Genomic DNA, 47,161 nt, shown 5'->3' on the forward strand with positions numbered 1-47,161 from the left:
CGCTCATCGCGCTCGCCGCGACGGTGCTGGTGGTCGCCGTCCTCTGCGGGAGTTCCCGAAGGTCCGCGCTGCGGGTGCCGGGGGCCGTGGCGGGAGGCGTGCTCGCGCTGGTCCTGGTCCCCTTCAACGGCACCGTTCCCCTCTGGGAGGGCCTGGTGATCCTGGCCGTCATGTTCCTCGGCACCGCCGTCCAGCGGGCGGAGAGCGGGACGGGCACCTGGCCGCGCGCGGCACTCACCGCCGCGGTGGTGGTGATCTGCTCCGTGGGGAGCGCGTACGCGAACGGTGACACGGACCGGTTCGCGACGCGCGGCTGGATCACGGCCTTCCTGCTGGCCGTACTCACCTTCGGACTGGCCCTCGCGCTGCGCCGCCGGAGATTCCCGCGTGCGCTGATCTGGCTGGGGACGGTCAGCTACTCGGTCTACCTGGTGCATCCGGTCCTGCTGGCGGTGAGCGACGGCGTGATCGGCCGGCAGCGGCACGACGAACCCGTACTGGAGGCGGCCTTCCTCGCCGTGCTGCTGGCGTCCTGCGCGCTGACCCATCGCTTCGTCGAGGTACCGGGCATGGCACGGGGCCGGGAGCTGATCCGCCGCGCCGAAGAGGGAAGGGGCGGCAACCTTTCCGCCTCCGGCGGCGACTGACGGGCGTACCAGCGGCCCGACCCCGAACGGATGCGCATGAAGGAAACGAGACAGGCCGCCCGTCGGCGCGGACGGCGGCCGACGCTGAGGGCCGTCACCCCCGTCGCGCTGTTCGCGGTCGGGGCGCTGGTCTGTCTGGTCGTGGCGTTCCGGCCCGGCGGCCAGGCCGATACGGGACGGGCCGCGGACTCGGCGGTCACCGGTTCCCGGGGGACCAAGGCTCCCGGCCGGGAGTCTCCGGACGGATCGACGTCCCCCGCGGCGACCCGGTCGGCGAGCCCGGACGGCTCCCCGACCGCTACGGCCCGTACCTCGACCGCGTCCGCACGGCCGTCGGCCTCGGCCGCCTCCCGGGCCACGAAGACGACCGCCCCGCTGGCGGGACGGATCCGCCCGGGCGTCGGCTACCGGGGAGTGGCGACCACGTACGACGCCGGGACCGGCGACGGCGCCTGCTCCTACGGTCCGAGCGACGAGCTCATGACCGCGGCGATGAACCACACCGACTACGAGACGGCCGAGGCCTGCGGGGCCTACGTGCTGGTGCGCGCCGACGGCGGTGCGAGCGTCACGGTCCGGATCACCAACGAATGCCCGACGGGCTGCGTCCCCGGCCAGCTCGATCTGAGCGCCCCGGCGTTCGCCCGGCTCGCGAACCCGGCGGCCGGCCGGATCCCGATCACGTGGAAGCTGCTGAGCCCCGGCGACTCCGGCACGCTCTCCCTCCGGTACAAGACCGGGTCCAGCCGCTACTGGTGCGCGCTCCAGGTGATCGGCCACCGGAACCCGGTGGCCCGGCTCGAACTCCGCTCCGGCGGCGTGTGGCGGCAGCTCCCTCGCACCGACTACAACTACTTCCTCGCCGAGGACGGCGGCGGCTGCGGAGGCCCGGTCCGGATCACGGACATCTACGGTGAGCGTCTGACGGTCGACGGCATCGCGCTGCGGCCCGACGCCGTGCAGCCGACCCGGCTCCAGTTCGCGGGCCACTGACCGGGCTCCGTGCGCGGGCCACTGCCCTGGCTCCAGTGCGCGGGCCACTGACCCGGCCCGTCCCGTGCGGGGCGACCGCGCCCCGTCGCACGCCGTGGCGCGGTCGGGACGGTTCTTCCCCGGAACGGGCTCCGTCTCCCGCCGTCCGCGTCCGGGACGGCTACTCCGCGGCCCTGCCGCAGCCCACACCGGCGGCGGGCGGCCGGGGCGGTGAGGGAACGGTGACCGAGCCACCCGCGGCGATCGCGGACCCCGACTCGGCGGGGTCCGGCTTGCGGAGCAGCAGCAGGGCCGCGTCGTCGTGCAGCCTGCCGCCCACATGGGCCTGGAGCTCGGCGTCGAGCGCGGCGAGCGTGGAGGCGGGCTCGTCGGACACGTGCCGGGCCAGACCTTCGGCGAGGGCGTAGAACTCCCGGCCGTGGTCACGGGCCTCGGTGACCCCGTCCGTGTACAGCAGCAGCTGGTCGCCGTCGGCCAGGGGCAGCACCTGAAGGCTCGGGGTCTCCCCCGTCAGAGCGCGCAGCCCGAGCGGCGGAGCGGGGTTCACGGGGTCGACCGACACGACGCTCCCGGACGAGCTGACGTGCAGCGGAGGGGCGTGTCCGCAGTTGACGACCTCCAGCCGGTCCGGTTCCGGGTACCCGGCGACCACGGCGGTGACGAAGTCGTCGTAGCCGAGGTTGCGCGCCAGACTCCGCTCGATCCGGGCCACGACGGTGAGGAGGTCGGGCTCGTCGTAGGCGGCCTCGCGGAAGACACCGAGCACGAGCGCGGCGGTGCCCACGGCGGGCAGGCCCTTGCCCCGGACATCACCGATGATCATGCGGACCCCGTACGGCGTCGGCACCAGCGCGTAGAGATCCCCGCCGATCCGGGCCTCGGCCGCGGCGGCGCTGTAGCGGACGGCCACCTGGAAGGGGCCGACGTTCGAGGGTATGGGCGCGAGCAGAGCGTGCTGGGCGGCCTCCGCGACGGAGCGGACGGCCGCGAGGACCCTCTCGCGGCGCCAGCGGAGCGCACTGGCCAGGGCGCTCGCCCCGGTGACGGCCGCCAGGGCGGACAGGACGGCGATGAGCTCGTCACCCGGAACCCCGTCCCGGGAACCGAGCAGCGCGCTCAGCGTCGCGGCCAGGAAGCCGACGCACAGGACTCCGAGCGGCCGGCTGGTGGTGGCGGCCAGCGCGGGTCCGGCTGCCAGCAGCGGCAGCCAGATCATCCCCGCTCCACCGGCCAGGTCGATGAGCACGATGGCCCCGACGATCAGTAAAGGCAGCACCGGGGTGCCGAAGGCGAGGTGGGCGGCGCGCTTGCGGGCCGCCGCTCCGGAACCGACGCCTCGGTTCCTGAACGTCCGCGGCCAGTGCTCGCTGCCGTGCTCTCGGGCCTGACTCATGTTCGTCCGCAGTCCTCACCTGGGTTCATCCCTGAAATGTCCGGTTGGTCTAGGAAAGACGTTCGGGATGTGGTCCACAAGCGCGGGGATTTCAAATAGTGAGCGACAGGCTTCTGGTCACCCGGTTCGCGGTCGGGATCAGTCGCGTCAGGACCTCGTCGAGCCGGGGGAGCCGCTCGGCGGGGAGCGATACGCCCAGCGAGCCCAACGTGGCCCCGCTGTACACGGGTACGGCGACGCAGACGGTTCCGAGAGCGTACTCCTCCAGGTCCGTGACGGCCGGGGCCACCGGCGACGAGGCCAGATGACGCAGCAGTTCACGTCGGCTGGTGATGGTCCGAGGAGTGAGATCGGGAAGGGCGTGGCGGGCGAGATAGTCGTTGCGGGACTCCTCGTCCAGCTCCCGCAGGACGGATTTCCCGAGCGCGGTGGCGTGCCCGGCGTCCTCGAAGCCGACCCACAGGTCCACCCGGGGCGCCCGTGGCCCGTCGACGATCTCGGCGACCCTGATCTCGCCCTCCTCGTAGAACGTGAGGTAGGCGGCCGAGGCGAGCTCGTCCCGCAGAGCGGCGAGCGTCGGCCGTACCCGGCTGAGCAGCGCCTGTCCGCGGCCCTGGGTGCGCAGCGTCTGCACCTTGTCACCGAGGATGAACCCGCCGTCGTCGAGTTTGCGGATGTATCCGTCGTGGACGAGGGTCCGGAGCAGGTGATAGGCGGTGGCCAGGGGCAGCTCGGTCTCCCGTGCGAGCTGTTTGGCGGGCGCGCCGTTCTCGTGCGCGCTCACCGCCTCCAGAAGGCGGAAGGCCCGCTGGACGGAGGTGATGAGCGTGGGCCCGTCGCGAGCTCCCATCCCACCAGCGTGCGCCGAGCCCACGAGAGTGGCAAGACGTCACCGCTCCGGCCCCTCCGCGCGACGAACCCGACACACCCGGTTACGACGCCTCCGCCGCCGAGGACACCAGGAGCGCCGGCCCGCGCCCCCGGAACGCCGGCCGTCATCCCGGCGTTCCGGGGACATCGCCGCCCGGCGGAGCGCCGGTCTCGAACGGGGCGCAGGCAGCGACCCGCCCGGTGGGACGACCACCTCGGACAGGGCCCCGGCGCCTCGGCCGGGCGGCCGCGCGCAACGCCGCCCGCGGCAGGTGCCCCGGGCGGGACCGACGGCCGAGAGAGGCGCTGCTCGTGGGCAGGCCGCCCGGCGCGTCACCGCCCAGCAGGGTGCATCCCCCGGCCGCAAGGACACTGCTCCCGGCGGCACGCCCACTGCGTCACCGCCCGGCGAGGGGCATGTCACGGGCCGGAGCCACGTGCGGCACCACGGCCCGAAGGACACCGCTGCCGGGCGGGACGCCCGCCGCGTCGCCACCGGCGGAGTGCCGGTCGGGGCGGGACGCCCAGGACGTCGGCCCCGGACGGAGGGCCGCGGGGCACCGCCCCGGGCGGAAGACAGCGGGGCGCTCCCGGGCGGAAGGCCGGGGGGCGCCCCGTCCGGGGCCGGCTGGACCGGCAGTGGCGGGCTCAGGAGGGGTCGGGGGCGCGTCGCACGAAGCTGGTTCCGCCGAGGCGGCCGAGGAGGGTGGCGAGGCCCGCCGTGTCCTCCTTGGTCCACGCCGGCTCGGCGAAGACCTCCTCGGCGACCCGTTCGGCGGTGACCAGCATCTCCCCCAGGCGCTCCCGACCGGTCCCGGTCAGGGCCGCGTAGGCCACCCGCGCGTCACGGGCGTCCGGGTCCCGCCTGACCAGGCCGATGCGCTCCAGCGGTACGAGCCCCCGGGTGACCCCGGAGGCGGTCAGCCCCAGCGCCTCCGCCAGGTCCACCCGGCGCATACGGTCGCCCGGCGCCTCGGACAGGCGCAGCAACAGCGTGAAGTCGGCCAGGCTCACCCCGTGCAGTCCTCCGAGGCTCGCGTCGAACCGCTTCACCAGGGCGGCCTGCGCCCGCACCAGACGCAGTACCGCGTCCAGCCCTCCACTCATTGACTTCTCCTTGACTACTCAAGCATTTGTGAAACATAGGCGCCCCTTGGCCTTCTCGGGGTCAGGGGGTGTTCTGGGCGATGGCCCGGCGCTGCCGTTTGGCGAGGGGTGCCTGCGAGAGATCCTCGGCCTGGGACTTGAGCCTCTTGAAGCCGTAGCCGCGCTCGGTGAGCCAGGCCGTCGCGGCGGCCTCGGCGCGTTCGACGGCCTCCAGGATGTCCTCCTCCGCCTCCCCCGAGTCGAGGAAGCGGAAGGTGAAGGCGGGCCGGGCGGCCACGTCGTAGCTGAGGTGCCCCTCGGGGGTGAAGGCCGCCCGCAGGACGTCGTGTTCCGGGGCGTGTGCCAGGAGTTCGGCACGCTGGTCGGCGCTGAGTCCGTCGAAGACACCGCGAACGGTGACACGGAAGGTGCGTGTGGTCATCGGACGAGCCTAACCAACGGGATCGTCCCAGCTCCACCGCGTTTCCGGCGCACTCACCGCCGGGCCGCGCGGCACGGGTACCGCGCGGCCGGCGAGCGCAACGCGGACCGGGGATGAGCCGGGGACGGGCCGGGGACGGGCCGAAAGCGGACCGAACGCAGGCCGGAGGCGGACCGGACGCGGGCCGGGGGTGGACCGGACGCGGGCCGGGGGTGGGCCGGACCGGAGGCCGACCGAGGACGGACGGGGAACGGACCGGGGCGGGGTGACCGCACCCGGTCCTCACACCCGAACCGGAGCGCTCAGTGGCCGTGGTGCCGGCAGTCCCAGTGGGCCTTGACCCACACCTTGTCCCAGTGACCGGGAACGTAGACCCACTTCTTCACCCAGACGTGCTTGTGGTGACCGTGGTGCCAGGAATCCTTGTGGACCCACTTCTTGACCCAGTGTCCGGGCACCCACTTCTTCTCCCAGTGGCCCTTCTTCCACTCGCAGCGGTCGTGGTGACCGTGGTGGTCGGGGGCCGTCACCGACGGTCCGGGCGGCGGCGCAGTGGTCGCGGCCGCGGTACCGGACGTACCCAGGGCGGCCCCTCCGGCCAGCAGCGCCGTCGCCGCCGCACCGGCCAGCAGCCGCCGGGGGCTGACGCGTGTGGTCATCGGACTCACCTCCCTCGCAATGTGATGGACGTGCGCAACGAGGGCCGGTGTCCGAGAGGTTCGCGCCGAAGCTGACGATACGTTTCCAGGCCCTCGATGCGCGGGACATAGGGTATTCGGAGCGACAAAAGGTATGTATGAGGATAGACCTAGGTGAGTTTTCGGTTCGAGTTTTGAGAGGGGGCGACCACGGCCGGGCGCCGGGAACGCGCCGGGCCCTCGGCTCATCCGCGGGCCGGGTGGCCACGAATACTCGATGACGAGACCCCTCCCCTCCGGGAGACCGGTCACCGGCCACACCGGCCCCGTACGGGCCGATCACGCCGCAGGGGCCGGACGGGAAGCAACCAACGGACGGATTCTGTGGGCGATGCCAAGACCGGCCGGGACGGACAGGGTTCGCGACGGCACCCGTCTCCCGACGCGTGGCTGGACGCGCGCCTCGAACGTGCCGCCCAGGGCGACCAGGACGCTTTCGCCGACGTGTACGACACCCTCGCGCGGCCGGTCAAGGGTCTGATCTGCCGCGTACTGCGGGACGAGGCCCAGGCCGAGGAGGTGGCACAGGACGTGATGGTCGAGATCTGGCGGACCGCGGACCGCTACCGCCCCGAACGCGGCACCGCCCGGGGATGGGTCCTGACCCTCGCGCACCGGCGGGCCGTCGACCGGGTCCGGCACGTCCAGGCCAGCACGGACCGGGAGCGGCGCAGCGCCCTGCTCGCGGAGGACCGCCCCTTCGACGAGGTGGCCGAGGCCGTGGAACGGCACGAGGAGCACGATCGCGTGCAGCGCTGTCTCGCCGACCTGGAGCGCCATCAGCGCGTACCGCTGGTGCTCGCCTACTACGAGGGCATGACGTATCTGGAGGTGGCCGCCTGTCTGGCCACCCCGGCGGGCACCGTGAAGTCCAGGATGCGCACCGGGCTGCGGCTGCTGCGCAGATGTCTGGAGGCCGGGCGATGACGGCCCCCGAAGACCCGCACCAGCTCGTCGGCGCGTACGTCCTGCACGCCCTCTCGGCGGCCGAGGAGGCATCCTTCGAGAACCATCTCGCGGGCTGCGCCGCGTGCCGGGACGAGGTGGCGGAGCTGTCCGAGGTCACGCTGCGACTCGCCTCGTCCCAGGACGCGACCCCGTCGCCCGAACTGCGCCGCGACGTGCTCGAACGGATCGCCCATACGCGCCAGGAGCGTCCCGCGCGTGTCCTTCCGGTGCGCCGGCGGGCTCAGCGGATGGCGCTGGCCGCGTGTCTGGCCCTCGCGGCGGCGCTCGGCGGGGTCGCCGTGTGGCAGCACACCCAGGCCGAGGACGCACAGGCCGAGGTCGCCGCGAGCGAGGCCCGGGCCGCCGCCCTGACCGACATCCTGACGGCCCGGGACGCGAAGATCAGCACACAGCGGCTGGACAACGGGGCCGACATCAGCGTCGTCGCCTCCCGTTCCCAGGGCCGGGCGGCCTTCATCGCCTCGGACCTGCCCCGCCTCGAGAACGACCAGGTCTACGAACTCTGGTACGCGGCCGAGTCCGGCGCCCTCCGTCCGGCGGGCCTGCTCCCCGGCTCCGGCGGCGGGCACGCCCAACTGCTCCACGGCACCCTGGACGACGTCAGCGCCGTGGGCATCACCGCCGAACCGGCGGGCGGATCACGACAGCCCACGAGCGAGCCGCTCGGCATCGTCACCGTGCCCGCCTGAGGCCCCCGAGCACATGCCGAAGGCCGCGAGCACCCATCGCCGCGAACCGCATCAAAGTTGTGGGTTACCTGATTTGACGCTCCAAAACGGGATAGTTAACTTTTGATGCAATTCATTCTTGATCATCCTATGCTGATGTGAGGGAGGGCTCGGGCGGCGGTCAACGGCCGGTCCTGGACCGGCGGGAAGCGGGCTTCCATGGCTGAGCGGTTCAAAAACTCGGGGCTGATCGGTGAGTTGTCCGGTGAGTTCCTCGGAACGATGATTCTCATCCTGTTCGGGTGCGGCGTGGTGGCCCAGGTGGTCGCCGGCGGAGCACTCACGACACCGCCGGGCGGTCTCGGCAACCACGACAGCATCGCGTGGGCCTGGGGCATCGGCGTCACCATGGGCGTCTACGTCGCGGCACGGCTGAGCGGCGCCCACCTCAACCCCGCGGTGACCGTCGCGCTGGCCACGTTCAAGGATTTCCCGTGGCGCAAGGTGGCCCCCTACGTCGTGGCCCAGACTGTCGGCGCCTTCGTGGCGGCGCTGATCGTGCGCTGGAACTACACGGAGGCCCTGGCGAAGGCCGACCCCGGACACACCATCAAGACCCAGGGCGTGTTCTCCACGCTCCCCGCCAACGGCAACCCGAACCTGCCGGTCCACGAATGGGGCGCGTTCCGCGACCAGATCATCGGCACGGCCATCCTGCTCCTGGTGATCTTCGCGGTCACCGACCTGCTCAACACCCCGCCCGGCGCGAACCTCGGCCCCTTCATCATCGGTCTGCTCGTCGTGGGCATCGGCATGGCGTGGGGCACCCTCGCCGGCTACGCGATCAACCCGGCACGTGACTTCGGACCGCGTCTGGCCAGCTTCCTCACGGGATACGGAGGGGCCTGGCGAGATCAGTACGGCAACTTCTACTTCTGGGTGCCGATCATCGGTCCGCTGATCGGCGGCGTGCTCGGAGCCGGCATCTACAAGCTCTTCATCGGCAGGTTCCTGCCGACCGCGGAGCCCGAACCCCCCGGACGCATCCCGGCCCCCAAGGCCTGACACACCCGGCAGAGGCGGCATCCCATGGCTGACTTCGTGGGCGCGGTGGACCAGGGGACCACCAGCACCCGATTCATGATCTTCGACCACGCGGGCAACGAGGTGGCGAAGCACCAACTGGAACACGCCCAGATCCTTCCGCGCTCCGGTTGGGTCGAGCACGACCCGGTGGAGATCTGGGAACGCACCAACTCGGTGATCCAGAACGCGTTGCGGCACAAGAACCTGACCGCAGAGGACCTGGCGGCGATCGGCATCACCAACCAGCGGGAGACCACGGTCGTGTGGGACCCGCGCAACGGCCGTCCGTACTACAACGCCATCGTCTGGCAGGACACCCGGACCGATTCCATCGCCGCGGCCCTGGAGCGGGACGGCCGGGGCGACGTCATCCGCCGCAAGGCGGGACTGCCGCCGGCGACCTACTTCTCCGGCGGCAAGATCCAGTGGATCCTGGAGAACGTCGACGGGGTCCGCGACGCGGCGGAGCACGGGCACGCCCTGTTCGGCAACACCGACGCCTGGGTCCTGTGGAACCTGACGGGCGGTCCCGACGGCGGCGTCCACGCCACCGACGTGACCAACGCCAGCCGCACCATGCTCATGGACCTGGAGACCCTCGACTGGGACGACGAGCTCCTCGGCTTCTTCGGGGTGCCGAGGGCCATGCTGCCCGGCATCAACCCCTCGTCCGACCGCGAGGCCTACGGCACGGCCCGCACCTCCCGGCCCCTGCGCGCCGCCATCCCCATCACCGGAGTGCTCGGCGACCAGCAGGCGGCCACCGTCGGGCAGGTCTGCTACGCGCCCGGCGAGGCCAAGAACACGTACGGCACCGGCAACTTCCTGGTCCTCAACACCGGTACGGAACCGGTCCGTTCGCGGCACGGCCTGCTGACCACCGTGGCCTACCGGTTCGGCGGCGAACCCGCCGTCTACGCACTGGAGGGCTCCATCGCGGTCACCGGATCCGCGGTGCAGTGGCTGCGCGACCAGATGAAGGTCATCACGGACGCGGCCGAGAGCGAGACGCTGGCCCGCACGGTGGAGGACAACGGCGGGATGTACTTCGTCCCGGCCTTCTCCGGTCTGTTCGCACCGTACTGGCGCTCCGACGCCCGCGGCGCGATCGTCGGGCTCGCCCGGTACAACAGCAACGCCCACCTGGCCCGCGCGACGCTGGAGGCCATCTGCTACCAGAGCCGCGACGTCGTCGAGGCGATGGAGCAGGACTCGGGAGTCCATCTGGACGTACTCAAGGTCGACGGCGGGGTGACCGCCAACGACCTGTGCATGCAGATCCAGGCCGACGTCCTCGGCGTACCCGTCAGCCGTCCCGTCGTCGCCGAGACCACCGCGCTCGGCGCCTCGTACGCGGCCGGTCTGGCCACCGGCTTCTGGCAGGACACCGACGAACTGCGCACCCACTGGCAGGAGTCCAGGCGCTGGGAGCCCCAGTGGTCCGAGGACCGGCGGCAGCAGGGCTACGCGGACTGGAAGAGGGCGGTGGAGCGCACGCTCGACTGGGCGAAGGTGGAGTAGCCGGCCGCCGCGAGGCGGCTGGAGCGCCGGCGCTCCGTTGGGCTCCGGGTCCGTATCGCGCCGGGCCCGGACGCCGCCGGAACCGTGTTCGGGTGTGCGGTCGCGAACCCCGCCGGTCCCAGGCGGGACCGTCGTGTCGCGGACGTTTTCCCGGGTGTACGCCACCGGGGGCCCATCATTCCATGCCTCCGAGCCACGCGCCGAATGATCACCCCCGGTCACCCGTGCACCACCTCAGCTTCTCTATGCTCGGAGGCGAACCTTCGCATCCATGAGGAGCAGAGCAATGAGCCAGAACGTTTTCTTCGAGGTCACCGCCGACGGCGAGCCGCTGGGCCGCATCGAGTTCAAGCTCTTCGACGACGTCGTCCCGAAGACCGCGCGCAACTTCCGTGAGCTCGCCACCGGCGAACACGGCTACGGTTACGAGGGCTCGCCGTTCCATCGCGTCATCCCGGACTTCATGCTCCAGGGCGGCGACTTCACGCGCCAGAACGGCACGGGCGGCAAGAGCATCTACGGCGAGAAGTTCGCCGACGAGAACTTCACGCTCAAGCACACCAAGCCGGGTCAGCTCTCGATGGCCAACGCGGGCCCGAACACCAACGGCTCGCAGTTCTTCATCACCACCATCGTCACCAACTGGCTCGACAACAAGCACGTCGTCTTCGGCGAGGTCGTCGAGGGCATGGACGTCGTGAAGGCGATCGAGGCGCTCGGCAGCGGCTCCGGCACCACCCGCAAGAAGATCGTCATCTCCAAGAGCGGCACCGTCTGAGCGGTCCGGCAGCCAGCGCCGGGTACCGCCCGAGGACTCGTGCCGGCGGGCGCGGCGGGTCACGCACCCGCCGCCCCCGCCGGGCGGTCCGCCGCACAGGACCCCGCGGCCACCGGAACCGAACGTGCCCCACGCGTCGCGGCGCCTCGAAAGAGTTCGGCCGGATTCGTGGCCGGATCCCATGCTCCAGGGGACCGGCCCGCCCCCGAGGGGTAGCCCTCCCCGGACACGCCGAAGCGCGCGAGGGTTGGGGGGAGCTGGCCCGGGTGGGTTCGAGGGGGCGGACACCGGAAGAACGCCTGTCAGCACGCGCGCAACGGCGACGAGCCGTCCGCCGGCTGCGTGCGGAAGGGTCCTACGGGCCCGTACTTCGAGACGTACTGCCCGCGCTCGCGGGGGTCGTCGTCACCTTGTGCGCGGTCGTCGCCGGCCTCGCCTTCGGATATCGCGTGGCCGGTATCGGCGTGCCCGTCGCCGCTCTGGCCGTCCTGGCCGTCGTCACTCCCGCCGCGATACGGCGGCACCGGCCGACGGCCCGCCGGCGTCTCGGCTTCTACACGCCCGAGGAACTCGCCGAACTGGACACCCAGGGACTGGCCCTGGCCGTCTCCCGGATGCTGCGCCGCGACGGCTGGCGCGTGCTCCCGCCGCGCAGGAGCGAGGCCCGCGTCCGGGTCCGCGCGCGGGACGGCAGGGGGCGGCGTCTGGAGGTCGCCTTCCGGCCCGTGGCCGAGCCGCTGCCCGACGAGGACACGCCCTCGCGTTCGAGGCGCCCGGGCGGTCCCGGCCCTCCGCTGCGGCTCGTGGTGCACCGCGGGGCCTTCACCCGGCGCGACGTGCAGTGGGCGCGACGCCAGGGCGGGGTGCGTCTGATCGACGGTTCGTGCCTGCGGCGCTGGGCGCACGGAACCCCGCTGGACGAACTGAGCGACTCCCCCCGGAGCCCGTACGAACCCTCCTCCTGAGCGCGTACGGACTTCTCCTCCCCGGCCCGTACGAACCTGATCCCCGAGCCCGCCCGGACCGAGCCATGACCTCATGGCCCCCACCACAGTCCTCACTCCGACCTCGGGCGCAACAGCGGTTTCTTCGACAACAGACGAGGTCAGCGGCATGGACGCGCTCCGACCAGGTAGTTGAAGGAAAGCCCTTCGCACCGGCCGACGGGCCGCATAGCGTGCGAGGACCCGAGCCGTTCCCCCACCGTCCGGCGGCCCGTGCACGCCGGGCCCGCATCCCACCAGGAGGCCGGCATGTCGTACGACAGCTCCGCCCCGCGGCCCGCGCGAGCGCCGCAGGGACACCACAACTCCTTCGCACCGCACGTCCCGGACCCGGCAGCGGCGGAGCCCTTACGCGGCGGGGCATCACCCCACGCCTGGACCGGGCACCACCGCGATCTGCGCATCCTGCGGCGGGCCTACCGCCGCCAGCGGCGCGTGACCACCTTCGCCGTGCTCGGCTGCTTCACCCTCTTCCTCGGCCTCTGCGCCGGCTACCCCGACCTGATGGACCGTCCCGTCGCCGGTGGACTCTCGGCCGGCCTGGTCATCGCCCTCGGCCAGATCCCCGCCACCTGGCTCGCCGTCCTCGTCTACGAACGCACCGCCCGCCGCTATGTCGACCCCCTCGCACGCCGGGTGAACCGGAGCGTCCCGTGGGCGAGCGGCGAGCAGGGGCGGAAGCGGTGAGCGGCTTCGCCGGCTCCACGCAGTCCTGGTCCCTCGTCGCCTTCTCCGTCGCCGTCACGGTCACGCTGCTGCTGTGTGTTCTCACCGGCCCCGACAGCGACGACCTCGCCGAGTTCTACACCGGGTACCGCTCGCTCTCCCCGCTGCGCAACGGCCTCGCCATCGCAGGCGACTACATCTCCGCCGCGACCGTGCTGACCATCGGCGGTGTCATCGCCCTGTGCGGTTTCGACGGGGTCGTGCTGGCCCTCAGCACCCTGCTCTCGCTGCTCGTGCTGATGTTCCTGCTGGCCGAACCCCTGCGGAACACGGGCACGTTCACCATGGGGGACGTGCTGGCCCGCAGGATGCCGGGCCGCGCGGTACGGATCACGGGATGCGCGGTCACGATCGCCGCTCTCGTGCCGATGATGCTCGTCCAACTCGCCAGCACGGGGCACCTCCTGGGGTACATCCTCGGGTTCACGGACAGCTCCATGAGGACGGGCTGCATCGTGGGGGTCGGCACGCTGATGATCATCTACGCGGCCATCGGCGGCATGCGGGGCACCGCGCTGATCCAGCTCCTGAAGATGGTCGTGCTCCTCGGTTCCGGAATCGCCGTCGCACTGCTGATCCTCGACCGGTTCCACTGGGACCCCGGGACGCTGTTCACCGCGGCCGCGGACCGCAGCGGATCGCCGGACGCTTTCCTGCACGGCGGGCTCCAGTTCGCCGGAGGCCCGCATCCCCGGCTCGACATGATCAGCACACAGTTCGCCATCGTGCTGGGCGGTGCCTGTCTGCCGCATGTGACCATGCGGATGTTCACCGCGAACAGCGCCCGCCAGGTGCGGCGTTCGATGTCCTGGGCGGTGTCCTCGGTGGCGCTGTTCATGCTGGTGGCGGGCGTCGTCGCCATCGGCGCGACGGCGATGATCGGCCGGACCGGCGTCACCGCCGCCGACCCGCGCGGGCACACCGCCTATCTGCTGGGCGCACGTGCCGCGTTCGGCCCCGACGTGTCGCGGGCGGAGACCCTGGTGTTCACGACGGTCACCACGGCGATCTTCCTCACCCTGCTCGCCTCGGTCGCAGGCATGACCCTCGCCTGCGCCAACTCGCTCGCCCACGACGTCTTCGCGGGCCGCGGAACCACCCTGTCGTCCCAGCGCGAGACGGCCTTCGCACGGGGCTCCGCCCTGGTCGTCGGCGCGCCCGTGATCGCCCTCGCCGTCCTCGTCCAGGACCGGAGCCTTCAGCCGCTGGCCACGATGTCCTTCTGCGTGGGCGCCTCGGCGATCGCCCCGGCCCTGGTCTACAGCCTCTTCTGGCGCCGCTACACCCGCGCCGGACTGCTGAGCACCCTCATCGGCGGAACGCTGGCCGTCCTGGTCCTGATGCCGGGTACCCGGCTGGTGTCCGGCTCCCCGACGTCCGCCTTTCCCGCCGCCGACTTCAACTGGTTCCCGTTCACCACCACGGGGCTTGTGTCCATCCCGCTGGGTTTCGCGTTCGGCTGGCTCGGCAGCATGCTGTCCGGACGCCGCGCGGCGGACCGCGAACGCGGGGTGTACGAGAGTGTCGAGAGCCTGATCCTCGCGGGACCGCGGCCCAGGGACCGGTGAGGGTCGCGGGCCGCGGGCCCCGGCCGGCGTCGGGGCGCCGTCACCGGCTCACGAGCCGTCGACCACGATCTCGCGCTTGAGGATCTTGCCCGTGGGTCCCTTGGGCAGTTCGGCCGCGATCGTGACGACACGGGGGTACTTGTACGCGGCGACGCGCTCCTTGGCGTGCGCGCGGATCTCCTCGGGCGTGGCCTCGGCGCCCGGCCTCAGCGTGACCACGGCGGCGACCTCCTCGCCGTGCAGCGGGTGCGGCACACCCACGACGGCGGCCTCGGCGACGGCGGGGTGCTCGTACAGCACCTCCTCGATCTCGCGCGGATAGACGTTGTAGCCGCCGCGGATGATCATGTCCTTCTTGCGGTCGACGATGAAGTAGAAGCCGTCCTCGTCGACGCGGGCCAGATCACCGCTGTGGAACCAGCCGTCGCGGACCGCGTCCGCGGTGGCGTCCGGGCGGTTCCAGTACCCGGTCATGACGTTCTCGCCGCGGATGGCGATCTCGCCCACCTCGCCGGGCGCGGCCGTGCCGCCGTCCTCGGTGACGAGCCGCATCTCGACCCCGCGAATGGGCACACCGATCGAGCCCGCCTTGCGCGGCCGGTCCGGGTGGTTGAACGCGGCGACGGGAGACGTCTCGGACAGCCCGTACCCTTCGAGGACGGCGGCGCCGAAGCGCTTCTCGAATCCGTGCAGGACCTCGACCGGAAGCGCGGCCCCGCCCGAGACGGCCAGACGCAGCGGCCCGGCGTCGAAACCGTCGGGGAGTTCGGCGTGCAGCAGCGCCGCGTACATCGTCGGCACACCGAGGAAGACGGTGACCTTGTCCCGGGCGATGACCTCCAGCGCGCTTCGCGGGTCGAACCGGGGCAGCAGGGTGAGCGTGGCTCCGGCGGCCACGGCCGTGTTGAGCGCGCACGTCTGGCCGAAGGCGTGGAAGAGGGGCAGGCCGCCGAAGAGCACGTCCTCCGGTCCGACCTGGAGGAGGGTCCCGGCCGTGGTGAGGGTGTTGCTCGCCAGGTTCCGGTGGGACAGTTCGGCGCCCTTGGGCGTTCCGGTGGTGCCGGAGGTGTAGAGGATGAGGGCGGCGTCCTCGTCGGCCCGGTCCGGGGTGTCGCGCAACGGCTCGTGGCCGCGCAGCAGGGCGTCGAAGCTCTCGGGGTCCGTCACCAGGCAGTCGGTGCCCGTCTCGGCGGCGGCCTTCGTCACCTCGTCGGCGAACAGTGGGAACACCAGCGCGACGCGCGCCCCGCAGTCGCGCAGGGTGAAGGCGACCTCGCGGGCCTTGAGCAGCGGGTTCATCGGGACGACGACTCCGCCGGCGCGCAGGATGCCGTAGTAGAGGACGGGGAACAGCGGGACGTTCGGCATGGTCAGCGCGACACGGTCGCCCGGCCGGACGCCGCGCTCCCGCAAGAGCGCGGCCACCCGTGCGCCGGCGTCGTCGAGTTCGGCGTAGGTGAGGGTGTGGTCGTCGTGGCGGACGGCGACCCTCTCGCCGTGAGCCGCGACGGTGGCGGCCAGAAGGGTGACGAGGTCGGTCATGCCAGGTGTCTCCTTGCGTTCGTCGCGTGGGGCGCGGCACCGCCGCGCGGGCGGATCACGTCGCGAAGCGTGACCCAGGGGTGAGTGTCCTGACTGCCGGGTCCCTGCGGGAAGGCCAGCCAGAGACGCAACAGGTGGCGTGCCCGTTCCGGCGGTCCGTGATCCTCGAACGCCGTCCGGGCGTGCATCACCCGGTGCGTGTTGAGCAGGAGCAGGTCCCCGGCCCGGAGGTCGAGGTCGAGCCGGTGTTCCGGGGAGGCGGCCACGGAGTCGATGAGGTCGAACAGTTCCCGGTCCGCCGGTTCCAGGCGGGGCACCTCGGGAAAGCGCTGGGCGGATTCCAGATAGCACCGGTTGTACCGCATGCCCGGCGCGCCCGCCGGGCCCTCGCGGCGGGAGACCAGAGGCGCCTTCGTACAGGGCGGCTCACCGGGGGCGTGTTCCCCGCGGCGGTCGAAGTGGTACGTGCCGTACAGGCGCCCGGCGAGATCGGGGCGCAGGTCCAGCACGGCGTTGTGGACCGCGGCCGAGCTGACGAGGGAGACGCGTCCGCCGGTGCGGGGCGTGCGCAGCGTCAGCAGGGCGAGCAGATCGGTGGGGTCGGTGTGGAAGGGCAGGGCCTCGCGGGTCTGGTAGCAGCGCACGGCGGGGTCGCCCAGGCCGCGTCCGGTGTCCCTGACGTGCCCGAGGACGAGTCCGTCGGCGTTCTGCGGTACGGGCCGGCCCAGATGCCGGCCGATCCCCCAGAACACGGTGCTCGCGGCGGTCTCGCCGAGCCTGTCGACGGGGAGGCCCCGGACGACCGCGAAGCCCCGTCCGTGTTCGAGGACACCGGACAGGCGCGCCAGTTCGGCGCCGAGGCCGGGGAGCGGGAAGTCGGCGGCTGTCAGCCTGAGCAGGGTGAGGTCCCGTCTGCGGGTCTCGCGCAGGGCGGTGTCGATCTCGGCGAGCACGGTGTCCGACAGGCGGGTCTGCCACTGCTCGGGGTCCGTCAGTCCGGGGTCCGCGAGTTCGGGGCCCGTCCACAGCGCGGGGCCCGAGAAGGGCGTGGGCGGGGACGGGGCCCGGTCCGGGCCTGCACGGCCCGGGTCCATGTCCGGGTGGGCCGGGGCCCGGTCCGGTTCCGTGCGGGGCGCGGGCGGGGACGGCTTCCGGTCCGGGTCCGTCGGTCCTGTCATGTTCGCCTCCAATCCGTCGCGCGTTCACCTGCCGGTGAGCGGCCCCCCATGAGCGGCCCGGCAGGTGAACGGCGTCATGCTAGGTTCCTCGATCACGACCGCGCTTGCCATGGCGGGACAGGAGACTTGGCTTTTCGGGACATTCCTGGAGCGTGCCCATGAGACCGCTGGTCCGCACCGCCGCCCTGAGCGGCTACGTCGAGCTGTGCCGCTCCCTGGACATCGATCCGCAGGCGCTGCTGAAGCGCGTGGGCCTGGACACGGCCGCCCTCACCGTCCAGGACCGGTGGATCTCCGGCACGGCCGCCGTCCAGGTGCTGGAGCTGTCGGCGGCCGAGTCGGGCCACGAGGACTTCGGGGTGCTGCTCGCGGAGTTCCGCCGCTTCTCCACCCTCGGCCCGATCAGCCTAGTGGTGCGCGAGGAACCGGACGTGCGCAGCGCGCTGGAACTGCTGATCCGCCATCAGTACATGTACAACGAGGTGCTGCACACCCGGCTGTCCGAGGGCGACGGACTGGCCACGCTGAAGGTGGATCTGCGGCTCGGCGAGGCCATGGAGTCCCGCCAGGCGACGGAGCTGGCCGTCGCCGCGTTCCACCGCATCCTCAGCGACTTCCTGCACGCCCGCTGGCAGCCGCTGTCCGTGTGGTTCCGGCACCCCGCGCCGGCCGACACCTCCGCGCACCGGCAGGCGTTCGGGCCCATCGTGGAGTTCGGCCGTGAGATCGACGGGATCGTCTTCTACGCGGACGACCTGGACGCCCCGAACGCCATGGCCGACCCGCTGATGCGCGAGTACGCCCGTCAGTACTTCGACGCGATCGCCGTACCGAAGGACACCACCGCCGCGGACCGGGTGCGGGAACTGATCGAGGTCCTGCTGCCGACCGGGCGCTGTTCGGTCGAGCAGGTCGCGCGCAGCCTCGGCGTCGACCGGCGCACCGTCCACCGTCATCTGGCCGCGTCGGGCGAGACGTTCTCCTCGCTCCTCAACGTCACCCGGCGCCATCTCGCGGAGCAGTTCGTGGCGAACCCCCGGCGGTCGCTGACGGAGATCTCCGATCTGCTCGGGTTCTCGTCGCTGAGCGGGTTCTCCCGGTGGTTCCGCGAGCAGTTCGGGTGCAGCCCGAGAGCGTGGCGCGGGAGCAGAACTCCGTAGAGCGGGTCTCCGCAGGGGCGGCCCTCTAATCCGCCCGCCCACCGGTCCGCCTGCCCGCCGGTCCGCGCGCCTTTCGGTCCGCCCGCCTTCCGTCCGCCCGCCTTTTCGTCCGGCGGACGACGCGACTTCGCGGACGGGGCACGGCAACTGCCCTGCCGGGACGGGCGGGACGGATGGGATCCGCGGCGGGGCCGTGTGCCGTCCCGTCGGCGCCCCCTGACGCAGATGTCCCCAAATGACAAATCATCTGTCCCCTGACGGCAAGCACGCCCGTGGACTCGGCCCTACCTTGGCACCACCGCACAGCACAACGCGGTCGGCCGTCGGAGGGAGCCGAACCACTCCCCCGGGCTCCCTCCGGACCGGCCGACCGCAGCGGGCCGCCTCGCGCCCGCTGTCACCGGTGACCCGCATCGATCCCCGCCGGACGTCCCAGGCCCGCGCAGCGCGCGGCGATGCTCCCGGCGAGTGATCACCGATCCGACGAAGGAGACGGACCGTGCATTTCCACGACGACTCGCTCTTCCCCGAGAACCAGGAAAAGCTCGTCATCCAGGCCGCCCCGTACGGGCCCGAATGGCTTCCCGGCGACGCCGACGACCTGCCTCTGACGATGGACGAGCACGTGCAGGCGGCCGTCGACTGCTACAACGCCGGTGCCACCGTCCTCCACATCCACGTCCGCGAGCTCGACGGCAAGGGCTCCAAGCGGCTGTCCATGTTCAACGAGCTGATAGGACGGCTGCGTGAGGCCGTGCCGGACATGGTCCTGCAGATCGGCGGGTCCATCTCCTTCGCCCCGGAGGGCGAGGGCTCCGAGGCCAAGTGGCTCGACTTCGACAGCCGTCACATGCTCGCCGACCTGGACCCCAAGCCGGACCAGGTCACCATCGCGATCAACACCAGCCAGATGAACATCGTCGAGATCATGACCGACGACGACCTCGAAGGCACCTCGATCGCGAAGCCCGACTACTACAAGGCGTACCGGGACATGTACCTGGAGGCGGGTCCGGACTTCTACCTGGAGCACCTCAGGCGGCTGGCCGAGAGCGGTATCCAGCCGCACTTCCAGCTCGCCACCCTGGCCCAGCTCGAGACCGTCGAGCGGCTCATCCGGTCCGGTGTGCACACCGGCCCCCTGGTCCTCAACTACGTGGCGATCGGCGGGGGTTTCGCCGGCCGTCACCCCGCCGACCTGATCGAGTTCGTCCGTCGCGTCCCGGACGGCGCCGTCCTCACGATCGAGAGCTCGATGCGTGCCGTGGCGCCCATGAACGCGATCGGCATCGCGCTCGGCGTGCACGTCCGGGTGGGCAACGAGGACAACCTGTGGCGGCGGAAGGGCGAGCGCATGTCCAGCGTCGAGCAGATCGAGCAGATGGTCCAGATCTCCCAGGCACTCGGCCGTGACATCGCGACCGGCGCCGAGGCCAGGAAGATCTACAAGATCGGCGAAACTTACTCGAGCACCGACGAGACCCTGTCCCAGCTCGGGATGGTGCCGAACCGCCGTCCCGGACAGCGCGGCTTCATGCTGCGCGACGCCTGACCGCACCACTCCCCGCCGCGTCCGGCCCCACCGCTCGCCGGAACAGCCGACCCCGCCGCTCACCGGAACGGCCGGTCCGCACCCGCGGACCGGCACGGCACGGCACGGCACCCGACGGTTCCCTGGCGACGGACCCCGGGGCCCGACCCGCCCGGCATCCGCACCGACCGGCGTGGCAAGCACCCGGGTTCCACGCCGACCAGCGTGGCGTCCCTCCCGTCCCACGAGCACCGACCCCAGGACGACCCGCCCAGGTTCCACAGCCACCAGCGTGGCGCCCCACCCGCCCCACCGGCACCGACCCCAGGGCGTGCCGCCCGGCTGCCGCACCCACCGGAGCGGCGTCCCGCCCGGTCGTGGCGGGGCGGGGGTCCGCCGTCGTCACGGCCGTCACGCCACGGGGCCGCCGGGGCCAGACCCCCCGGTTCCGGCGGCTCCCTTCTCTCCCCGACCACCACCCGACACCAACAACGGAGTGCCCCCGTGGCCCACGCCATTCGATTCAAGGAGACCGGCGGTCCCGAGGTCCTGCGCTGGGAGGAGGTCGTCGTCGGCGACCCCGGCCCCGGCGAGGTCCGGATCCGTCACCACGCCGTCGGACTCAACTTCGCGGACACCTACTTCCGCACCGGGCTCTACCCCGCGCCGCTGCCCGCCGGGCTCGGCGTCGAGGCGGCGGGCGTGGTCGAGGCGGTCGGCCCGGGCGTCACCGGGTTCGCGGAGGGCGACCGGGTGACGTACACCGGAAGTCCGCTCGGCGCCTACAGCACCGAGCGCGTCATGCCCGTCGGCTCCCTGATCCGGCTGCCCGACGGCATCTCCTTCGAGACCGCGGCGGCGATGACCATGCGCGGCCTGACCTCCGCGTACCTGCTCCGCAGGATCCACCCCCTCGCCGCCGGCGACTCGATCCTGCTCACGGCCGCGGCGGGCGGCGTCGGTCTCATCGTCTGCCAGTGGGCCAAGCTGCTCGGACTGAACGTCATCGGCACCGTGTCCACCGAGGAGAAGGCCGAACTGGCCCGGGCGCACGGCTGCGACCACGTCATCCACTACCGGCGCGAGAACGTGGCCGAGCGGGTGCGCGAACTCACCGACGGCGCCGGGGTCCCGGTGGCCTTCGACAGCGTCGGCGAAACCACGTACGCCTCCTCGCTCGCCTCGCTGCGGCGCCGTGGACTGCTCGTCTGCTTCGGCACCGCCTCCGGCCCCGTCCCGCCCATCGACGCCATGCAACTCGCCGTCCAGGGCTCCCTGTTCGTCACCCGTCCCGCGCTCGCCGACTACATCGCGGACCCCGCCGAACGGGCCGAGCTCGCCGGCGAACTCTTCGAGCACGTCACCTCCGGCCGCATCGGCATCCAGGTCAACCAGCGCTACGCCCTCGAGGACGCCGCCCGGGCACACCGTGAGCTGGAAGCGGGCGGGACCACGGGATCGTCCGTCTTCGTCCTCTGATCCCGGGCGCTCCCCGCGGCCGACGCCGCACCTGCTCCCCCGCGTCCGAGCGCTCGGCTCCACCCCGTTTCCCAGCACTTCCCCGCGGTCAACTCCACTGCCTCCAGGAGGAAGCACCATGGAACACACGCTCGCTCCGCCCGAGGGCGCACCGGTCCGTGCCCACCACCGCGGCACGATCCGGGTCGAACCGCTGACCTGCGCGATCGGCGCGGAACTGTCCGGCGTGAACCTCGGCGACGCCGCCCGCGACGACGACCTCTTCGCCGAGATCAAGTCCCTGCTGCTCCAGTACAAGGTGCTGTTCCTGCGCGATCAGGACTTCACCCGTGCCGAACACGTCGCCTTCGCCGAACGGTTCGGCGCGCTGGAGGACCACCCGGTGGCCGGCAGCGACCCCGACCACCCCGGTCTGGTGCGGATCTACAAGGACCTGGACAGTCCGGCCGAGCACTACGAGAACGCCCTCCACACGGACGGCACGTGGCGCGAGAGGCCGGCGATGGGCGCCGTACTGCGCTGTATCGAGGGCCCGCCCGTCGGCGGGGACACGATCTGGGTCGACATGGCCGAGGCGTACCGCCGGCTGCCCGAGGACATCCGCACCAAGATCCGTGGGCTGCGCGCCCGGCACAGCATCGAGGCCACGTTCGGCGCCGTCATGCCGGAGGAGAGGCGGCACGCCCTCAAGGCTCAGTTCCCGGACGCGGAGCACCCGGTCGTCCGCGTCCACCCGGAGACCGGCGAGGAGATCCTCTTCGTCAACGCGTTCACCACGCACTTCGTCAACTACCACACCCCCGAGAACGTGCGGTTCGGGCAGGACTTCGCGCCCGGCGCGAACCTCCTCCTCAACTACCTCGTCGCCCAGGCCGCTATCCCGGAGTACCAGGTCCGCTGGCGCTGGACCCCGAACAGCGTCGCCATCTGGGACAACCGCTCCACCCAGCACTACGCCGTACAGGACTACTGGCCCGCCGTCCGCCGCATGGAGCGCGCGGGAATCGTCGGCGACAGACCCTTCTGAACCCCCCTTCTGCCAACAGCGCGTGAGGTGATGACAATGGAGTTGCACACCACTGCTGGACCCGTCCCCGGGACGGACTCGACCGCCTCGTCGGGATGGCCCGTGTCCCGACGTTATGCCTGGGTGGTCTTCGCCCTCAGTTTCGGCCTGCTGCTGTCCGACTACATGTCCCGGCAGGTCCTCAACGCCGTGTTCCCGGACCTCAAGGCCGAGTGGCTGCTCTCGGACGCCAGGCTCGGCACCCTCAGCAGCGTCGTCGCCCTCATGGTCGGCCTGCTCACCTTCCCCATGTCCCTGATCGCGGACCGCTGGGGCCGGGTGAGGAGCCTGCTCCTCGCCGCGGTGATGTGGAGCGTGGCCACCCTCGGCTGCGCGCTCTCCGCGAACTACGACCAGATGTTCGTCGGCCGCCTCTTCGTCGGCGTCGGCGAGGCGGCGTACGGAAGTGTCGGCATCGCCGTCGTCCTGAGCATCTTCCCGATCGGGCTGCGCGCCACCCTCTCCGGAGCCTTCATCGCGGGCGGTGCCTTCGGTTCGGTCCTCGGTGTGTCGATCGGCGGCGCCGTCGCCGAACACCTGGGCTGGCGCTGGGCGTTCGGCGTCATGGGCGTCTTCGGCCTGGTGCTGGCCGCGGTCTACGGCGTCGTCGTCACCGAGAGGAGGCTCAGGCCCGAGGCCGGTTCCGTCGACGCCGAACCCGAGCCCGGACTCCGGGGTCGCGTACGTGAGCTGCTGCCCCGGCTGTTCTCCTCCGTGTCGGTGATCAGCGCCTACGTGGGCAGCGGCCTGCAACTGTTCGTCGCCGCGTCCCTGATGGCCTGGCTGCCCAGCTACTTCAACCGCTACTACGACATGCCCACCGCGAAGGCGGGCGCGACGGCCGGTGTCTTCATCCTCGTCATCGGCGTCGGCATGATCGGCGGCGGCATCGTCTCGGACCGCATCAGCCGGGCGTTCCCCCTCCGCAAGTGGGCGGTCGCCATCGGGTGCAGCCTAGGCTCGCTCGCTCTGCTCATGACCGCGTTCCGGCTGCCGACGGGGCCTCTCCAGCTGGCGGTACTGGCGGCCGGCGCCCTGCTGTCGGCCGGCACGGCCGGCCCCGCGACCGCCATGGTGGCCAACCTGACCCCCGCGGCGATCTCCGCGACGGCCTTCGCCACCCTGACCTTCGCCAACAGCCTCCTCGGACTGGCTCCCGGCCCCGCCGTCACGGGCGCGCTCGCCGACCACATGGGACTGCTCGGAGCCCTGCGGATCGTCCCGCTCACAGCGCTCGCCGCCACCGCCGCATTCCTGATCGGCCGTCACTTCTACGAGCGTGATCTGCGAGGTCTGACGAGCGGCCCGGCCCCGGCGGCGGAGCCGGAGGACGCGGTGGTGACCGCGTGAGCGCCGCGACCGGCCCGGTGACCGGGAGCACCGACCCGACGGCCGTGACCGCCGATCCGGTGACCGCGCCCGCCGACCCGGTGATCGTGATCGTCCCGGGGCTGCGCGACCATGTCGCGGACCACTGGCAGACCCTGCTGGCGGACCGGTTGGCCGAGGCGGGGCGCACCGTACGCACCGTCCCGCCGCCGCTCACCGAGGACGGCCTGAGCCGCGAGGCCCGGGTCGCGGCGCTCGACGCGGTGATCTCGGAGACCGAGGGTCCCGTCGTCCTGGTCGCGCACAGCGCCGGCGTGATCACCACGGTTCACTGGGCCCAGGGGGAGACGGACCGGGTGCGCGGAGCGCTGCTCGCGACGCCGCCGGACTTCGACACCCCGCTGCCCGAGGGCTATCCGGCGCCGGAGGTCCTGCGCGAGAACGGCTGGACGCCGGTGCCCCGGAGCCCGCTGCCCTTTCCCAGCATCGTCGCGGCCAGCGCGAACGACCCTCTCGGCGCGTCCGAGCGGGTCGCCGCGCTGGCCCGCGACTGGGGCGGCGCCCTGGTGGAACTCGGCGAGGTCGGCCATCTCAACCCCGCGTCCGGCCACGGCCCGTGGCCGCGCGCGGAAGAACTGCTCCGCGACGTGGAAGCCGGCTGAACGGCCGCGTCCAGCCCAGGAAGGCACCCGATGAACACCGACACCGATCTGCTGTGGTCCCCCGGTCCCCGCGAGCTGGAGAACTCCGAAGTCGCGCGATTCATGGCCTGGGTGAGCGAGGCTCGGGGGCTCCGCTTCGCCGACTACGCCGAGCTGTGGCGGTGGAGCTCCACCGACCTCGCGGGATTCTGGTCGGCGCTCTGGGAGTTCTACGGGCTGGACGCGGTCTCCGGCTATGAGGAGGTCCTGGCCGACGCCTTGATGCCGGGGGCCGACTGGTTCCCCGGCGCCCGGCTGAACTTCGCCGAACGCTGCTTCGCCCGGGCCACGGACGCCCGCCCCGCGCTCGTGAGCCTGACCGAGGGCGGCTCGCCCGAGGAGACCTCCTGGCACGAACTTCGCCTGCAGGTCGCCGACGTGGCGGCGGCGCTGCGCGGCATGGGCGTCGAGCCCGGCGACTGCGTGGCCGGCTACCTCCCCAACCTCCGCCAGACCGTGGTGGCGCTGCTCGCCACGGCCGCCGTCGGCGCCGTGTGGACGGTCTGCTCCCCCGACTTCGGCACACCCGCCGTACTCGCCCGGCTCCGCCAGGCACGGCCGACCGTCCTGGTCGCGGCGGACGGATACCGCTACGGCGGCAGGACCTACGACAGGCGCCCCGAGGTCGCCGAACTCGTGGACGGGCTGCCCACCCTCCGCCACGTCCTCGCCGTCGACGGTCTCTTCCCCGCCCCGGCCGGTCCGTGGTCAGCGCGACCCGGCGTCCGCCGGCACAACTGGTCCGAACTGCCCTCCGCGGACGGCGAGCCGGAGTTCGCCGAGGTGCCCTTCGACCACCCGCTGTGGATCCTCTGGTCGTCCGGGACCACCGGCATACCGAAGGGGATCGTCCAGGGACACGGCGGCATCGTGGTCGAACTGCTCAAGGCACTGGGCCTGGGCATCGACCTGCGCGCCGACGACCGCTACCTCTTCATCACCTCCACGAGCTGGATGGTGTGGAACTTCCTGGTCGGCGGGCTGCTGCACGGCAGCACCGTCATCCTGTACGACGGCAGCCCGACGTATCCCGGCATCGACGGCGTCTGGGAGATCGCCGAACGGACCGGCGCGACGGTGCTCGGCCTCGGTGCCGCGTATCTCACCGCGGCGGAGAAGGCGGACACCCGTCCCGCCGAAACGTTCGGGCTCGGCCGGCTGCGGACCGTCCTGCAGACGGGGTCGACCCTGCCGCCCGGCACATGGCGGTGGGTCCACGACCGGCTGACGCCGGGTGTGCGGCTCCAGTCCATCTGCGGCGGCACGGACGTCTGCTCGGTCCTCGCCGGAAGCACCGCGCTGCTGCCCGTCCGCGCCGGCCGCATCCAGGCGCCCGCCCTCGGTGTCGCCCTGGCCTCCTGGGACGCCGAGGGACGCCCGCTGACCGGCGAACAGGGCGAACTGGTGGTGACCGCGCCCATGCCGTCCATGCCGCTGCGCTTCGTCGGCGACCCCGACGGCTCCCGCTACCGGGCCGGCTATTTCGACACCTACCCCGGAATCTGGCGGCACGGCGACTGGGTCACCATCGGCACCGACCTGTCGGTCGTCGTCGCCGGCCGCTCCGACTCCACCCTGAACCGCTCCGGCGTACGCATGGGTTCCGCCGACATCTACGCAGTCGTCGACCAGCTACCCGAGATCGCCGACAGCCTCGTCATCGGTGTCGAAGAGCCCGACGGCTCCTATTTCATGCCGCTGTTCGTCGTGCCCGCCGGGGGCTCCGCGCTCGACGACGCTCTGCGCGGGCGGGTCGCCGGGGCCATCAGGAACCGGCTGTCCCCGCGCCATGTGCCCGACGTGATCGTGCAGGTCACCGCCGTCCCGCGCACCCTCACCGGCAAGAAGCTCGAAGTCCCGGTCAAGCGCGTACTCCAGGGCGCCCGCCCCGGTGAGGTCAGCAGCGAGGGGTCCATCACCCACCCGGAGATGCTGGCGTGGTTCTCGGAGTTCGCCGCCGCCCGCGCGACGCCCACGGGGCGCCAACCGTGATCAACGAGCGGCCAATGACGATCAATTAACTGTCCCTCGGTGCGCCTTTCGGCACTCCTTCCGCCAGTCCCGAAAACAACCCGGCCGTCCCCCGCGGACGGTCCGTAGGGTCCGGGGCACCGGCCGGTCGGGAACTCCTCCGTCCGCGCGGTGACCCGAAGGAGACATCGGTATGGCAAATGTGGAGATCTCCCTCAAGGAGACGATGACGTCGATCGAGGGCGCTCTGGGCGTCGCCCTCGTCGACTACACGAGCGGCATGGCGCTGGGCACACTGGGGGGCGGCAAGGACCTCGACCTGAACGTCGCCGCGGCCGGCAACACCGACGTGGTCCGGGCGAAGGTGCGCACCATGGAGCACCTCGGGCTCAAGAGCAAGATCGAGGACGTACTCATCACGCTCGAGAGCCAGTACCACGTGATCCGACCGCTCACCGGCCGCAACGGCAACGGACTGTTCCTGTACCTCGTGCTCAACAAGGGGACGTCCAACCTGGCCATGGCCCGCCACCAGCTCGCACGCATCGAAGCCGAACTAGAGGTGTAGACACCCACGTTCTCCGCGCCTTCGCATGCCCACGACTTGAAGACTTCTTCATGTAGGTACATCCAGATGGAGTCAATCACGTGGGTGTGCGGAGGTGGAGCCGCCAGGATCGGTCCTCAGGCACCGTTCGCGGCGGGCACGCGGACAGCCACCGCACCAGCCGGAGAAACAGCCCGTCCCGAGGCGGCAGGGAGCGAACGATTTTGAACAGGCAGGTTCCCCTCTACCAGGCCAAGGCCGAGTTCTTCCGCATGCTCGGACACCCTGTGCGCATCCGCGTCCTGGAGCTGCTGCAGAGCGGCCCGGTCTCGGTGCGCGACCTGCTCAGCGAGATCGAGGTCGAACCGTCCAACCTCTCGCAGCAACTGGCGGTGCTGCGCCGCTCGGGCATCGTGGTGTCCATCCGCGAGGGCTCGACCGTCAGTTACGCGCTCGCGGGCGGCGACGTCGCCGAACTGCTGCGCGCCGCCCGCCGCATCCTCACCGAACTGCTCGCCGGGCAGACCGAGTTGCTGGCCGAGCTCCGCCAGGCCGACGTCGGCACGGGCCTGCCTCCCGGCCCCCGCGAACCGGACCTCGTCGTCACCCGGTCCGCGCGACCCTCACCCGCGGGCCACGGACACTGACGCCCTGAGGCGTGTCCGGACCGGCCGCGGGCCGGGTCGTCAGGCCCAGCCCCTGCGGGCGGCGTGCCAGCCCAGCTGGATACGGCTCTCGGCACCGGCCCGCGCCATGAGTTCACCGATGCGCCGCTGCACGGTGCGCCGGGAGACGCCGAGGCGCGCTCCGACGGCCTGATCGGTGAGCCCGGCGAGGACGAGGGCGAGCATCCGGGCGTCGAACTCGTTTATCTCGTCCGGTCGTTGCTCCACGAGACCGTCGCCCGCCATGTGCGGCGACAGCGGATACGCCTGCTCCCAGGCCAGTTCGAAGTAGGCGACGAGGGCGTCCAGCAGTCCCCCGGCGTGCACCAGCACCGAGGCCGCGGCGGTGTTGCGGCCGCTGTACAGGGGGAGCATCGCCAGATCGTGGTCCGCGATCATCATCTTCACGGGAATGGCGTCGGCGACCCTCACCTGCTGTCCGGCCGCCAGGACGGACAGGGCCTGGGCGACCAGGCCGGGCTCGGTCAGCGCGTCCCGGTGCAGGATCGTCCGGTAGAGCACGCCACGGCGGATCCCGGCGCCCTCCGCGGTGTTGTCGTCGCGCGTCACGACGCTCTGCTCGGGCACCATCATCGACCGCACCTCGTGCCGGGCGGACTCCTGGAGCCGGCGGAACCGGTGGCGGACCGCGTCGATGTCTCCGATCACCTCCACCGCGCTGCCCTCGGCGCCCGTGCGGTGCTGCTCGGCCAGGGTGAGCACCGCGTGCTCCGCCGCGCTCAACTCGTCACGGCGACGCCGCAGTTCCCCGCCGAGCGCGACGGCGGGGGCGCCGCCACGAACACGTCGGCCGCGCCCTCGGCAGCCTGCCGGACGACGAGACCGCGCCCGGCCAGCGCGGTGAGGATGTCACGTGTCTCGGACTCGGGGCGGCCGCTGCGGGCCGCCAGGTCCTGGAGCGCCGCCCGTCCACGCGCCACCAGGAGACGGTAGACCTCCTCCTCGGCCGGACCGACACCGAGCGCGGCGAGCATGGGCCACTCCTTGAAGTCGGCCGGCGGGCCGGAACGGGGACCTGCCGGTCGGGCCCGGAAGTCGCCCGGTCCCACGGTTGCCCCAAGGTCTACTTCACCCCCCGGCCCCCTGTCACCTCCGGGCGGAGCAGTTGCCCGCATCGCCCCGAGTGCCTGCCGCGGGAAAGCCTCCGTGAGGGCATTGTCAGTGGTGGCAGGCAGGATGGCGGGTATGACAACACCTGTTGCAGTGATCGTGGATGCCGTCGCCTACGCGCAGGCGGTCGAGGACGCACTGAAGGCGTCGGCCGCCTACTACGAGGGCGGCACGTCCGAGCTGGACGACGACGCGTACGACCGGCTGGTGCGCGGCATCGCCGCCTGGGAGGCCGCCCATCCCGATCAGGTGCTGCCCGACTCGCCGTCCGGGAAGGTCGCGGGCGGCGCCGTCGAGGGGGACGTCCCGCACACGGTGCCGATGCTCAGCCTGGACAACGTCTTCTCCTCCGAGGAGTTCATCGCCTGGACGGCGTCGCTGGCGCGGCGGACAGGTCACGATGTGGAGCGGTACAGCGTCGAGCCGAAGCTCGACGGCCTGGCCATCGCGGCGCGGTACGAGAAGGGCCGGCTCACCCGGCTCATCACCCGCGGGGACGGCACGGCCGGTGAGGACGTGTCGCACGCGATCGGGACGATCGAGGGCCTGCCCGGCGAGCTCTCCGAGCCGGTCACGCTGGAGGTGCGCGGCGAAGTCCTCATGACGACGGCGCAGTTCGAGCACGCCAACGAGGTGCGCACCGCGCACGGTGGGCAGCCGTTCGCGAACCCGCGCAACGCCGCGGCGGGCACGCTGCGCGCCAAGGAGCGCGCCTACACCGTCCCGATGACCTTCTTCGGCTACGGCCTGCTGCCGGTGCCCGGCACCGAGGCCGGCGAGGCGGCGCGGCTCGGCGAGATCGCGCACAGCGAGCTCATGGCGCGGGCCGCCGAGCTGGGCGTGAACACCACCGCGAGCACGGCCGTCCCCGGCGTCACGGCCGCGAGCGCCGAGCAGGTGCTGGCACGCGTCCAGGAGATCGGGGCGCTGCGCGCCGAGCTGCCGTTCGGGATCGACGGGATCGTCGTCAAGGCCGATCTGGCGGCCGACCAGCGGGCCGCGGGGTCCGGTTCACGCGCGCCGCGCTGGGCCATCGCGTACAAGCTCCCGGCCGTGGAGAAGATCACCCGGCTGCTGGCGGTCGAGTGGAACGTGGGCCGCACCGGCATCATCGCCCCGCGCGCGGTGCTGGAGCCGGTCGAGATCGACGGCTCGACCATCACGTACGCCACCCTGCACAACCCTGCGGACATCACGCGTCGCGATCTGCGGCTGGGCGACCATGTGATGGTCCACCGCGCCGGGGACGTGATCCCCCGCATCGAGGCTCCCGTCGCCCATCTGCGCACAGGCGAGGAACAGCCCATCCTCTTCCCGGAGACGTGTCCGAACTGCGGGTCCGCCATCGACACCAGCGAGCAGCGGTGGCGCTGTGAGCAGGGCCGCAACTGCCGTCTGGTCGCCGCGCTCTCGTACGCGGCGGGCCGCGACCAGCTCGACATCGAGGGGCTCGGTCACACGCGGGTGGTCCAGCTCGTCGAGAGCGGTCTGGTCGCCGATCTCGCCGGTCTGTTCGACCTGACCCGCGAGCAGCTCCTCGGCCTGGACCGCATGGGTGAGACCAGCACCGACAACCTGCTCGCGGCGATCGAGACGGCCAAGGGCAGACCGCTGTCGCGGGTGCTGTGCGCGCTCGGTGTCCGCGGCACCGGCCGTTCCATGTCCCGGCGCATCGCGCGGTACTTCGCGACCATGGAGCACATACGCGCGGCGGACGCGGAGACGATGCAGCGAGTGGAGGGCATCGGCACGGAGAAGGCCCCCTCCATCGTCGCGGAGCTGGCCGAACTGGCCCCGCTCATCGACAGGCTCGCCGCCGCCGGGGTCAACATGACCGAGCCCGGCGCCACCCCGCCCGCCGCGCCCGGCGAGGACGGTTCGGACACGGAGGAGGGCGGGACGGACGGCGGACCGCTGGCCGGGATGACGGTGGTGGTCACGGGCGCGATGACCGGTGCCCTGGAGCAGCTCAGCCGCAACCAGATGAACGAGCTCATCGAGCGTGCCGGGGGCCGTTCCTCCTCCAGCGTGTCGAAGAAGACGACCCTGGTCGTCGCCGGTGAGGGTGCCGGCTCCAAGCGCGCCAAGGCCGAGAGCCTCGGGGTCAGGCTCGCGGCGCCGGAGGAGTTCGCCGAGCTCGTCGCCGACTACCTCGCCTGATCGCTCCGCTCACGCGGTACGCCGACCCGCCGGGCCAGTACCTGGCCCGGCCAGGTTCCGGACAGGAACCGTTCGGTGGGGGTGAATCCCTGGTGCTCGTAGAACGCGACGAGCCGGCCCCCGCCGCCCGCCCAGCAGTCGACCCGCAGCAGCCCGACGCCGGACCTGCGGGTCTCCTCGACGGCGTGGGCGAGGAGCGCGGCCCCGATGCCCCGGCCGGCGTGCCGTCGGTCGGACACGAGCAGCCGGACGTACCGCTCGGGTTCTCCGGCGGGGTCGATCGGCATCTGCGGGCTGGGCCCCGTGTCGAGGACCAGGGTGCCCACGGGGGTTCCCCCGGCTTCCGCGACGAAGGGCGTGTTCTCGGTCAGGTACCGCCGGACGCGCTCGGCTCCGCCCGCCGTCTCCGAGTACGGGGTCGTGCCCCACTGCTCGGTGTTGCCCCGGGCGTTCATCCAGACCACCGCTCCGTCGAGCATGTCCAGAACGGCCGGTGCGTCGGCCGGTCCGCCGGGTCTGATCCGTATCGCCGGTGAGAGGTCCCGCTCGGTCTCGATCATGGCCGAAGCCTAGGGCGTGTCCGCGGGGTCGCTCCGGGCCGGCCGCTCCCGGCATGGCCCTAGGCGCACGAAGGGCACAGTCCCCGGTAGGTGACCTCGACGGCGGCCACGGTGAAACCGAAGCGTTCCGTCGGCGGCAGGTCGGCCAGCGGGTTGCCGGTGGGGTGGACGTCCCGGACGGTGCCGCAGGCGGAGCAGACCAGATGCTGGTGCGGGCGGTGGGCGTTGGGGTCGTAGCGCTTGGCCCGGCCGTCGGTGGTGACCTCGATCACCTCGCCGAGCGAGACCAGCTCGCCCAGGGCGTTGTAGACGGTCGCCCGGGAGATCTCGGGCAGCCGTTCGACCGCGCGGGCGTGCACCTCGTCGGCCGTGAGATGCACATGGTCGCCGTCGAGGACCTCCGCAACGACGCGCCGCTGGGAAGTCATCCGCCAGCCACGCCCTCGCAGTCGCTCCAGCAGGTCACTCATATCGGTTCACCTTTTCAGGATCGGTGGGAACCCGCAGTTTATCGGTGTGCATCCTGGGTCCGATCGAATATGGGTCTGGTGTTCTTCTTGACTTGGACTCTGTCCATCGTAGGATCGGTTTTGGCACTGGCCAAGGGACAAGAACACTTCGGGACGAGCAGGAGAGACACAGATGTCGGGACCACCGCCGTGGAACCTCGCGGCGCCGGACCGCGCGTGACGGCCGCCGTGACACGCAGTCCGGGACACTCCCGGAGCCCGGGAGCGCCCCGTCGGCGACGCGATCGCCGCCATGGCGGGCGACCCGGCGCCGCACCTCCCCGCGCGTCGCACACAGCCCTCCGTCCGTTCACCGTGGCGGGATGCGTACCCCGTATCGGACCGGTCCAGCCGGTCCGGCGCGAGCCGTGTACGGCGTCCCCGCCTCCGGTCGTGCGGCAGACCGCCCCCTTTGCCCGCTATCGTCCGAAAACAACGGCCTCCCCGTCGGCTCCGCCGATGGTTGGGGCCGGCCGCCGGGGCCCCGCCCCAGCTGTTCCCCCCACCCGTAGTCGCTGAGCAACGAGATCGGCCCATCCGGAAGGATTCCCATGTCTGAGAACCACGACGCGATCGTCACCGACGCGAAAACGGAGGGGGCGGGCGGCTGCCCGGTCGCGCACGGCCGTGCCGCGCACCCGACCCAGGGCGGCGGAAACCGCCAGTGGTGGCCGGAGCGTCTCAACCTGAAGATCCTTGCCAAGAACCCCGCCGTCGCCAACCCGCTGGGCGAGGACTTCGACTACGCCGCGGCCTTCGAGACCCTCGACCTCGCCGCGGTGAAGCAGGACATCGCCGAGGTGCTGACGACCTCGCAGGACTGGTGGCCCGCCGACTTCGGCAACTACGGCCCCTTCATGATCCGTATGGCGTGGCACAGCGCGGGCACCTACCGCATCAGCGACGGCCGTGGCGGCGCCGGTGCCGGGCAGCAGCGCTTCGCGCCCCTCAACAGCTGGCCGGACAACGTCAACCTGGACAAGGCCCGCCGTCTGCTGTGGCCCGTCAAGAAGAAGTACGGCCAGAGCCTGTCCTGGGCCGACCTCATGATCCTCACCGGCAACGTCGCCCTGGAGCAGATGGGCTTCGACACCTTCGGCTTCGCCGGTGGCCGTGCGGACGTGTGGGAGTCCGAGGAGGACGTGTACTGGGGCCCGGAGACCACCTGGCTCGACGACGAGCGCTACACGGGCGACCGCGAGCTGGAGAACCCGCTCGGCGCCGTCCAGATGGGTCTCATCTACGTCAACCCCGAGGGCCCGAACGGCAACCCGGACCCGATCGCCGCGGCCCGCGACATCCGTGAGACCTTCCGCCGGATGGCGATGAACGACGAGGAGACGGTCGCCCTGATCGCGGGCGGTCACACCTTCGGCAAGACCCACGGCGCCGGCCCGGCGGACAGCGTCGGCGACGACCCCGAGGCCGCCTCGATCGAGGAGCAGGGTCTGGGCTGGAAGAGCAGCTACGGCACCGGCAAGGGCGCCGACGCCATCACCTCGGGCCTCGAGGTCACCTGGACCACCACGCCCACCCAGTGGAGCAACGGCTTCTTCGACAACCTCTTCGGCTACGAGTGGGAGCTGACCCAGAGCCCCGCGGGCGCCCACCAGTGGAAGCCGAAGGACGGCGCGGGCGAGGGCACCGTACCGGCCGCCCACGACGCCTCGAAGAAGATCGCTCCTTCGATGCTCACGACGGACCTGTCGCTGCGCTTCGACCCGATCTACGGGCCGATCTCCCGCCGCTTCCACGAGAACCCCGCCGAGTTCGCGGACGCCTTCGCCCGCGCCTGGTACAAGCTGACCCACCGTGACATGGGCCCGAAGTCCCTCTACCTCGGCCCGGAGGTCCCGGAGGAGACGCTGCTGTGGCAGGACCCGCTGCCGGAGGCGGAGGGCGAGGTCATCGGCGCCGAGGACATCAGCGCTCTCAAGGCGAAGATCCTCGCCTCCGACCTGACGGTCGCCCAGCTCGTCTTCACCGCCTGGGCGTCGGCCTCGACGTTCCGCGGCAGCGACAAGCGCGGCGGTGCCAACGGCGGCCGCATCCGTCTGGAGCCGCAGCGCGGCTGGGAGGCCAACGACCCCGACACGCTGGCGACGGTGCTGCGCACGCTGGAGGGCGTCCAGCGTGACTTCAACTCCGGCGCCAAGCACGTCTCGCTGGCCGACCTGATCGTCCTCGGCGGCGTCGCCGCGGTCGAGAAGGCGGCCAAGGACGCGGGTCACGACATCCAGGTGCCCTTCGCCCCGGGCCGTGTCGACGCGACGGACGCGCACACCGACGCGGAGTCCTTCGCCGCGCTGGAGCCGACCTCGGACGGCTTCCGCAACTACCTCGGCAAGGGCAACCGGCTTTCGGCCGAGTACCTGCTGCTCGACCGCGCCAACCTGCTGACCCTGAGCGCTCCGGAGCTCACCGTCCTCGTCGGCGGTCTGCGTGTCCTGGGCGCCAACCACGGCCAGTCCTCGCACGGTGTCCTCACCGCGACCCCCGGACAGCTCACCAACGACTTCTTCGTCAACCTGCTCGACCTGGGCACGACGTGGAAGGCGACCTCCGAGGACGCGACCACCTTCGAGGCCCGCGACGACGCCACGGGCGAGGTCAAGTGGACCGGCACGCGTGCCGACCTCGTCTTCGGCTCGAACTCCGAACTGCGCGCGCTCGCCGAGGTCTACGCGAGCGACGACGCCAAGGCGAAGTTCGTGAAGGACTTCGTCGCCGCCTGGGACAAGGTCATGAACCTGGACCGGTTCGACCTCGTCTGAGATCCGACGGCTGACGTCACCTGACGTCACCTGACATCGTCCGGCGTACGGGCCGGCTCCCCCGCGGGGCCGGCCCGTAGGCGTGCCACGGCGAGCGGCCGTCGCCCTCCACGGCCGCGCCCGTCCCGTCGCCGAGGGCGGTGGCGTTCTAGGCTGAACGCCATGAGCGCACACTTTGACGTGGTGGTCCTGGGCGCCGGCCCGGGCGGATATGTCGCGGCGATCCGGGCGGCCCAGCTCGGACTCAGCACGGCGATCATCGAGGAGAAGTACTGGGGCGGTGTGTGCCTCAACGTGGGGTGCATCCCGTCGAAGGCACTGTTGCGCAACGCGGAACTCGCGCACATCTTCACCCAGGAGGCCAAGACCTTCGGCATCCAGGTGAACGGCGAGGTGAGCTTCGACTACGGCGTGGCCTTCACGCGCAGTCGCAAGGTGGCGGACGGACGCGTCAAGGGCGTCCACTACCTGATGAAGAAGAACAAGATCACGCAGTACACCGGCCGTGGCACCTTCCGCGACGACCGCACGATCGACGTCGCCCTGACCGACGGCGGCTCGGAGACCGTCACCTTCGGCAACTGCATCATCGCGGCCGGCGCCACCACCAAGCTGCTCCCCGGCACCTCGCTGAGCGAGCGTGTGGTGACGTACGAGGAGCAGATCCTGTCGGACACCCTCCCGGACAGCATCATCATCGCGGGCGCCGGCGCCATCGGCGTGGAGTTCGCGTACGTGCTCCACAACTACGGCGTCCAGGTCACCCTCGTCGAATTCCTGGACCGGATCGTCCCGTTGGAGGACGAGGAGGTCTCCGCCGAACTGTCCCGCCGGTACAAGCGGCTCGGCATCAACGTGCTGACGTCGACCCGCGTCGAGGCGATCGACGACTCCGGGGGCTCGGTCAAGGTCATGGTGACCACGGGCGGCCAGCGGCAGACGCTCGAGGCCGGCAAGGTGCTCCAGGCGATCGGGTTCCAGCCGCGCGTGCAGGGCTACGGCCTGGAGAACACCGGCGTGAAGCTCACCGACCGCGGTGCGATCGACATCGACGGGCACTGCCGTACGAGCGTGCCGCACATCTACGCCATCGGGGACGTGACGGCGAAGCTGATGCTCGCGCACGCGGCCGAGTCGATGGGCATCGTGGCGGCCGAGACGATCGGCGACGCGGAGACGATGGAACTCGACTACGTCATGATCCCGCGGGCGACCTACTGCCAGCCGCAGATCGCCAGTTTCGGCTGGACCGAGGCGCAGGCCCGGGAGCGGGGCTTCGACGTCAAGGTGGCGAAGTTCCCGTTCACCGCGAACGCGAAGGCCCACGGCCTCGGCGAGGCGGCGGGATTCGTCAAGATCCTCAGCGACGCACGCTACGGCGAACTCCTCGGCGCCCACCTCATCGGCCCCGAAGTCACCGAACTGCTCCCCGAGTTGACGCTCGCCCAGCAGTGGGACCTGACGGTCCACGAGGTCGCGCGCAACGTACACGGCCACCCCACGCTCGGCGAGGCGGTCAAGGAGGCAGTGCACGGACTGGCCGGCCACATGATCAACATGTGATACCGCACGAGCTCAGGACGGCTTTCCACTCACCCGGGTCGTCCGCGGCCGTCGGTCGCGCTCTTCCTCTGCCGGAGGAGGGCGGCCGACGGCCCGTGACCTCGCCGGCCCCTCTTCGGCGGTGGACGGGCCGGGGCGCCGGTCCACCCAGCGGACGCGCGAGCAACAAGATGTGCGGCACATCTACAGTGCGAGGCGCGCCGACCGATCGAGGGGAGCCCGGGTATGACCGAGGTGAGGTCCGAGCCGGACGTCAGGGACACGCGGGCGGTGGTCGCGCTGCGCGATGTGAGCGTCCACCGTCACACGAACCGCCAGGTGATCCTCTCGGAGATCGACTGGACGGTACGGGCCGGTGAGCACTGGGCGCTGCTCGGCGCCAACGGCGCGGGCAAGACGACCCTGCTGCGGCTGCTGGGCGCGCTGATGCATCCCACGACCGGGAGCGTCGAGGTGCTCGGCTGCCGGCTCGGCCGGGTCGACGTGCGCGAGCTGCGCGCCCGCATCGGCCATGTGAGCACGGCCCAGCGCGTACCGCAGGACCTCGACGCCCACGGCGTCGTCCTGACGGGACACACCGGCACGGTCCAGCCGCTGTGGCGCAAGTACGACGCCGAGGTGCGCCGACGCGCCCACGAACTGCTCGCCGAACTGGACATCAAGGAGCTGGCCGACCGGCCGTACGGGGTCTGCTCGGGCGGGCAGCGGGCCCGCGTCCTGATCGCCAGGGCGCTGATGGCCGAGCCGGCCCTGCTGCTGCTCGACGAGCCGTTCAACGCCCTGGACCTGCCCTCCCGCGAGGACCTCGTCGAGGCCATGCAGCGGCTGGCCGAGAGCCGGCCTGAACTGGCGACCGTGACGGTCACCCACCACCTGGAGGAGCTGTCCCCGGCCGTCGGCCACACGCTGCTCCTGCGCGAGGGGCGCGTCCTGGCGCAGGGGCCCGTCGAGGACACGCTGACCGATTCCTGGATGACCGGCTGCTTCGGCCGGCGGATCACCGTGGCCCGCCACGGTGGGCGATGGGCGGCCTATTCCGGCTCCCACCAGGGTAGTTGACAGCGGTACGAAGCAACTCGCGGCGTGGGAAAGGAACATGACGGGCGCCATGAGCGCCCCATGAACGCGGACGGCCTGTGCGGGCCGCACCCCGGCGACGAACTCGCCGCGGGGCCAACCGCACGGCGGGGCGCACCAGTTGCTGGAGTGTGCCCTGTACGCGCCCCCGTCCGCACGGCGAAAATGCGCCTGTCGACGGTGATTTCGCCAAGACACCTAGTACCCGCCGCCAAGTCACCAGGAAAGCAGGTCGGCTGTCGTGCTGTTGCGTCTGCCCACGTCCGTGTCCGAAGCACAGGAGTACCTGACCCAAGGGGCGGTGCCCATCGGCGGTGCCACACTGGTGTGGGCCACCTGGCAACGGGACGGGTTCCCCGAGCACGCCATGTCGCTGCGGGACCTCCCGGAGGCCAACACGATCGAGCCCGAGACCCTGGGTGCGGCCGTGGTGCTGAACCGCATAGACGACCGGGTGCCCGAGGTGCTGCGCCGGGCGGCCTCCACCGTGGGGACCGGCGCCGTACGGCGGACGGCCACGGTGGGCGGCAACATCGTGGGCAGCACGCTGCGTTGTCTGCTGCCCGCGGCCCTGGTCCTGGACGCCCGGGCGGTGATCCTGGAACCGGAGGGTGTCACCGAGACCGATCTGGCCGAGGTCGTCGCCAAGCGCCAACTGCTTCTGAGCCTGCGCTGGAACACGCCGATCACCAGCAACTACGTGAAGGCCTCGGCCGAACCGGGCGGCCCGTCACCGCTCGTCGTCGCCGCGGCCCTGCACGCCGTGGCCGGAGGCGGGACCCTCCTTCGCGTCGCGGTCCGTTCCGAGGACGAGGTGTTCAGCGAGACCGCCGCGTACCACGGCGACGCCGGGGAAACCCTGAGCACACTGTGGGACGGTTCCCTGGGCCGGCTTCCGGCCCCGGCACGGGAACTCGTCGGCCGCCAGGCGACCGAGCTGCTGGCGCGCCCCGGCTGCCGCTAGGAGCCCCGCCCGGGCCCGTCCGACGGTCACCCGGCGCCCCTGAAGCAGGGGGCGGGAAATTCAACAGGTGCCGCGTGACAGCACCGATCCGGGGGCGGGCGCGTCGACGTGCCCGTCCCCGGCGGTCCGCCGGTCCGGGCTCCCCGGCCCACCGACCGGCGTCTTCGCCCGGCTCGGCGCCGGGGGCCGCCTTCGCACGCGTTCCCCGCGCACCGGCCGCCGGACCGCACCCCTAATTCATCAACGTGGAAATCGCGCGGCGGACTCCCGACTCTGGGTCCAGGCACCGGAAACGTCCCGGGGCCCTCGGACGAAGGACGGAGCCCATGCCCTCCACCCGCACCCCTGCCGCCGGTCCCGCGCCGGCCGTACGGCACAACCTGGTCCTGGTGGTCACCTGCGTCGCCCTCGGCACGGTGGTCGCCGCGATGGCCTCGCTCAACGTGGCGCTGCCCGATCTCGCCCGTGAGACCCACGCCACGCAGACGCAGTTGTCCTGGATCATCGACGCCTACAGCCTGGTCTTCGCGTCGCTGCTGCTGCCGGCCGGTGCGCTGGGCGACCGTTTCGGCCGCAGGCGCGCACTGCTCGCGGGGCTGACGATCTTCGGCGCCGGGTCCGCCGCCGCCGCGCTGACGACCGACCCGTCGGCGCTCATCGCGCTGCGGGGCGTCCTCGGTGTGGGTGCGGCGCTGGTCATGCCGGCCACGCTGTCGACCATCACCACCACGTTCCCCCGCGCCCAGCGGGCACGGGCGGTGAGCGTCTGGGCGGCGGTCGCCGGAGCCAGCGCGCTGGTGGGACTGTTCGCCTCGGGCGCCCTGCTGGAGGGCTGGTCATGGCGCTCGGTGTTCCTGCTGAACGTCACCCTGGCCCTGGTGGCCCTGCTCGGAACGCTGCTCTTCGTGCCCGAGTCCGCCGAACCGAAGCAGCCCCGGCTCGACGTCGGGGGTGCCCTGCTCGCCGTGGCCGGTCTGGTGACGCTGGTCTACTCGGTCATCGAGGCGCCGACCCGCGGGTGGGCCGACCCGGTCACGCTCGCCGGGATCGGGCTGGGTCTGGCCGTGCTGGCCGGGTTCGTCGTCTTCGAGCTGCGCCGCGAGAACCCGCTGCTCGACCCCCGGCTGTTCCGCAACCGCCACTTCGCCGCGGGCTCGCTGTCGATCATGCTTCAGTTCTTCGTCTTCTTCGGATTCATCTTCGTGATGATGCAGTATCTGCAACTGGTGCGCGGCGACAGCGCCTTGATGGCCGCGACCGCCATGCTGCCGATGGCCGCGACCATGGTTCCGGTCTCCCGCGCCACCCCGCTGCTGGTGGGCCGGTTCGGGTTCCGGGGACCCTGGGTGGCCGGTCTCGTCGGTGTCGCGACGGGCATGGGGATCCTCTCCCTCCTCGACGCCTCCAGCCCGTACTGGCTGATCGCCACGGGGCTCGTGCCGCTGGGCGCGGGGATGGGCCTGGCCATGACACCGGCCACGACCGCCATCACGGACGCCCTGCCGCGCTCGCTGCAGAACGTGGGTTCGGCCATGAACGACCTGGCACGGGAGCTCGGCGGCGCCCTGGGCATCGCCGTCCTCGGCAGCCTGCTCAGCGCCGCCTACCGCGACCACCTGAGCCTGCCCGGCCTGCCGCAGCAGGTGGCGGACGCGGCGCGGTCCTCGCTGGCCGCGGCCCACGCCATCGGCGGCCCGGTGTCCGACAGCGCGACCAGCGCCTTCGTCGACGGCATGCACCTCGCGCTCCTCGGTGCGGCGGCGGCCGCGATCGTCGCTGCCGTCGCCGTCGCGGCCCTGCTGCGCTCCGCCCCGCGGCCGGAGGCGTCCGCCGAGGACCACGAGGCGCCGGCCACCGCCGACGCGCAGGAGCAGCCCTCGTACAGCTGAGACATCCCCGACGACACACTCCCGACCTGCCGAAGACCGGTCTCCCGCCCCGTGCGAGGGACCGGTCTTCGGCAGGTCGGGGGCACCCGGTCCTTCCGCACCTCCGGCCGCCCGCAAGGACTGACGGGTCCGCGGATCGGTGGATCGGCGGATCGGTGGATCGGCGGATCAGGAACGCGCCGCCGGTCCTCCCGTGGGCCGCGCCTCCCGTACCGTGCGTCCGGGGCCGCGCAGGGCCTGCCGGAGTTGCGGACTCACGAGACGGACCAGATCGTCGGCCGTCATGGAGGTGATCGGCTCCAGCCGCAGCAGATAGCGGGTGGAGATCAGCCCGGCTATCACGGCGGTGAACGCCGCGGCACGCTGCCGGGCGTCACGTCCCGGCACGACGGCCGCGATCCGGTCGACGATCTCGCGTTCCAGCGCCTCCTTCACGAGTGCGCCGAGGGAGTCGTCGTCGATCGCGGTCTTCAGCATCGCGAGCAGGGGCGGACCCGTCACGGGATGGTCCCAGACGGCGACGACCTGACGGACGACCCGTTCGGGGAACGTGTTCAGGTCGCCTTCCTCCACGACCCGCGCGAGGAGTTCGGCCGGATTCGCGCCCAGCGCCAGCGCGGCACCGAAAAGCCCCTTCTTCGACCCGAAGTAGTAGCTGATCAGAGCGAGATCGACCTCGGCCTCGCCCGCGACGGACCGGAGGGTCACGGCGTGATAGCCGTCCTCCAGGAAGCGGCGCCGGGCGACGTCCAGGATCGCGGCCCGGGTGTCCGGGCTTCCCGGCCTGCGACCGCGCTGCGCGCCGGGTTTATTCATCACGGACGAATTCTACGGCGACGACGGGAACGGTCGCGGTGTGTTCCGATGCGTCGCCCTGTGTACCGATCTCGACCTCTTCTTACGAAATGGCATCGTTCATCCAGATGAGTGGTACATCACACATCGAGACCGTAGCGTCGGGGCAGAGCCGACACGCTGACGGCCACCCGACAGAGCGTCCCGCACGGAGCTGATATGCGCACAAACTCGATCCGGACCGCGTTCACCATCTGCGCGGCCGCGGCGCTCACAGCGGTGATGGGTACCGCTTCCGCCACCCCCGCCGCCTCTCACCACGCGAAGCAGCGGCAGGCGCCCCCCGTCCTCGTGGACTGCTTCTGGCATCCGGATGTGCGCCCCGCCGCCTTCATCCTGGCCTGCGGGGACGGCAACAGCCGTCTCGTCTCCCTCCACTGGTCGCAGTGGAATCAGAAGTCCGCGGTCGCCCGGGGTGTGAACCTGGTGAACGACTGCAAGCCGTACTGCGCGGCGGGCAAGTTCCACGCGTACCCCGTCGTGGTCCGGCTGGACCACGCGCAGCCGTGGAAGAAGAAGCCGCACCTGCGGCACTACACGCAGATGACGCTGACCTACACCCACGACCACCCGGACGGATACGCGCAGAAGGTCAGCTACCCGCTGTGGAACTGACGCCGTCACCCCGCGGATCCGGCGCCACGCCCTGACCGCCGTCGCCCGAGGCCGTTCGACGGGGTCACCCGAGAGGCGGCGCCCGCGCCGGACTCGCCGACGGTGGACACGGCAAGGAACCCCGGAGCCGTAGAAGCAGGTACAAAATGGGGCATGTGGGTATCCGGCGCATGTCAGTCGACCGTCTCGTGGCACAGCCGTCGGGCCGCGGTCTGGTGGCGATCCCGCTCGCGTTGATCGTCGTGATCACCGTGGTGGACATCCGCTCCCCCACCGACGTCCATCTGGGGCCCCTGCTGGTCATCGCACCGACCCTCACGGCCTCCCTCGCGGGCCCCGCGACGACCGCCCTGGTCGGCCTCCTCGCGGTCGCCGCCCAGGTGGTCATCGCCGTACTGCACGGCGGACTCGGCACCACCAATCACATCGCCCAGCTCATCGCCCTGGTGGTGCTCTCCGCCCTGGTCGTCTTCGTGTGTCATGTACGGGAGCGGCGAGCCCGGGAACTGGTGCGGGCGCGGTCCGTCGCCGAGACCGCGCAGCGGGTGCTGCTGCGGCCCCCGCCGCGCAAGATCGGTCCGCTGCGGGTGGCCTGGCTGTATCTGGCCGCCGAGGACGACACGCAGATCGGCGGCGACCTGTTCGCGGTCACCCGGGCCGCCGACGCCTCAACCCGCGTCATCATCGGGGACGTCCGGGGCAAGGGCCTGGCGGCCATCGGCGAGGCCTCGGTCGTGCTGGGCGCCTTCCGCGAGGGCGCCCACCGGTACGCCACCCTGCCCGAACTGACGGCGGCCCTCGAGGTGAGCGTGTGCCGGGACCTGGACGAGGTGGCCGACACCGAGCACGATCCGGGCGAACACTTCGTCACGGCGCTCGTCCTCGACATCCCCGACGACGGCGACCGGGCCGAGATGATCAACTGCGGTCATCCGCCGCCCCTGCTCCTTCGTGATCACCAGGTCAGCGTCCTGCACGCACGGCACCCGGTGCCTCCGCTGGGCATGTGCGAGCTGCCCGCCTCCAGCCACCACACCGACCCGTTCGCCTTCGAGGCCGGCGACTTCCTGCTGCTGTACACCGACGGCGTGATCGAGGCCCGCTCCCCGCAGGGCGTGTTCTATCCCCTGGCCGAGCGGGTCGGCGGGTTCACCGCGTCCAGCCCCGACGCCCTGCTGCGGCAGATCCACGACGACCTCGTCCGGCACATCGGCGACCAGCCGGGCGACGACGCCGCCTTCCTCGTCATCGAACGCACCCCGGCCCACCACCTGCGCCTCACCCACCGTCCCGTCGACGGCCATCACCGCCTTCCCACCGACGGATCGCCCCCTCCTGCACAGTTCTGAGACACCGGCGCCGGGGCGGCCCGCGACGCTCCTCGCGCGCGTGCCCGAGTAGCGGGGCCGGTCGCCCCGGGGCCACGATGGACGGAGATCGACTCGACGCGGGGGACACACGCAGGGAGGCTCCCGTGGCCCACTCCTTCGGAACCGACGTCGTGGTGGCGGGTGCGGGCCCGGTGGGTCTGACCGCGGCCGCGGAGCTGCGCAGGCGCGGGGTCCGCTGCCGTATCGTCGACCGGCTTCCCGAACGCCTCCCGTACGCGAAGGCCGTGGGCATCCAGCCGCGCACGCTGGAGATCTGGGACCACATGGGGCTGACCCGCACGGTCCTGGAGGCGGCGGTGCCGATGTACGGACAGCTCGCCTACGTCAACGGCGTCGAGCGGGCCCGGATCGACTTCGCCCTGCCGCCCGAGGTTCCCTACGGCTTCGCCGCCCTGCCGCAGTACGAGACCGAACGCATCCTCGAGGATCATCTCGCACGGTTCGGGACCGGGATCGAACGCGGTACGGAACTGGTCTCCTTCAGCCAGGACGCCGACGGCGTGACGGTCGTCCTGCGCTCGGCGTCCGGAGCCGAGGAAGAGGTGAGGGCGCGCTTTCTGGTGGGCTGCGACGGCGCGCACAGCGTCGTGCGCAAGAAGCTGGGGCTCACCTTCGAGGGAAGCGCGTTCCCCGAGGAGTACATGCTCGGAGACGTGGAGGTGGACTGGGACATGCCGCCGGGCTACGGCGTCCGCGCCATGCACCACGACGACGCCGGCGAGGTGGACGACATCCTGGTGTGCATCCCGCTGCCCGGCGACAGCCGGTACCGGACCTCGATGAAGGTCCCGCCCGAACTCTCCGCCGCGGCACGGGACGACGGACCGGACCGCCCGGCGGACGGCGTCTCGCACGGCCTCGACGGCAGGATCGCGCCCGCCCTCGCGGACATCCAGGCGGTGCTGGACCGGATGTCCCCCCGGCCCGCGACCGCCTCCCGCCTGCGCTGGTCCTCGGTCTTCCGCATCAGCCACCGGATCGTCGACCGCTACGGAGACGGCCGCGTCTTCGTCGCGGGCGACGCGGCCCACATCCACCCGCCGACCGGCGCCCAGGGCATGAACACCGGTATCCAGGACGCCTGGAACCTGGCCTGGAAGCTCGCCCTCGCCATCGAGGGCGGCGCGCAGCACGCGCTGACGGCCAGTTACGACGCCGAGCGGCGGCCCGTGGGCGAGGAGGTCGTCGCGCGCACGGTCCGCCACGCGGCCCACGGAGTCCAGGCCGACCCGGACGACCCGGGGACCGTGATGCTGCGCGAGGCACAGCTCCTCCTCGGCTACCGCGGCAGCCCGCTCGTGGGCCCGGCCTCCGAGGGCCCCGGCCCCCGGCCGGGCGACCGGGCGCCCGACTGCACCGGCCTCACGGCGCACATCGCCGCCTTCCCGCTGCGTCTGTACGACCTCCTGCGCGACCGCGGACACGTCCTGTTGGTGTACGGGGACGGCGAGGAGGGCCGGCAACTCGCCGAAGCGGCGGGCGAGTTCTCCGGAGGGCGGGTCGCCACGTGTGTGATCCGGCCCGCCGGGAGCCCCCCGGGGACCTCCGGCCCGCCGGCGTACGCCGACACGCTCGGCGAGTTCGCCCGCCTCTACGGGGTCTTCGACGGGGCGGCGACCGCCTTCCTCGTCCGCCCGGACGGATACCTCGGCGCCCGCCTCAGCCCGCCGACCGCGCCGGAACTGACGGCGCACCTCGCCCGCACGTTCACCCCGGCCGACTCCGGCCCCCGGTAAGGGTGTCGGGACCTGTCGGCCTCGACGCGCGGGCTCAGTCCATCAGTCGGGCCGCGAGGGTCGCGCCGAGCTCCCAGCACGCCTCGATGTCGGACTTGCCCGGCTCGCCGGTCACCTTCACCGCCTCGGCCGCGCGGCGCCAACCGAGGCCCGTCGTCACCGACTCGATGCCGCGCACCGCCCCCGTGACGTCGTTCCCGCCGTGCACGTAGTAGCCGAACGGGCGGGCGGACGTGGCGTCCAGACACGGGTAGTAGACCTGGTCGAAGAAATGCTTCAGCGCGCCCGACATGTACCCGAGGTTGGCCGGGGTGCCGAGCACGTAGCCGTCGGCGGCCAGCACGTCCGAGGCGGTCGCCTCCAGCGCCGCCCGCCGCACCACCCGGACGCCCTCGATTTCAGGCGCTGTCGCGCCGGAGAGCACGGCCTCGAACAGGGCCTGGCAGTTGGGCGAGGGCGTGTGATGCACGATCAGCAGAGTACGCACACCCCGCACCCTGCCGCGCCGCCCGCCGTCACCGCAAGCACCACCTGGCCACGGAAGGGCCGGTGCGGGACCCGCTGATCAGCTGATATGCTCGATCTTGAGCCCGCACCGGACACCCGGTGACGAGCCCGGCGTTGGTGGTCCAAGGAAAGACGCCCCGCTTCCTGCGGGGAAATGCAGGTGCAAGGCCTGCCCGGCGCTCCATGCACATTGCCTCCGGTCATACGACCGGAGGCGGTTTTCTTCGTTTTCCGGGGACCTGCGTTCAGTGGCCGGTGACCACGGTCAGTGTCCTTGCACCACGAGGTGCGCCCTGTCCCGGGGACGGGTCGTGGCCAGGTAGTGCTCCTCGGCCAGACGCCAGCGGGCCTCCCAGTCGACGGGGCCGTGGTCGTCACCGCGGGCCCGCAGCCGGCGCATGGATTCGTCGGGCGGGGTGTCGACGTAGACGACGATGTCGTAGTGGTCGACGAGTTCGGGCCGGGCGGTGTAGACCCCCTCGACGATGACGATGCCGTCGCAGATGACGGCGCGTCTCTCGTCCGTCGCGAGAGATCCGGTCGGCCAGTCGTAGCGCCGGTAGTGCGCGTCGTGGCCGGTGGCGAGCGGGGTGAGGACCTCGTCGCGCAGCCGCTGCCAGTCGAAGTAGCGCTCGTAGCCCTCGGCGGGAGTCAGGGCGGCACGTTCGTCCGCGTCCATCGGGCGGTAGAAGTCGTCTCCGTGCACGACCACGGCACCGCCGAGCCGGGCGGCCACGGCCGACGCGAGGGTCGACTTGCCCGACCCGCCCATGCCGTCCACCGCGATCAGCACCAATCCTTGGTTGCCACGGGCGCGAGCGGCGGCCACCACACGCTCCGCGACAGTATCGATCTTCGTCATGGGGTGATTGTGGCGGCACAGGGCACCGCGTCCGTGCCGAATGACCACACTCGTGTCGCCGGACGGCTCACCGGCCTGGGCGGGGACGTCGGCACACACGACGGAGGGGCCGGCATCGAGATGCCGGCCCCTCCGTCTTCGAGTAGCGGGGACAGGATTTGAACCTGCGACCTCTGGGTTATGAGCCCAGCGAGCTACCGAGCTGCTCCACCCCGCGTCGGTGAAGACAACTCTACGTCATGTTTTCCGGTCCCAGGACCAAGATCGCCCGCCGGCGGCCGGGGGCGCTCCGTACGGGGTCACACGTCGGTGGGCAGACCGCTCACCTCTGCGATACCCCGCAGCTCCTCGTCCTGGCGGTGCCGCTCCCCGATGAAGTCGGCGATCTCCCTGCACCGCTCGGGATCGTCCGCCGTACCCGAATCCGTGACGACCCGGACGACTCCGATCTCCTCGGTCTCCAGCTCGACGATCCGGTTGTCCAGACGTCCCGTGACGGCCACGGCGACCACGAGGGACGCCTCGTCACGGACCTCCTGCGGGACGCTCTCGGGTTCCTCGCCGTCGAGACACAGTTCGATCGCTCCCACCCTCTCCTCCCTGATCGCTTCGAGTACGGGCTCGACCATGCGCAGCAAGAGCGCGTAGTCCGCCGGATCCATACGCAGGCGGAGCATTTCTAGGTACAGGTCGAGGGGCCGGTCATCCGGTGCCTGCTCTGATGCGTCCATGGAGCTTCGCCTTCCCCAATGTGGACGACATGATCGCGTCTCACACCAGCATGCTGTGAATCGGCGCACACCGCCGGTCGAGAGGGCCGTCCGGAACACGGCCGAGGGGGGGGGGGGGGGGGGGCGCCCCCCGGCCGGCCCCCCGCCCCGAGCCCCGTTCCACCCCGCCCCCCGCTCGCGCCGCCGGGGCGGTGTGGGGGGGGGGAGGGGACGGGGAGG

43 protein-coding genes and 1 tRNA gene (1 of these 44 only partly in view) are annotated in these 47,161 nt (G+C 71.7%); 28 read left to right on the forward strand and 16 right to left on the reverse strand.

Annotated elements, in window-relative coordinates; all coding sequences use genetic code 11:
- Nucleotides 1-647: the final stretch of an acyltransferase family protein gene (locus ACFYYF_RS14695; protein WP_388775365.1), read on the forward strand. 661 nt of this gene lie to the left of the window's left edge; 647 of the gene's 1,308 nt are visible here — the last part of the coding sequence; the start codon falls outside the window, past its left edge; its stop codon occupies nt 645-647.
- A gap of 36 nt (nt 648-683) precedes the next feature.
- Complete coding sequence (locus ACFYYF_RS14700; protein WP_388775368.1) at nt 684-1,640, forward strand: expansin EXLX1 family cellulose-binding protein; 957 nt, start codon at nt 684-686, stop codon at nt 1,638-1,640.
- A gap of 160 nt (nt 1,641-1,800) precedes the next feature.
- Here the strand turns inward: ACFYYF_RS14700 and ACFYYF_RS14705 are convergent, their stop codons facing one another.
- The 5 genes from ACFYYF_RS14705 to ACFYYF_RS14725 all read right to left on the reverse strand — a co-directional run bounded on the left by ACFYYF_RS14705 (nt 1,801) and on the right by ACFYYF_RS14725 (nt 6,090).
- Complete coding sequence (locus ACFYYF_RS14705) at nt 1,801-3,033, reverse strand: PP2C family protein-serine/threonine phosphatase (RefSeq protein ID WP_388775370.1); 1,233 nt, start codon at nt 3,031-3,033, stop codon at nt 1,801-1,803.
- Nucleotides 3,034-3,124: 91 nt separating this feature from the next.
- Nucleotides 3,125-3,883 carry an IclR family transcriptional regulator C-terminal domain-containing protein gene (locus ACFYYF_RS14710; RefSeq protein ID WP_361680301.1) on the reverse strand — a complete coding sequence of 253 codons (759 nt, stop codon included), beginning with the start codon at nt 3,881-3,883 and terminating at the stop codon, nt 3,125-3,127.
- 668 nt (nt 3,884-4,551) lie between these two features.
- Complete coding sequence (locus ACFYYF_RS14715; protein ID WP_388775373.1) at nt 4,552-5,010, reverse strand: MarR family winged helix-turn-helix transcriptional regulator; 459 nt, start codon at nt 5,008-5,010, stop codon at nt 4,552-4,554.
- A 61-nt stretch (nt 5,011-5,071) separates the two neighbouring features.
- Entirely contained in the window at nt 5,072-5,431 is a 360-nt protein-coding gene (locus ACFYYF_RS14720; protein ID WP_388775376.1) for a DUF6204 family protein, read from the reverse strand.
- A 302-nt stretch (nt 5,432-5,733) separates the two neighbouring features.
- Entirely contained in the window at nt 5,734-6,090 is a 357-nt protein-coding gene (locus ACFYYF_RS14725; RefSeq protein ID WP_361680312.1) for a hypothetical protein, read from the reverse strand.
- Between the two features lie 363 nt (nt 6,091-6,453).
- Between ACFYYF_RS14725 and sigK the strand changes: the two genes are divergently transcribed.
- The 8 genes from sigK (at nt 6,454) to ACFYYF_RS14765 (ending at nt 14,449) form a co-directional block, all read left to right on the forward strand.
- Nucleotides 6,454-7,056: an ECF RNA polymerase sigma factor SigK gene (gene sigK / locus ACFYYF_RS14730; RefSeq protein WP_388775380.1), complete on the forward strand. Its 603-nt coding sequence runs from the start codon at nt 6,454-6,456 to the stop codon at nt 7,054-7,056.
- Complete coding sequence (locus ACFYYF_RS14735; protein ID WP_388775383.1) at nt 7,053-7,787, forward strand: anti-sigma factor domain-containing protein; 735 nt, start codon at nt 7,053-7,055, stop codon at nt 7,785-7,787. Before sigK ends, ACFYYF_RS14735 begins: the two co-directional genes overlap by 4 nt.
- Before the next feature lie 198 nt (nt 7,788-7,985).
- Entirely contained in the window at nt 7,986-8,831 is an 846-nt protein-coding gene (locus ACFYYF_RS14740) for an MIP/aquaporin family protein (RefSeq protein WP_388775385.1), read from the forward strand.
- A gap of 24 nt (nt 8,832-8,855) precedes the next feature.
- Entirely contained in the window at nt 8,856-10,373 is a 1,518-nt protein-coding gene (gene glpK, locus ACFYYF_RS14745; protein ID WP_388775388.1) for a glycerol kinase GlpK, read from the forward strand.
- A 286-nt stretch (nt 10,374-10,659) separates the two neighbouring features.
- Complete coding sequence (locus ACFYYF_RS14750) at nt 10,660-11,151, forward strand: peptidylprolyl isomerase (protein WP_388775390.1); 492 nt, start codon at nt 10,660-10,662, stop codon at nt 11,149-11,151.
- Between the two features lie 449 nt (nt 11,152-11,600).
- The gene (locus ACFYYF_RS14755; RefSeq protein ID WP_388775393.1) at nt 11,601-12,116 is read left to right on the forward strand and encodes a hypothetical protein; all 516 of its coding nucleotides are present in this window, start codon (nt 11,601-11,603) and stop codon (nt 12,114-12,116) included.
- Between the two features lie 288 nt (nt 12,117-12,404).
- A complete protein-coding gene (locus tag ACFYYF_RS14760) occupies nt 12,405-12,842 on the forward strand; it encodes a DUF485 domain-containing protein (protein ID WP_388775395.1) in 438 nt (145 codons plus the stop codon).
- On the forward strand, nt 12,839-14,449 hold the full coding sequence (locus tag ACFYYF_RS14765) for a cation acetate symporter (RefSeq protein ID WP_388775397.1): 1,611 nt from the start codon (nt 12,839-12,841) through the stop codon (nt 14,447-14,449). Before ACFYYF_RS14760 ends, ACFYYF_RS14765 begins: the two co-directional genes overlap by 4 nt.
- A 48-nt stretch (nt 14,450-14,497) precedes the next feature.
- Here the strand turns inward: ACFYYF_RS14765 and ACFYYF_RS14770 are convergent, their stop codons facing one another.
- Both ACFYYF_RS14770 and ACFYYF_RS14775 read right to left on the reverse strand, forming a co-directional pair.
- Nucleotides 14,498-15,991 (reverse strand): long-chain fatty acid--CoA ligase, encoded by a 1,494-nt coding sequence (locus tag ACFYYF_RS14770; RefSeq protein WP_388775399.1) that lies wholly within the window; start codon nt 15,989-15,991, stop codon nt 14,498-14,500.
- The gene (locus ACFYYF_RS14775; RefSeq protein ID WP_388775402.1) at nt 15,988-17,169 is read right to left on the reverse strand and encodes a TauD/TfdA family dioxygenase; all 1,182 of its coding nucleotides are present in this window, start codon (nt 17,167-17,169) and stop codon (nt 15,988-15,990) included. The genes ACFYYF_RS14770 and ACFYYF_RS14775 overlap by 4 nt, the downstream gene beginning before the upstream one ends.
- A gap of 158 nt (nt 17,170-17,327) precedes the next feature.
- Between ACFYYF_RS14775 and ACFYYF_RS14780 the strand changes: the two genes are divergently transcribed.
- From ACFYYF_RS14780 to ACFYYF_RS14820, 9 genes are all read left to right on the forward strand, one after another.
- The gene (locus ACFYYF_RS14780; protein WP_388775404.1) at nt 17,328-18,329 is read left to right on the forward strand and encodes an AraC family transcriptional regulator; all 1,002 of its coding nucleotides are present in this window, start codon (nt 17,328-17,330) and stop codon (nt 18,327-18,329) included.
- Nucleotides 18,330-18,828: 499 nt separating this feature from the next.
- Nucleotides 18,829-19,881, forward strand: coding sequence for a 3-keto-5-aminohexanoate cleavage protein (locus ACFYYF_RS14785; protein ID WP_388775407.1), 1,053 nt, complete (start codon nt 18,829-18,831; stop codon nt 19,879-19,881).
- A gap of 483 nt (nt 19,882-20,364) precedes the next feature.
- A complete protein-coding gene (locus ACFYYF_RS14790; protein WP_361680346.1) occupies nt 20,365-21,339 on the forward strand; it encodes a quinone oxidoreductase in 975 nt (324 codons plus the stop codon).
- Nucleotides 21,340-21,457: 118 nt separating this feature from the next.
- A complete protein-coding gene (locus ACFYYF_RS14795) occupies nt 21,458-22,366 on the forward strand; it encodes a TauD/TfdA dioxygenase family protein (protein ID WP_388775410.1) in 909 nt (302 codons plus the stop codon).
- 102 nt (nt 22,367-22,468) lie between these two features.
- Nucleotides 22,469-23,755 carry an MFS transporter gene (locus ACFYYF_RS14800; protein WP_388775412.1) on the forward strand — a complete coding sequence of 429 codons (1,287 nt, stop codon included), beginning with the start codon at nt 22,469-22,471 and terminating at the stop codon, nt 23,753-23,755.
- Nucleotides 23,752-24,396: an RBBP9/YdeN family alpha/beta hydrolase gene (locus ACFYYF_RS14805; protein ID WP_388775414.1), complete on the forward strand. Its 645-nt coding sequence runs from the start codon at nt 23,752-23,754 to the stop codon at nt 24,394-24,396. Before ACFYYF_RS14800 ends, ACFYYF_RS14805 begins: the two co-directional genes overlap by 4 nt.
- Before the next feature lie 30 nt (nt 24,397-24,426).
- Nucleotides 24,427-26,427 (forward strand): acetoacetate--CoA ligase, encoded by a 2,001-nt coding sequence (locus ACFYYF_RS14810; RefSeq protein ID WP_388775417.1) that lies wholly within the window; start codon nt 24,427-24,429, stop codon nt 26,425-26,427.
- 172 nt (nt 26,428-26,599) lie between these two features.
- Nucleotides 26,600-26,974 (forward strand): hypothetical protein, encoded by a 375-nt coding sequence (locus ACFYYF_RS14815; RefSeq protein WP_361680360.1) that lies wholly within the window; start codon nt 26,600-26,602, stop codon nt 26,972-26,974.
- A gap of 251 nt (nt 26,975-27,225) precedes the next feature.
- A complete protein-coding gene (locus tag ACFYYF_RS14820) occupies nt 27,226-27,600 on the forward strand; it encodes an ArsR/SmtB family transcription factor (protein WP_386987263.1) in 375 nt (124 codons plus the stop codon).
- 39 nt (nt 27,601-27,639) lie between these two features.
- Here the strand turns inward: ACFYYF_RS14820 and ACFYYF_RS14825 are convergent, their stop codons facing one another.
- A complete protein-coding gene (locus ACFYYF_RS14825; RefSeq protein ID WP_388775419.1) occupies nt 27,640-28,341 on the reverse strand; it encodes a helix-turn-helix domain-containing protein in 702 nt (233 codons plus the stop codon).
- A 17-nt stretch (nt 28,342-28,358) separates the two neighbouring features.
- Entirely contained in the window at nt 28,359-28,613 is a 255-nt protein-coding gene (locus tag ACFYYF_RS14830) for a helix-turn-helix domain-containing protein (protein WP_388775421.1), read from the reverse strand.
- A 211-nt stretch (nt 28,614-28,824) separates the two neighbouring features.
- On the opposite strand from ACFYYF_RS14830, the gene ligA reads away from it, so the two are divergent.
- Nucleotides 28,825-30,909, forward strand: coding sequence for an NAD-dependent DNA ligase LigA (gene ligA / locus ACFYYF_RS14835; RefSeq protein ID WP_388775424.1), 2,085 nt, complete (start codon nt 28,825-28,827; stop codon nt 30,907-30,909).
- On the opposite strand, the gene ACFYYF_RS14840 is transcribed toward ligA, so the two are convergent.
- Both ACFYYF_RS14840 and ACFYYF_RS14845 read right to left on the reverse strand, forming a co-directional pair.
- A complete protein-coding gene (locus ACFYYF_RS14840; protein WP_388775427.1) occupies nt 30,897-31,469 on the reverse strand; it encodes a GNAT family N-acetyltransferase in 573 nt (190 codons plus the stop codon). The genes ligA and ACFYYF_RS14840 overlap by 13 nt on opposite strands.
- 59 nt (nt 31,470-31,528) lie before the next feature.
- Entirely contained in the window at nt 31,529-31,939 is a 411-nt protein-coding gene (locus tag ACFYYF_RS14845) for a Fur family transcriptional regulator (protein ID WP_361680372.1), read from the reverse strand.
- 590 nt (nt 31,940-32,529) lie between these two features.
- Between ACFYYF_RS14845 and katG the strand changes: the two genes are divergently transcribed.
- The 5 genes from katG to ACFYYF_RS14870 all read left to right on the forward strand — a co-directional run bounded on the left by katG (nt 32,530) and on the right by ACFYYF_RS14870 (nt 40,245).
- Entirely contained in the window at nt 32,530-34,752 is a 2,223-nt protein-coding gene (gene katG / locus ACFYYF_RS14850; RefSeq protein WP_388775430.1) for a catalase/peroxidase HPI, read from the forward strand.
- Between the two features lie 162 nt (nt 34,753-34,914).
- Nucleotides 34,915-36,315, forward strand: a complete 1,401-nt coding sequence (gene lpdA, locus ACFYYF_RS14855; RefSeq protein ID WP_388775432.1) for a dihydrolipoyl dehydrogenase — start codon at nt 34,915-34,917, stop codon at nt 36,313-36,315.
- A 225-nt stretch (nt 36,316-36,540) separates the two neighbouring features.
- Complete coding sequence (locus ACFYYF_RS14860) at nt 36,541-37,374, forward strand: ABC transporter ATP-binding protein (protein WP_388775435.1); 834 nt, start codon at nt 36,541-36,543, stop codon at nt 37,372-37,374.
- A 259-nt stretch (nt 37,375-37,633) separates the two neighbouring features.
- A complete protein-coding gene (locus ACFYYF_RS14865) occupies nt 37,634-38,356 on the forward strand; it encodes an FAD binding domain-containing protein (RefSeq protein ID WP_388775437.1) in 723 nt (240 codons plus the stop codon).
- A gap of 326 nt (nt 38,357-38,682) precedes the next feature.
- On the forward strand, nt 38,683-40,245 hold the full coding sequence (locus ACFYYF_RS14870) for an MFS transporter (RefSeq protein ID WP_388775440.1): 1,563 nt from the start codon (nt 38,683-38,685) through the stop codon (nt 40,243-40,245).
- Between the two features lie 168 nt (nt 40,246-40,413).
- Here the strand turns inward: ACFYYF_RS14870 and ACFYYF_RS14875 are convergent, their stop codons facing one another.
- On the reverse strand, nt 40,414-41,061 hold the full coding sequence (locus ACFYYF_RS14875) for a TetR family transcriptional regulator (RefSeq protein ID WP_361680556.1): 648 nt from the start codon (nt 41,059-41,061) through the stop codon (nt 40,414-40,416).
- Between the two features lie 198 nt (nt 41,062-41,259).
- Here ACFYYF_RS14875 and ACFYYF_RS14880 point away from each other — a divergent pair, with 198 nt between their 5' ends.
- The 3 genes from ACFYYF_RS14880 to ACFYYF_RS14890 all read left to right on the forward strand — a co-directional run bounded on the left by ACFYYF_RS14880 (nt 41,260) and on the right by ACFYYF_RS14890 (nt 44,842).
- Entirely contained in the window at nt 41,260-41,715 is a 456-nt protein-coding gene (locus ACFYYF_RS14880; protein WP_365492791.1) for a hypothetical protein, read from the forward strand.
- Between the two features lie 170 nt (nt 41,716-41,885).
- Nucleotides 41,886-43,064 carry a PP2C family protein-serine/threonine phosphatase gene (locus ACFYYF_RS14885; protein WP_388775443.1) on the forward strand — a complete coding sequence of 393 codons (1,179 nt, stop codon included), beginning with the start codon at nt 41,886-41,888 and terminating at the stop codon, nt 43,062-43,064.
- A 125-nt stretch (nt 43,065-43,189) separates the two neighbouring features.
- Nucleotides 43,190-44,842: an FAD-dependent monooxygenase gene (locus ACFYYF_RS14890; protein ID WP_388775446.1), complete on the forward strand. Its 1,653-nt coding sequence runs from the start codon at nt 43,190-43,192 to the stop codon at nt 44,840-44,842.
- 34 nt (nt 44,843-44,876) lie between these two features.
- Here the strand turns inward: ACFYYF_RS14890 and ACFYYF_RS14895 are convergent, their stop codons facing one another.
- From ACFYYF_RS14895 to ACFYYF_RS14910, 4 genes are all read right to left on the reverse strand, one after another.
- The gene (locus ACFYYF_RS14895; protein WP_388775448.1) at nt 44,877-45,329 is read right to left on the reverse strand and encodes a flavodoxin family protein; all 453 of its coding nucleotides are present in this window, start codon (nt 45,327-45,329) and stop codon (nt 44,877-44,879) included.
- Nucleotides 45,330-45,614: 285 nt separating this feature from the next.
- Nucleotides 45,615-46,211 carry a uridine kinase gene (locus ACFYYF_RS14900; RefSeq protein ID WP_388775450.1) on the reverse strand — a complete coding sequence of 199 codons (597 nt, stop codon included), beginning with the start codon at nt 46,209-46,211 and terminating at the stop codon, nt 45,615-45,617.
- Between the two features lie 143 nt (nt 46,212-46,354).
- Nucleotides 46,355-46,428: transfer RNA gene (locus tag ACFYYF_RS14905), tRNA-Met, on the reverse strand.
- A gap of 82 nt (nt 46,429-46,510) precedes the next feature.
- A complete protein-coding gene (locus ACFYYF_RS14910) occupies nt 46,511-46,942 on the reverse strand; it encodes a hypothetical protein (RefSeq protein WP_361680405.1) in 432 nt (143 codons plus the stop codon).
- Nucleotides 46,943-47,161: the final 219 nt, after the last annotated feature.

It is taken from the genome of Streptomyces sp. NPDC001914 (assembly GCF_042891215.1).
GTDB lineage: Bacteria > Actinomycetota > Actinomycetes > Streptomycetales > Streptomycetaceae > Streptomyces.

Coding starts and splice junctions, on each gene's coding strand:
- ACFYYF_RS14885 (WP_388775443.1), top strand. CDS start 41,886: ATGTCAGTCGACCGTCTCGTGGCACAGCCGTCGGGCCGCGGTCTGGTG.
- ACFYYF_RS14735 (WP_388775383.1), top strand. CDS start 7,053: ATGACGGCCCCCGAAGACCCGCACCAGCTCGTCGGCGCGTACGTCCTG.
- katG (WP_388775430.1), top strand. CDS start 32,530: ATGTCTGAGAACCACGACGCGATCGTCACCGACGCGAAAACGGAGGGG.
- ACFYYF_RS14815 (WP_361680360.1), top strand. CDS start 26,600: ATGGCAAATGTGGAGATCTCCCTCAAGGAGACGATGACGTCGATCGAG.
- ACFYYF_RS14700 (WP_388775368.1), top strand. CDS start 684: ATGAAGGAAACGAGACAGGCCGCCCGTCGGCGCGGACGGCGGCCGACG.
- ligA (WP_388775424.1), top strand. CDS start 28,825: ATGACAACACCTGTTGCAGTGATCGTGGATGCCGTCGCCTACGCGCAG.
- ACFYYF_RS14750 (WP_388775390.1), top strand. CDS start 10,660: ATGAGCCAGAACGTTTTCTTCGAGGTCACCGCCGACGGCGAGCCGCTG.
- ACFYYF_RS14810 (WP_388775417.1), top strand. CDS start 24,427: ATGAACACCGACACCGATCTGCTGTGGTCCCCCGGTCCCCGCGAGCTG.
- ACFYYF_RS14830 (WP_388775421.1), bottom strand. CDS start 28,613: ATGCTCGCCGCGCTCGGTGTCGGTCCGGCCGAGGAGGAGGTCTACCGT.
- ACFYYF_RS14860 (WP_388775435.1), top strand. CDS start 36,541: ATGACCGAGGTGAGGTCCGAGCCGGACGTCAGGGACACGCGGGCGGTG.
- ACFYYF_RS14740 (WP_388775385.1), top strand. CDS start 7,986: ATGGCTGAGCGGTTCAAAAACTCGGGGCTGATCGGTGAGTTGTCCGGT.
- ACFYYF_RS14870 (WP_388775440.1), top strand. CDS start 38,683: ATGCCCTCCACCCGCACCCCTGCCGCCGGTCCCGCGCCGGCCGTACGG.
- lpdA (WP_388775432.1), top strand. CDS start 34,915: ATGAGCGCACACTTTGACGTGGTGGTCCTGGGCGCCGGCCCGGGCGGA.
- glpK (WP_388775388.1), top strand. CDS start 8,856: ATGGCTGACTTCGTGGGCGCGGTGGACCAGGGGACCACCAGCACCCGA.
- ACFYYF_RS14775 (WP_388775402.1), bottom strand. CDS start 17,169: ATGACAGGACCGACGGACCCGGACCGGAAGCCGTCCCCGCCCGCGCCC.
- ACFYYF_RS14715 (WP_388775373.1), bottom strand. CDS start 5,010: ATGAGTGGAGGGCTGGACGCGGTACTGCGTCTGGTGCGGGCGCAGGCC.
- ACFYYF_RS14840 (WP_388775427.1), bottom strand. CDS start 31,469: ATGATCGAGACCGAGCGGGACCTCTCACCGGCGATACGGATCAGACCC.
- ACFYYF_RS14910 (WP_361680405.1), bottom strand. CDS start 46,942: ATGGACGCATCAGAGCAGGCACCGGATGACCGGCCCCTCGACCTGTAC.
- ACFYYF_RS14875 (WP_361680556.1), bottom strand. CDS start 41,061: ATGAATAAACCCGGCGCGCAGCGCGGTCGCAGGCCGGGAAGCCCGGAC.
- ACFYYF_RS14820 (WP_386987263.1), top strand. CDS start 27,226: ATGCTCGGACACCCTGTGCGCATCCGCGTCCTGGAGCTGCTGCAGAGC.
- ACFYYF_RS14720 (WP_388775376.1), bottom strand. CDS start 5,431: ATGACCACACGCACCTTCCGTGTCACCGTTCGCGGTGTCTTCGACGGA.
- ACFYYF_RS14795 (WP_388775410.1), top strand. CDS start 21,458: ATGGAACACACGCTCGCTCCGCCCGAGGGCGCACCGGTCCGTGCCCAC.
- ACFYYF_RS14880 (WP_365492791.1), top strand. CDS start 41,260: ATGCGCACAAACTCGATCCGGACCGCGTTCACCATCTGCGCGGCCGCG.
- ACFYYF_RS14770 (WP_388775399.1), bottom strand. CDS start 15,991: ATGACCGACCTCGTCACCCTTCTGGCCGCCACCGTCGCGGCTCACGGC.
- ACFYYF_RS14845 (WP_361680372.1), bottom strand. CDS start 31,939: ATGAGTGACCTGCTGGAGCGACTGCGAGGGCGTGGCTGGCGGATGACT.
- ACFYYF_RS14780 (WP_388775404.1), top strand. CDS start 17,328: ATGAGACCGCTGGTCCGCACCGCCGCCCTGAGCGGCTACGTCGAGCTG.
- ACFYYF_RS14900 (WP_388775450.1), bottom strand. CDS start 46,211: ATGACGAAGATCGATACTGTCGCGGAGCGTGTGGTGGCCGCCGCTCGC.
- ACFYYF_RS14705 (WP_388775370.1), bottom strand. CDS start 3,033: ATGAGTCAGGCCCGAGAGCACGGCAGCGAGCACTGGCCGCGGACGTTC.
- ACFYYF_RS14725 (WP_361680312.1), bottom strand. CDS start 6,090: ATGACCACACGCGTCAGCCCCCGGCGGCTGCTGGCCGGTGCGGCGGCG.
- ACFYYF_RS14710 (WP_361680301.1), bottom strand. CDS start 3,883: ATGGGAGCTCGCGACGGGCCCACGCTCATCACCTCCGTCCAGCGGGCC.
- ACFYYF_RS14760 (WP_388775395.1), top strand. CDS start 12,405: ATGTCGTACGACAGCTCCGCCCCGCGGCCCGCGCGAGCGCCGCAGGGA.